The organism is Streptomyces sp. NPDC059875, from assembly GCF_042731085.1.
Classification (GTDB): domain Bacteria; phylum Actinomycetota; class Actinomycetes; order Streptomycetales; family Streptomycetaceae; genus Streptomyces.
The window spans coordinates 258,726-314,635 of sequence record NZ_JBHWJZ010000006.1 but is presented as its reverse complement, the minus strand read 5'-3'; the positions used below and the strand labels follow the sequence as shown (position 1 = coordinate 314,635).

The following is a 55,910-nucleotide window of genomic DNA, read 5'->3' as shown; positions in this document are numbered from 1 at the left end:
CGGAACTCCGCCCCTTAACGGTCGGGATGCGGCGAACTACGCTGTGTTTACGAATGCCGCACGCCTATGCCCGGCGTCGTGGCGGCCGTCTTGGGTGTCGAGGGGTGGCGTCATGTCCAGGGAGCAACGCGGGCCGAACGAAAAGCTCGGCACGGTCCTCGCCCTCGCGGGAATCAGCAACGCCGGCCTCGCCCGGCGCGTCAACGACCTCGGTGCGCAGCGGGGCCTGACGCTTCGATACGACAAGACCTCGGTGGCCCGGTGGGTGTCGAAGGGCATGGTGCCGCAGGGCGCCGCCCCGCACCTGATCGCCGCCGCGATCGGCCAGAAGCTCGGCCGGCCGGTGCCGCTGCACGAGATCGGCCTCGCCGACGCCGACCCGGCGCCCGAGGTCGGTCTCGCCTTCCCGCGCGACGTGGGCGAGGCGGTCCGCTCCGCGACCGAGCTGTACCGGCTCGACCTCGCGGGCCGACGGGCCGGCGGCGGCGGGATCTGGCAGTCGCTGGCCGGCTCCTTCGCGGTCAGCGCCTACGCGACCCCCGCCTCCCGATGGCTGATAACGCCCGCCGACTCCTCCGTGGAGCGCCTGCTCGAACCCGCCGACGGACCGGCGCCCGAAGGACCCGAGAGCGGCCCCCACGCGCGCGTGGGGCACAGCGACGTCGCCAAGCTCCGGGAGGCCGCCGAGGACGCGCGCCGCTGGGACTCCAAGTACGGAGGCGGCGACTGGCGTTCCTCGATGGTCCCGGAGTGCTTACGGGTCGACGCCGCCCCGCTGCTGCTCGGCTCCTACTCGGACGAGGTCGGCCGGGCGCTGTTCGGGGCGACCTCGGAGCTGACCCGGCTGGCCGGCTGGATGGCCTTCGACACCGGTCAGCAGGAGGCCGCCCAGCGCTACTACATCCAGGCACTGCGCCTGGCCCGCGCCGCCGCCGACGTCCCGCTCGGCGGATACGTCCTCGCCTCCATGTCCCTCCAGGCCACCTACCGGGGCTTCGCCGACGAGGGCGTGGACCTCGCCCAGGCCGCCCTGGAGCGCAACCGCGGGCTCGCCACCGCCCGCACCATGTCCTTCTTCCGGCTCGTCGAGGCCCGGGCGCACGCGAAGGCCAACGACGGGGTGGCGGCCGCGGCCGCGCTCAAGGCGGCCGAGGGCTGGCTGGAGCGCTCGCGGGAGGGCGACGCCGACCCGTCCTGGCTGGGCTTCTACTCGTACGACCGGTTCTGCGCGGACGCCGCCGAGTGCTACCGCGACCTGAAGGCGCCGCGCCAGGTGCGCCGCTTCACCGAGCAGGCGCTGTCCCGGCCGACGGAGGAGTTCGTCCGCTCGCACGGGCTGCGGCTCGTGGTCTCGGCGGTCGCCGAGCTGGAGTCGGGCAATCTGGACGCGGCCTGCGCGGCAGGCACGCGCGCGGTGGAGGTGGCGGGCCGGATCTCGTCCGCCCGGACCACGGAGTACGTACGGGATCTGCTGCACCGCCTCGAGCCGTACGGGGACGAGCCGCGGGTCATGGAGCTGCGGGAGCGGGCCCGGCCGCTGCTCGTCGCTCCCGCGTGACACTCGTCCCACCGGGTTTAAGCGCATTGTCAGTGGGCCAGTGCACTATCGGGGTGGGAGGTGGCGCTGGTGTCGGACTGTGACGTGCTCGTGATCGGCGGCGGGATCGTCGGTCTGTCGACGGCGTACGCCCTGACCCGCGCCGCGCCGGGCACGCGCGTCACGGTCCTGGAGAAGGAGCACGGCCCGGCCCGCCACCAGACGGGGCGGAACAGCGGGGTGATCCACAGCGGGATCTACTACCGCCCGGGGTCGCTGAAGGCGCGGTTCGCGGTCGCGGGCGCCGCCGAGATGGTCAAGTTCTGCGCGGAGTACGGCCTGCCGTACGAGGTCACCGGCAAGCTCATCGTCGCGACCGGTCGCGACGAGCTGCCCCGGCTGCACGCGCTCGTGCAGCGCGGCCGGGAGAACGGCATCCCGGTGCGCGAGCTGGGCCCCGCGCAGATCACCGAGTACGAGCCGCGGGTGCGGGGCCTCGCCGCGATCCATGTCGGCACGACCGGCATCTGCGACTACGGAGCGGTGGCGGCCCAGCTCGCCGAGTCCTCCGGGGCGCGCATCCTGTACGGCTCCGAGGTCACCACGGTCGACCGGCGGCCCTGGGGCGTCGCCGTCCGCACGGCGGCCGGGACCGTGGTGCGGGGACGGGTCCTCGTGAACTGCGCGGGGCTGCACTGCGACCGGGTGGCGCGGCTGGCCGGCGACGAGCCGGGGATGCGGATCATCCCCTTCCGCGGGGAGTACTACGAGCTGGCGGACCCGTCGCTGGTCCGCGGCCTGGTGTACCCGGTGCCCGACCCGGCCTTCCCGTTCCTCGGGGTCCATCTGACGCGGGGCGTCGACGGCGGGGTGCACGTCGGGCCGAACGCGGTGCCGGCGCTGGCCCGGGAGGGATACGGCTGGTCGGTCGTCCGGCCCGGCGATCTGGCGGGGACGCTCGCGTGGCCCGGCTCGTGGCAGATCGCGCGGGAGCACTGGCGGTACGGAGCGGGTGAGCTGCGCCGGTCGCTGTCGAAGCGGGCGTTCACGGAGGCGGTGCGCAGGCTGCTGCCGTCGGTGGAGGAAACGGATCTGCGGCGGGCGCAGGCGGGGGTGCGGGCGCAGGCGGTGCTGCGGGACGGCACGCTGCTCGACGACTTCTTGATCCGCGAGGCCCCGAGGACGGTCCACGTGCTGAACGCGCCGAGTCCGGCGGCGACGGCGTCTCTGCCGATCGGCAGAGAGGTCGCGTCCAGGGCCCTGGCGCTCCTGTAGCGGGAGCCGCAGGCACCTGGTGCGGGCCCCGTAGAATTGGCTCATTGTGTCTGAGTCCCGAGAAACCGCCACGCAGCCCGTCGCCGCGCCCCTCGCCGCGGCCTCCGTCGCCGAGGCGCCCGTCGCCTTCCAGCGGGGCAGTCAGAGATTCGCCGCCGGGGAAGGGCCCCTGCCCGATCCCGCCGGCTCGCACCACGAACGGCGTATCCGCAGCTTCCAGCCCCGCCGCAGCCGCGTCACCGCCGGGCAGGCCGAGGCACTGCTCAAGCGGTGGCCCGAATGGGGCCTGGACATCGACGGCAAGCGGGTCCTCGACCTGACCGAGATGTTCGGCGGTCTCCCCGTCGTCCTCGAGATCGGCTTCGGCATGGGCGAGGCCACGGCCCAGATGGCCGCCGCCGACCCCGGCACCGGCATCCTCGCCGTGGACGTCCACACCCCCGGCCAGGGCAACCTGCTCGGTCTCGCCGACCGAAACGGCCTCGAGAACGTCCGCGTGGCCAACGGCGACGCGATCATCCTGCTCCGCGAGATGCTCCGCCCCGACGCCCTCGACGGCTGCCGCGTCTACTTCCCGGACCCCTGGCCCAAGAAGCGCCACCACAAGCGGCGCCTCATCCAGCCCGAGTTCCTCGGCCTGCTCGCGACCCGGATGAAGCCCGGCGCCGTCCTGCACTGCGCCACCGACTGGGAGGAGTACGCCGAGCAGATGCTCGAGGTCCTCTCCGCCCACCCCGACTTCGAGAACACCCAGGCCGACGGCGGCTTCGCACCCCGCCCCGCCTTCCGTCCCCTCACCCGCTTCGAGGGGCAGGGCCTCGACAAGGGCCACGTCGTGCACGACCTGCTCTTCGCCAGGAAGTAAGGCAACAAGCAGGGCAAGACGCCGAACTCCCTCGCGGGGTGTCAGTGCACCTCGTTAGGGTCGCTCACGTGTCGAACCACGTCCCCGTCCCCGCCCGGGACACCGAGGAGCCGGCCTTCCCGGCCGTCCCGGAGCGCGCCAAGTGGCGCTACCGGCCCCGTCGCGCCTTCTGGCGCAGCAAGGTGGTCCGGGCCGTCGCCGTGATCACCGTGCTCGCGCTCTGCGCACTGGTGATCCTGGCGATGGTGCGGGAACAGACCGGCACCGAGGGCTTCCTCGTCGGCCTGGGTCTGGCCGTCCTGCCCGTCCCGCTGCTGATGGCCGCGTTCCGCTGGCTCGACCGGGTCGAACCGGGCCCGTGGCGGAATCTGATCTTCGCCTTCGCCTGGGGCGCCTGCGCCGCCACGCTCGTCGCGATCCTCGCCAACTCCTTCGCGGTCCGCTGGATCGCGACCGCCACCGCCGACCCCACCTCCGCCGACACCCTCGGCGCGACCCTCGTCGCCCCGGTCGTCGAGGAGAGCGCCAAGGCCGCCGCGATCCTGCTGATCTTCCTCTTCCGAAGACGGGACTTCACCGGTCTCGTCGACGGAGTCGTGATCGCCGGCTTCACCGCCAGCGGCTTCGCCTTCACCGAGAACATCCTCTATCTCGGCCGGGCCTTCGGCGAGGACCAGGAGTTCGGCGCGGCCGGCCTCGGTTCCGTGACCGTGGGCACCTTCTTCGTACGGATCGTGATGTCGCCGTTCGCGCATCCGCTCTTCACCGTGCTCACCGGCCTCGGCTTCGCCTTCGCCGCCCTCGCCTCCCCCCGCCGCCGGTTCCTGCGGCTGCGCCGGACGCTGCTGCCCCTCGCCGGTCTGCTCCTCGCCATGGTCATGCACGCGATGTGGAACGGATCCGCGACCGTCCTCGGGCCCTGGGGCTTCTTCCTGGTCTACGGCGTGCTCATGGTGCCCGCCTTCGGTCTGCTGACCTGGCTGGCGATATGGAGCAGGCAGCGCGAGCTGCGCACGATATCCGGGCAGCTCCCGGCGTACGCGGCGGCCGGCTGGCTCTCCCCCGCCGAACCGCTCGCGCTCTCCTCGATGCGGGCCCGCTCCATGGCCCGTGACTTCGCCCGCCGTACGTACGGCCCGCCGGCCGCCACCGCGGTCGGGGAGTACGAGGCGTTCGCGACGACACTCGCGTTCCTGCGCCACCGCGCCCAGCGCGGCGCGATCGGCCCGGACTTCACCGCCCGCGAGCAGGAGCTGCTCCACCACCTCTGGCAGCGCAAGGCGGTCGCCTCGCCCGCGCTGACCTACGCGGCGCGGGCGACCGGCCGGGTCTGGGCGCCGCCTCAGTACCTGGACTACGGCGGGTACAACCCGTACCGCAGCTAGCCGGCCGAGGCCTCGGTCAGGAGAGCGAGCTCCTCCGCCGTGAGCGTCAGGTCCGCGACCGCGACCAGGGCCGGGAGCTGCTCGACCGTACGGGCGGAGGCGATCGGCCCGGCCACGGTCGGCCGGGACGCCAGCCAGGCCAGGGCGACGGTGGCGACCTCGGCGCCGTGCGCCTCGGCCACCGTGTCGAGCGCCGCGAGGACCCGCCGGCCCCGCTCGGTCTCGGTGTGCCGGCCGGCACCGTGGGCGCGGACGCTCTCGACGGCCTTGCCGGGACGGTACTTGCCGGTGAGGAAGCCGGAGGCCAGCGCGTAGTACGGGACGGCGGCGAGCCCGGCCCGCTCGGCGGTGGCCTGGAGCTCCCCCTCGTACGTGTCGCGCGAGAGCAGGTTGTAGTGCGGCTGCAGGGCGACGTAGCGGGTCAGCCCCTCGGCGTCGGCGAAGTCGAGGGAGGCCTGCAGCCGCTCGGGCGAGATGTTGGAGGCGGCGACCGCCCGCACCTTGCCGTCCTTCACCAGCTGGTCGAGGGCGGTGACGATCTCCTCGACGGGGACGGACTCGTCGTCGAAGTGGGTGTAGTACAGGTCGATGTGGTCGGTGCCGAGCCGGCGCAGCGACTCCTCCACCGCGGCCTTGACGGTGGTCGGGGCCAGGCCCTTGTACCGGGGGTGGGCGCCGACCTTGGTGGCGACGACGATCTCGTCGCGGTTGCCGCGGGAGGCCAGCCACCTCCCGAGGATGGTCTCGGACTCGCCGCCCTCGTTGCCCTCGGCCCAGGCGGAGTAGCTGTCGGCGGTGTCGACGAAGTTGCCGCCCGCGGCGGCGTAGGCGTCGAGGACGGCGAAGGAACGTTCCTCGTCGGCGCTCCAGCCGAAGACGTTGCCGCCCAGTGCGAGCGGGAAGACGTGCAGGCCGGAGGTGCCCAGCGGGCGAAGAGAGGTCATGGGGACATCAACGACCCGCGGACGAGGGACTATTCCGGCAGCCCTGACGTCGGGGGGGTGCCGCCAGGACTGCCGGAGCCGGAGGGGACGCGCCACACGCCGAGACCGCAGCGAGCCTCGCGACCGGGCCCGAGACCCGAGCCTCGTGACCGGGCCCGAGCCTCGCCACCCAGCCGGAGCCGGAGCCCGAGCCCGCGCTTCGCGAGCGGCGCGCGCGCGTCAGAGCATCAGACCGACAGGCCCTTGTCGCGCAGCCAGGCCGCCGGGTCGATGCCGTCGCCGCCCGCGGTGTGCACCTCGAGGTGCAGGTGCGGGCCGGTCACGTTGCCGGTCGCGCCGACGCGGCCGATGGTCTCGCCGGTGCCCACGGACTGGCCCACGTTCACCGTCATCGAGGACAGGTGCGCGTACCAGACCTCCGAGCCGTCCTCCAGCTCCAGGACGATCCGGTAGCCGTAGGAGCCGGACCAGCCCGCCGACTTGATGGTGCCGCCGTGCACCGCCTTGACCGGGGTGCCGGTGGGCGCCGCGAAGTCGAGGCCGGTGTGGTAGCCGGAGGACCACATGGAGCCGGACTGGCCGTACGTGGAGGTCAGGGTGTACGAGGAGGTGGGCAGGGAGTAGCTCGCGGCGAGCTTGGCCAGGCGCTCCGCCTCGGCCTTGGCGGCCGCTTCCTCCTCGGCCTTCCTCTTCGCCTCGGCCGCCGCCTTCTCGGCCGCGTCGGCCTTCGCCGCCGCCTCGGCCGCGGCCTTCTCGGCCGCCTGCTTCTCCGCGGCGGCCTTCTCGGCGGCGTCGGCGGAGGCCTGCTGCTGCTCGGCCTGCTGGAGGATGCGGGCGCGCAGCGCCTCGCCGGCGTCCGCCGTCGACTCGGACGCGGAAGCGGAGCCCTCGGCCTTGTCCGTGCCGCCGTCGACCGGGACGGTGAGGGAGGCGGTGAGCGGCTGCGGGTTGTTCGTGCCGGAGCCCGAACCGTCCGCGCCGTCCTCGTCGGAGATGAGTTCGCCGACGCCCGGCAGCTCGGAGGCGTCCGGGAGGTTCAGGTCCGGGAGCGATATCGAGACCGGGGGCTTGTCCTTGGCGGTGGCCATGCCGCCCGCACCGACCGCCGCGATGACACCGACGCCGAGGACGGTGGAGGAGCGGGCGAAGGCCGAGCGCTGCTTCACGACCCGGTGGCGGCCACCGGAGCGGCTCTGCTGGCGGAGGGATTCCTCGGTGGGGTTCCACTCCCCCCACGTGGTGGCGTCGTCGTCCGAACCGGCGGCACCCGAGGCACCGAACGCATCGAAGGGGGCTTCGGGGGCAGGGGTGTTGGACGCCACGGAGGCGTACTCCTTTCCTTCCTTCTCGCCTACCGGGTTAGCTGACGGGTTCGGAGCAGGAAGGTCTCCTACGGGCGCTGTCGCACGGGTGCGAAAGTGCCCGATTCACCCCAAGTGGTGGTTCCCCGGTTCCTTTTCAGGATTCGGCGCGTGCGCACGGTGCCGTCTCTTGCGACGGCTGGGACGACCGCGCTGCGTTATCGAACGTTAATAGACAGGAGGGCCGGATTCCAAGCTGTTCCGGTTGATCATTCCCGAGATTGAGCCGGTACAGCCCGATTTGACCGCGCTTCAGCAAACGCCTTCCGAACCCCCAGAAACTGACGATGTATCAATTGTTATCGCAGCGGTACCTCTTCACTACGGAACGTCACGGCACCACCGGCATCGTCCGCCGCCGCTCCGGCTGCCCGGCCGCCGGACGGCTCACCGCGAGCAGCGCCATGTCGTCCGTCGACCCCCCGCCCGTGTACCGGCGGACGTCGTCCACGATCGCGTCGAGCAGTTCCTCCGGCCCCGGGAAGATCCGCCCGGCGAGCCGCTCGGCGGGATCGTAGAAGGCCCCCGCGGCATTGCGGGCCTCGGAGAGCCCGTCCGTGTAGAGGAGCAGCGTCGCCCCCGGCGGGTACGCGCTCTCGTCGGCCCGGTCCGGCCAGGCGGCCAGCTCGCCCATGCCCAGCGGCAGCGCCGGCTCGCTCGGCTCCAGGAGCCCCAGGCTCCCGTCCACGTACAGCAGCAGCGGCTCGGGATGACCGCGGTTCACCACCCGTACGCGACCGTCACCGCGCGGGATCTCGGCCAGGACGGCGGTGGTGAACCCCTCGAAGGCGTCCAGGCCGTCGCGGCGCGTGCCCTCCCGGGCCAGGGCCCGCTCCAGGCGCTGCGCGACGCCCTCGAGGGTCGCCTCCTGCTCGGCCGCCTCCCGGAAGGCGCCGATGACGACGGCGACGGCCTCGACCGCGTCGAGCCCCTTGCCCCGGACGTCACCGACCACCAGCCGTACCCCGTACGGCGTGTCCTGGACGGCGAACAGGTCGCCGCCGATGAACGCGTCCGCCTGCGCCGCCTCGTACCGCGCCGCCACCTGGAGCCCGCCGATCCGCTCGGCCGGCGTCGGAAGCACGGCCTTCTGGGCGGTCTCCGCGATCACCCGGGCCGAGGCGAGCCGTTTGCCGCTGCGCCGGACGACCCTGTTGATGAGCAGGGCGAGGGCGGAGACGGTGACGACGGTCAACGTCTCGGTGAGGGACGGGATATCGGCGACGGTGCCGTTGTACACGTGCAGACCGACGCTCGCCAGGATCGCGGCGATGCCGGTGACCAGCGTCGTCAGCATCGAGAAGAACGGGGCCGCGATGAGCGGCGCGGCCGAGAACATCGGGGAGGCCGTGTACGAGGCCGGGGTCGAGAGGTCGAAGGCGACACCGCCGAGGATCACGAGCGGGGGCAGGGCGCGGATGAACCGACGGGCCTGCTCGGCGCGCGGCCCCGGGCGCCCGTTGCCCTCGCCGCGCGCCGCTCGCTGCCCCTGCCCCACCTGTGCTCTCCTGCCCGGTCCGTACACGGCGACGGACGGTACCGCGCCCTCCCCAGGGTGGCGGGAGCCGCGCCGCGCGGCGACCCCCGCTCCGCCGAGTGGGGGACACACCCCCGTACGCCCCGCCGGTCAGCCGCCCGCGCCCAGCCGCCCGGACCGGCCCAGGGCCCGGACCGCGCCCGCACACCCCAGCCCGACCCCGCACAGCACCAGCCACGGCGTCGCCGACCACCTCGTGACATCGAGCAGCACGCCCGTCCCCAGGTTCCCGAGCGTGATCCCGACCCCGCAGACGGTGTTGTAGAGCCCGTAGTGCGTGGCCACCCACCGCCCGCCCGAGAGCGCGACGACCGTGTCCATCTCGTACGGGTACAGCACCGCGTTCGCGACCGCCAGGACCGCCGCGCACAGCAGCAGGCCCACGAGCCCTGGCACGGCCACCGGCAGCAGGAAGGCCCCGCCCATCAGCACGAGCCCCAGGACCAGACACCGCTCCCGGCTCAGCCGGCGCTTGCACCACGCCGTGATCCGCAGCTGTCCCGCCAGCGCCACGAGCGCGGAGACCACGAACAGCGCGGTCGTGGCCGCCGTGCCGTCCGCCGCCAGCGGCAGTGCCAGATAGACCTGGAAGGACAGGACGTACGAGCCGGTCATCGCGAGCGAGAAGAGCCAGAACGTGCGGTTGGTCAGCACCGTACGGAACTGGCCCCGCTCCTCGACGCTCTCGGGGGCCTCCTCCCGTAGCCGTACCGGAAGGTGCCGCAGCTGTACCAGCGTCAGGAGGGCGAACAGCACCGCCGCCACCACACACGTCAGCCGGAAAGACACCCCGGTCAGCGCCACCCCGACCAGTGGCCCGAGCAGGATCCCGGCCTGGTAGTACGTGTTGAACAGCGCGAACGCCTCCACGCGCCGCTCCCCCGCCTCCGCCGCGAGGTACGCCCGCACGGCCGGGTTGAACAGCGCCCCCGCCAGGCCCGTCGCCACCGATGCGGCGATCAGCACCGGCAGCGACTGGGCGAACGCGAGCGCCCCGAAGCCCGCCGTCCGCAGCGCGCACCCGGCGACGATCAGCGGCTTGAAGCCGAACCGGTCGGCGAGCGCCCCGCCGACCAGGAACATGCCCTGCTGGGAGAGGTTCCGTACGCCGAGCACCAGCCCGACCGCCCACGCCGCCATGCCCAGCCCGCCCGCGCCCCGGTCACCCGCGAGATGCGCGGCGAGATACGGCATCAGCATGTAGAAGCCGAGGTTGATGGTCAGCTGGTTGAGGAAGAGCAGCCGCGCGGCCGGTTCGAAGGTACGGCTCTGCCGCCAGATCCCGCCCTTGGCGGGGGCCTCGGCCCGGGCGTTCATCGGACCCGCTCCAGGACCCGGCGGGTCCAGCCGTCGACCTGCGCGTCGCCCTCGTACGCCGCCGGCTCCTCGCGCGGCGGGGCGTCGAGCAGTCCGTGTGCCGCACAGAACTCGTCGCTGAAGACCGTGTCGAAGTACCGCTGCGGCCCGTCCGGGAAGACGGCCGCGATCCGTGTCCCGCGCGGCCGGGTGCGGGCCAGCCACCCGGCGACCAGCGCGACCGCGCCCACGCTCCAGCCGCCCGTGGCGAACTGACGCGACGCCAGGCGCCGGGCGGCCCGGACCGCGTCCGCCGGTCCGACCCAGTGGATCTCGTCGAAGGCCGCGTGGTCGACGTTGCCGGGGTGGATGGAGGAGCCGAGCCCGCGCATCAGCCGTTCGCCGGCCGGGAGACCGAAGACGGTGGAGTGGACGCTGTCCACGCCCACCAGCTCCAGGGCGGGGCTGGACGTGGCCCGCAGCGCGCGGGAGATCCCGGCGGAGTGCCCCCCGGTCCCCACCGCGCAGACCAGGACGTCGATCCGGTCGAGCTGCGCGGAGAGCTCGGCGGCGAGTCCCCCGTACGCCTCGGGGTTGTCGGGGTTGCCGTACTGGTTCGGCCACCACGCCCCGTCGAGGCTCGTCAGAAGCTCCGCCACCCGGTCCATGCGCGCCTGCTGCCAGCCGCCCCGCGGGCTCGGCTCCGGCACGACGTGGACCCGGGCGCCGTGGGCGACGAGCATCCGCTCGACGATCGGTTCGAGACCGGGGTCGGTGACGACATGGACGGGGTGGCCGTGCAGCACTCCGGCCAGCGCGAGGCCGAGGCCGAGCGTGCCGGAGGTCGATTCGACGATGGGCGCGCCGGGCCGCAGCTCTCCGCGGCGGCGCGCCGCTTCGACCATGTAGAGGGCGGCACGGTCCTTGATGCCGCCGAAGTTGAAGCCTTCGAGTTTGGCCCAGTAGCCGTCGTCCATCCACAGCACGGGGGTGTTGCCGACGGTCTGCGCGGCGACGGACAGCAGGTCGTTCATGGGTACGTCCTTGACGTGGGTACGCGGAAGGGAGCCTGGTCGTGTCGTGCGATCCGGCTCAGTTCCGGTCCACTCCGAGGGCGATCAGCAGACGGCCCGGCTCGGGGCCGGGTCCCGCCCGGTCGCGCACACAGCGGGCGTGCGGATCCGCGGGGAAGACCTCTTCGTGGTCGACGTCGACGGCCGCGTCGGCGCCCGGCGCGGCGAACTGCGGCGCGGTCTGCGCGGGCAGATGGGCGTCGAAGGACCATGCCTCGCCCGGCCGCTCGCAGCCGTGCGGCAGCGCGGGGGCGGAGACGGTCGTCGTGTCGGCGGGCAGGGGCGGCACATGGTGTCCGTGCGACCCGTGGCAGACGCTCACCAGCAGGGCGAGGAGCGCGAGCAGGACGAGGACGGCGGGCGCCCGCCGTCGTACGTCAGTCACCGCTCCGTCACTCATGGTGCGCGTGACATTACGGTGCGGCAGCGCACGCCCGCAAAGCGCCGGGCGCGGTTTTGGCCACCGTTTACCTACGGTCGAACCGCTACATGTTCCGCTCCGCGTAGACCTCCAGCGCGTCCCGGACGAGGAGGGCGGTGCCCTCGCTGTGCTGGTCGTAGTTGGCGCCGAAGCGCGGGTCGTCGACGTACATCCGGCCGAGTCCGATCACGTACTCCTTCGTCGGCGTCGTGGTGGTCGACAGCCACGCGACGTGGCGCCGCGCGATGGCCTGGACCTCGTCGCCGTCGGCGGCGAGCCCGTCCCGCGCCGCCTGTCCGAAGTCGCGGGCGATGCCGGCCTGCTCGTCCATGAACGCCTGCTTCTGCTCGGCGCTGAGCGAGCGCCACCAGCGGTCGCCCTTCTCGTACGCGTCGCGGCCCCAGCGCTCGGTGACCTCCTCCTCGTACTGCGTGTGATCGAATCCGTCGAACACTTCTTCCGCCATGAGCTCTTCTCCGTTCTCCGTCTTGTGGAGAGTGGTCCGCACGGCCTCGATCTGTCGCCCGATCCGCTCCCGCTCCTGTTCCAGCAGGAGGAGGTGGGTGCGCAGGGCGGCGGACGAGTCCCGCTGACCTTCCAGGACCTCGGCGATCGCGGGCAGGGAGAGCCCCAGCTCGCGCAGCAGCAGGATGCGCTGCAGTCGCACGAGCGCCGCCTGGTCGTAGTACCGGTAACCGTTGGCGCCGATCCGGCTGGGCTCCAGCAGTCCGCGCTCTCCGTAGTGCCGGAGGGTGCGGCTGGTGGTGCCGGCCTTCTTGGCGATCTCCTGGATCGACCACTCCATGGGGAAAACGCTAAATCTTGACGTTGCGTAAAGGTCAAGCGGCGCGAGACGGGGACACGGGAACACGACGAAGGCCCGGATCCAGTGACTGGATCCGGGCCTTCGTTGCTACTGAGTAGCGGGGACAGGATTTGAACCTGCGACCTCTGGGTTATGAGCCCAGCGAGCTACCGAGCTGCTCCACCCCGCGTCGGTGAATATGACCTTACGGCATGGGGCGCCGATCCCCTAATCCCTTTTGCGGCGACGGTCACGGCAACGGTTTCAGCAGCCGCAGTCCTCGGCGTCGACCGGCGCCGTCAGCGGGTCCGCGTCCTTCTTCTCGGGGCCCTCCCAGGTCTCGTACGGGAAGCCCTCGCGGACCCAGTACTCGAAGCCCCCGAGCATCTCCTTCACCTGGTAGCCCAGCTGGGCCAGGGCGAGCGCGGCACGCGTGGCGCCGTTGCAGCCGGGGCCCCAGCAGTACGTGACCACCGGCACGGACTTGTCGAGCAGCTGCTCGGCCTGCTCGGCGATGAGCGCGGTCGGCAGGTGGATCGCGCCGGGGACGTGGCCCTGGTCCCAGGACGCGGTGGAGCGGGAGTCGAGGACCACGAAGCCGGGCTCGCCGTCGGCGGCGAGGGCGCTCGCGACATCGGAGACATCGGCGTGGAAGGCGAGGCTGGCGGAGAAGTAGGCGGCCGCGGCGGCCGGCGAGGCGGGCGGGGTACGAAGTACGGCGTTGACCTGCGCGGTTGTCGTCATGCATGAAAATCTACGGTCGAAGATCACGGCGCTGAAGTGGCAAATCCCGGCGCCGATGCCGATCAGCCGGGGAAATCCGGGCGTTCGGCGGGGGGCGGCAGGGATCTCACGCACCGGACGCCCCGGAGCCCGGGAAGGGGCCCGTAGCGGCCCTCAGCGCCGCGAAGCCGTCACATGTCGCAGGCGTCATCCGTCATCACGATGACGGGCATCAACGAGGGAGACACCGATGGACGAGAAGGACCTCCTGGCCGAGCGCTTCCAGGCCGACCGCACCCATCTGAAGGCGGTCGCCTACCGGATGCTGGGCTCGCTGAGCGAGGCCGAGGACGCCGTCCAGGAAGCGTGGCTCAAGCTCAACCGGTCCGACGTCAGCGAGGTGCAGAACCTCAGCGGCTGGCTGACGACGGTCGTCGGACGGGTCTGCCTGGACATGCTGCGTTCGCGCGCCTCCCGCCGGGAGGACCCGCTGGAGTACTACGTCCCCGACCCGCTGGTCCGCAGCGCGGAGGGCACCCGCGACCCGGAGGAGGAGGCGCTGCTCACCGACTCGGTGGGCCTGGCGCTGCTCGTCGTCCTGGAGACGCTGGGGCCGGCCGAGCGGCTGGCGTTCGTCCTGCACGACATGTTCGCCGTCTCCTTCGACGAGATCGCCCCGATCGTGGACCGCACGCCGGCCGCGACCCGTCAGCTCGCCAGCCGCGCCCGCCGCCGCGTCCAGGGCGCGGCCCCGGCGCCCGCCCCGGACCTCACCCGGCAGCGCCAGGTCGTCGACGCGTTCATGGCGGCCTCCCAAGGCGGTGACTTCGAGGGGCTGCTCGCGGTCCTCGACCCGGACGTGGTCCTGCGGGCGGACGGCGGCAAGGCGCTCGCGGCCGCCTCGAAGCTGGTCCGCGGCGCCGAGGCGGTCGTCAACCAGGCGCTCACCTTCGCCCGCTTCCGGCGCGAGTACCGGACGGTCGAGGTCAACGGCGCCGCGGGCATCGTCTCCTTCGTGGACGGCCGGGCGGCCGGGCTCATGGCCTTCACGATCGTGGACGACCGCATCGTGGAGATCCAGATCATCGCGGACCCGGAGCGCCTGGCGGCCCTGGGCCTCTGAGGCCCCGTCGAACGACGAAGCGCCCCGCCCGGTCGCAACCGGGTGGGGCGCTTCGCCCGAGGTAGGCCGTGTGGGACTCGAACCCACAACCAACGGATTAAAAGTCCGCTGCTCTGCCAATTGAGCTAACGGCCCTCGGCACATCACCCCCGAGCATAGCCGCATAGATCCCCGGAACCGATCGGGTATCCGACACGAGGAAGGGCCCGTACGGCACTCACGTGTCGTACGGGCCCTTCCGTGTCAGCTCACACGGTGTCAGCCGTTGCGCTTCCAGCGCGGCTTGTCGTCGCGGCGGCCGAAGGAGCCGCCGGTCGAGCCGGTGCCGCGGTGGTCGCCGCCGCGGTGGTCGTCACGACGGCCGTACGGGCGGTCGCTGCCACCGGAGCGGAAGCCGCCCGAGGGGCGGTCGTCGCGACGGTCGCGGTTGAACGGGCGGTCGCTGCCACGGTGGCCGCCGGTGGGGCGGTCGTCGCGACGGAAGCCACCGGACGGACGGTCGTTGTCACGACGGTCGTCGCGACGGAAGCCGCCACGGTCGTCACGGTTGAAGCCACCCGAGGGGCGGTCGTCACGGCGGAAGCCACCACGGTCGTTGTCACGACGCTCGTTGTCGCGGCGGAAGCCACCGGACGGGCGGTCGTCGCGATTGAAGGAACGGCCGCCACGGTCGTCACGGTTGAAGCCACCCGACGGACGGTCGTCGCGACGGAAACCGCCGGAGGGACGGTCGTTGTCGCGGCGGAAGCCACCCGACGGACGGTCGTTGTCACGGCGCTCGAAGGAACGGCCACCGCGGTCGTCACGGCGGTCGTCGCGGCGGAAGCCACCACGGTCGCCACCACGGTCGTCGCGACGGAAGCCACCGCGGTCGCCGCCACGGTCACGGCGCTCGTAGTTGCCCCGCTCGTCGCGGAACGCCGGGCGCTCCTCGCGGCGCTCCTCGCGCACCGGCTCGGACGCCACCACGGCCGCGGCGACCTCGGCCTCGGCGGCCTCCGTCACCTCGGCGACCGCAGCCTCCGGGTCCTCGCCCCGCTCGCGCGCGGAACGGGCGACCAGGCGGTCGGCCTCCTCGCGGAGCTCGGCGGCGCGGCGGGTCAGACGCTCCAGCTGCTTGGTGAGGTCGGCGACCTCACGCTCGGCCTGCTTGGCGGCGTTGTTCGCGGAGTCGGCCTGGACCTCGGTCAGCGAACGCGCACCGGTGATCTCGGCGACCTCCGGGTCGAACGCGCCCGCGCCGCCCACGATGTGACGCGAGGCGTCGACGCCCGCGTCCTCCATCAGACGGAAGATCTGACGGCGCTGGTGCGGGAGGGCGAGGGAGACCACGACGCCGGAGCGGCCGGCGCGGGCGGTACGGCCCGAGCGGTGCAGGTAGTCCTTGTGGTCACCGGCCGGGTCCACGTTCAGGACCAGGTCGATGCCGTCGACGTGGATGCCGCGGGCGGCGACGTCGGTGGCGACCAGCGCGTTGACGTAGCCGTCCTTGAAGTCGGCCAGCACGCGGGTACGGGCACCCTGCGTCATGCCGCCGTGCAGCGCGTCGGCCTTCACGCCGGCCTCGACGAGCTGCTCGGCGATGCGGTCGGCGCCCAGCTGGGTGCGGACGAAGATGATCGTGCGGCCCTTGCGGGCGGCGATGGCGGCCGTGACCGGCGCCTTGTCCTTCGGCTTCACGACGAGGACGTGGTGCGTCATGGTCGTGACGTTGCCCTGGGCGCTGTCGACCTCGTGGCTGACCGGGTTGTTCAGGTAGCGCTTGACCAGCGTGCCGATCTCGTTCTCCATGGTGGCGGAGAAGAGCATGCGCTGGCCGCCCTCGGGGACCTGGTCGAGCAGCTCGGTGACCTCGGGCAGGAAGCCCAGGTCGGACATCTGGTCGGCCTCGTCGAGGACGGCGACCTGGACGTTCTCCAGGGAGCAGGCGCCACGGTTGATGATGTCGCGCAGACGGCCCGGGGTGGCGACGAGGATGTCGACGCCGCGCTCCAGGGCGTAGATCTGGTTGCCCATGGACGTACCGCCGCAGACGACCTTGATCTTCAGGCCGAGCACGTCGCCGTACGGCTGGAGGGCGTCCGCGACCTGCATCGCGAGCTCACGGGTCGGGGTGAGGATGACCGCGCGGGGCTTCTTCTTCTCGGTGTGGCCGCCGGCCAGCTGGGCCAGGGTCGGCAGACCGAAGGAGAGGGTCTTGCCGGAGCCGGTACGGCCGCGGCCGAGGATGTCCTTGCCGGCCAGGGCGTCCGGGATGGTCGCCGCCTGGATCGGGAAGGGGGTGGTCACACCGTTCTGCGCGAGCTTGCGCACGACGCCCTCGGGCAGGCCCAGGTCGGCGAAGGTGATGGTGGGCTCGGAGAACTCGGCCTCGGCGGCCTCGGTGACGTCGGACGCCTCGGTCTCGACGATCTCGGTGGCCTCTACGGCCTCGACGATCTCGTCGTTCTCGGGCATGACGGCGTGGTCAGAACTGAAAATGGACATGCGAAATGCGAAACCTTCCGGAGTCTCGGCACGCGCCCGTCAACTCCGTGAAATTCGCAAATCGACCGCCTCAATGCGGTCCAGCCACGGCTAGGGAGAGTACGCGCCACGCGGCGCTCTTCTGTGTCGGCGCCGGGCAATGGGATCAAACGATCTACCACCATACGCACCCTCCCCCACCTATGGCAAACCGGACTCCGTCACACCGGCCCGACCTGCGGCGATGCCTCCGGCTCCGCCTGCCCGCCCGGCCCGTCCGCCGCCTTCATCGCACCCATGTGGGTGTCCGCGCCCGGCGTCGAGGTCGGCTGCTCGGTCGGCTTGTCGGTCGGCTCGGGGGTCGGCTCCGGGGTCGGGCTCGGCTCCGGCTCCGGGGTCGGGCTGGGCTCCGGCGGATCGACCGGCGGAGTGGCCTCCCCACCCGGCGCGCTGGGCCCACCGGCCCCACCCGTTCCACCGGGCTCATGGCCAGGCTTCGGCTTCTTCCCCGGACCCGCCGGAGCTTCCACCGGAGGCTTCCCGGAGGGCGACGGGGAGCCGCTGGGCACCGGCGACGCCGAGCCGGCGCCGTCCGCGTCCGGCCCGCTCCTGTCGGCCGAGCCCCCGGCGGTCCCGCCGTGCCGGCCCGACACCCCGACCCCGCCGTCCGATTCGGCCGCCACGCCCTGCTTCCCCGCGGACTTGCTGGGCGCCGGCTTCGCGCCCTCGTCACTCACACTCATACAGCCGCTCAGACCGGCACAGGCGGCGACCGCCAACGCGGCGGCGGCCCATCTCACACGGGTGGGCAAAGGGCGCACGGAGGGCACCTCCAGGACACAAGGGGCGGGAAAGCCGGGAAGGGAACGCGTTTCGCTGCCCAACTCCCTTTGCCCCACGAGGGACACGCCCGCGCCGCAACCGCCTACCGGCGATCGGCCCTCACCCGTATCCGAGCGCGTGCAGCCGCTCGTCGTCGATGCCGAAGTGGTGGGCGATCTCGTGCACGACGGTGATCTCCGTCTCCGCGACCACGTCCTCGCGCGACTCGCACATCCGCAGGGTCGGCCCCCGGTAGATCGTGATCCGGTCCGGCAGCACCCCCGCGTACCACTCGCCCCGGTCCGTCAGCGGAGTCCCCTCGTACAGACCGAGCAGCTCGGGGTCGTCGGGCGCGGGCTCGTCCTCGACGAACACCGCGACGTTGTCCATCAGCCGCGTCAGTTCCGGCGGGATCCGGTCCAAGGCCTCGGCGACAAGCTCCTCGAACTCCTCGCGCGTCATCTCCAGCACCCGCCCATTGTCGCCCCAGGGGAAACCGTTTTGGCGATACCGGCTGGCATCCCATATGCTTCTCACGTCCCCGACGCGCTGAGAAGCGCCCAGGTGGGCCCTTAGCCCTCATCGTCTAGTGGCCCAGGACGCCGCCCTTTCAAGGCGGTAGCACGGGTTCGAATCCCGTTGGGGGCACGCTTAACCATGTGCGAGACTAGTGCTCGCACATTGCATGGTCCTGTGGAGCAGTTGGTTAGCTCGCCACCCTGTCAAGGTGGAGGTCGCGGGTTCAAGTCCCGTCAGGATCGCTGAGGTCAGAAATGATCTCGTGGCTGGGTAGCTCAGTTGGTACGAGCGATCGCCTGAAAAGCGATAGGTCGCCGGTTCGACCCCGGCCCCAGCCACAAACAGAAGGCCCCGTTCGAAAGAACGGGGCCTTCTTCGTGTCTCCATCCCTGTACGGGGAGCCAGGGGCACCCGGTCGGCCGAACCGGGCACCCCCACTCCTCGGATCAGGCCGCGCGGCGCCGGCCCCGCCAACCCCGGACCGCGAGCACCACCGCCACCACGGCGACGACCCCCACCAGCAGCGCCCAGTCCGGCACCGACCGGCTCAGCGACGCCACCCGCTCCTCCACCGCGAAGGAATCGTCCACGGACAGGAGCCCGGGCAGCGCGGTCGTGCCGTCGAAGACCAGGAAGAGCGTGCCGAGCACGACGAAGAACAGCCCGGACAGCAGCGAGGTCGTGTGCAGTTCGAAGCGGCCGGCCCGGATCGTCCGGCCGCGCAGCCAGCGCCGCCGGCCGAGCTCGTACCGCTCCCAGAGCAGCGCGAGCAGGAACAGCGGCACCGCCATTCCCAGCGCGTACACCGCGAGGAGCAGCCCGCCGTAGGCCGGGCTGCCGCTCAGCGCCGCCACCGTCAGGACGCTGCCGAGGATCGGGCCCGCGCAGAAACCGGCGAGGCCGTAGACCAGGCCGAGGGCGTACACGGAGACCGCCGTCGTGGGGCGGATCCGGCCGCTGACCTCGGCGATCCGGCGGGAGGCGAAGCCCATCCCGAGGATCTGGAGCGCGCCGAGCACGATGATCGTCCAGCCTCCGAGCGCCACCAGCAGGTCCCGGTGGCCGTAGAACAGCCGCCCGGCGTACGACCCGGCCGCGCCGAGCGGGACGAGGGTGGTGGCCAGACCGGCGTAGAAGATTCCGGTACGGGCCAGGAGCCGGCTCGTCGAGTCGATCGAGTACGCGAAGAAGGCCGGGAGCAGCAGGGCGCTGCACGGGCTGAGCAGGGCGAGGAGGCCGCCGAGGAAGGCGGCCAGATATCCGATGTCGGAGGTCATCGCCCGGCCTTCGCCGACTCCGCCGCCTTCGCCGCCTTCGCGGCCGCGTCGATCGCCTCCGTGAAGGTCTCCATCGGCTGCGCGCCCGCGATCGGTCGCCCGTTGACCAGGAACGACGGGGTCGAGGTCGCGCCCAGCGAGTACCCCTGCTCCTGGTCCTTGCTCACCGCCGCCCGGGCCGCCGCGCCGTCCGTGTCCTTCGCGAACCGCGCGAGGTCGGGGACGCCCGCCTCCTTCGCGAGTGCGGTCAGCCGCTCGGTGCCGAAGCCCTTCTCCTTCGCGCCCTCGGCGTACGCCGCCTTGTGGAACTCCCAGAACCGGCCCTGCTGCCCCGCCGCCCACGACGCCCGGGCCGCCGCCTCCGACTCCTCGCCGAAGATCGGGAAGTTCCGCCACTCGATGCGCAGGGTGCCGTTCTCGACGTACTTCTTCACCAGCTCGGGCTCGGTGTCCCGGGCGAACTTCCCGCAGTAGCCGCACTTGAAGTCGGCGTACTCGATCAGCACGACGGGCGCGTCGGCCCGCCCCATGGCCAGCTTGTCGGCGGCGTCGCGGCGGGCGTACGCCTCCAGCTCGGGGTAGATGCCGTTGCTCGGGTCGGCGGTGACCTCGGCGACCGGCGACGCTCCCGACCCGCTCCCGGACGCGGGCTTGGTCGCGGTGTACGAGACGACTCCGAGCAGCGCGGCGGCGAGGGCCACCCCGGAGACGATCACGATCGGCTTGGACTTGGACATGCGGAAACGCTCCTGAACAGTGCGAGAGAGGGGACGGACGACGACGGTGGTCCGCCCTCTAGACGCGCAGGATCGAGAGCTCCACGGGTGACGGCGGTACGAGCTCCGGCGGCTCCGGGCCGGGCACCAGGTCCGGTACGTCGACGGCCGCGCCCCCGTCCCCGCAGGCCGTGCGCTCGCCCGCCAGGGCCGGCAGCAGCTCGCCGAAACCATTCGCCCGGGGCGGTACGACCGGTCCTGCCGCACCCTCTTCCCGCAGATGCCCCTGGCCGCAGCCGGGCGAAGGGCTCCCCACGACCTCGGGGAACGACACCGACGACACCGATGTCACCGACGACACCGCCAACGCCGTGCTCGCACCGCACACCAGGACCCCGAGCACCACACCCACCAGCGCGGCGAGCGCCGCGAGCGCGCGGACGGTGCGGGACATACGGGTACCTCTCAGCTCGACGTGCCCGAAATATTACGGGCCGCACCCCACGGAAATCGGTTCGCCCGTTCTCGGCCCGGGGTGCGATCCTGGATTCCGTATGTCTACTTCCTTCGCCGCCCTCCAGTCCGTCCTGGCCGAGGTCTCGCTGCGGGACGCCCACCGGCTCGGCCGCCGTCTCGAGGGCGCCCGCCGCATCCGCAAGCCCGAGGCCCGTGAGGCCGTCCTGGACGAGATCGCCGCCGAGGCCGGCAAGGCCAAGGAGCGCGTCGACGGGCGCGCCGCCCGCGTGCCCGCGGTCACGTACCCCGAGCAGCTGCCCGTCTCACAGAAGAAGGACACGATCCTGGAGGCGATACGCGACCACCAGGTCGTGATCGTCGCCGGTGAGACGGGCTCCGGAAAGACCACGCAGATCCCCAAGATCTGTCTGGAGCTCGGCCGGGGCGTCCGCGGCATGATCGGCCATACGCAGCCGCGCCGGCTCGCCGCCCGTACGGTCGCCGAGCGCGTCGCGGACGAGCTGAAGACGCCTCTCGGCGAGGCGGTCGGCTGGAAGGTCCGCTTCACCGACCAGGTGAACCCCGACGCGACCTTCGTGAAGCTGATGACCGACGGCATCCTGCTCGCCGAGATCCAGACGGACCGCGAGCTGCGCGCCTACGACACGATCATCATCGACGAGGCCCACGAGCGGTCCCTCAACATCGACTTCCTGCTCGGCTATCTGGCCCAGCTGCTGCCCAAGCGCCCCGACCTCAAGGTCGTCATCACCTCCGCGACCATCGACCCCGAGCGCTTCTCCCGCCACTTCGGCGAGGCGCCGATCGTCGAGGTCAGCGGACGGACGTACCCCGTGGAGGTCCGCTACCGGCCTCTCCTCGAAGAGGACTCCGAAGAGGCCGACCGGGACCAGATCACCGCGATCTGCGACGCCGTCGACGAGCTCCAGTCCGAGGGCCCCGGCGACATCCTCGTCTTCCTCTCCGGCGAGCGGGAGATCCGCGACACCGCCGACGCGCTGCTGAAGAAGCAGCTCCGCAGCACCGAGGTCCTCCCCCTCTACGCGCGCCTGAGCCACGCCGAGCAGCACCGCGTCTTCCAGGCGCACTCCGGCCGCCGGATCGTCCTCGCCACCAACGTGGCCGAGACCTCGCTGACCGTCCCCGGCATCAAGTACGTGATCGATCCGGGCACCGCCCGTATCTCCCGCTACTCCCACCGGACCAAGGTCCAGCGCCTCCCGATCGAGCCCGTCAGCCAGGCCAGCGCCAACCAGCGCAAGGGCCGCTGCGGCCGTACGTCCGACGGCATCTGCATCCGGCTCTACTCCGAGGACGACTTCCTCGGACGGCCGGAGTTCACGGACGCCGAGATCCTCCGGACGAACCTGGCCTCCGTCATCCTGCAGATGACCGCGGCCGGCCTCGGCGAGATCGAGAAGTTCCCCTTCATCGACCCGCCGGACCACCGCAACATCCGCGACGGCGTGCAGCTCCTCCAGGAGCTCGGCGCGCTGAACCCGGCGGAGAAGGATCCGAAGAAGCGGCTGACGGAGCAGGGCCGGAAGCTGTCCCAGCTCCCCGTCGACCCGCGCCTGGCCCGGATGGTCCTGGAGGCCGACAAGAACGGCTGTGTACGGGAAGTCATGGTGATCGCCGCCGCGCTCTCCATCCAGGACCCGCGCGAGCGCCCCGCCGAGAAGCAGGCCCAGGCCGACCAGCAGCACGCCCGCTTCAAGGACGAGACGAGCGACTTCCTCGCCTTCCTCAACCTCTGGCGTTACATCCGCGAGCAGCAGAAGGAGCGTGGGTCCAGCTCCTTCCGCCGGATGTGCAAGCAGGAGTACCTGAACTTCCTGCGCATCCGCGAGTGGCAGGACATCTACGCGCAGCTGCGCACGGTCGCCAAGCAGATGGGGATCCACCTCAACGAGGAGGACGCGCCGGAGCAGTCGGTGCACACGTCCCTCCTCGCCGGTCTGCTCTCGCACATCGGCATGAAGGACGTGAAGGAGGGCGCCAAGAACGAGTACCTGGGCGCCCGCAGCGCCAAGTTCGCGGTCTTCCCGGGCTCGGCGCTCTTCAAGAAGCCCCCGCGCTTCATCATGTCCGCCGAGCTGGTGGAGACCTCGCGGCTGTGGGCCCGGGTCAACGCGAAGATCGAGCCGGAGTGGATCGAGCCGCTCGCGCAGCACCTGATCAAGAAGACGTACAGCGAGCCGCACTGGGAGAAGGACCAGGCGGCCGTCATGGCGATCGAGAAGGTCACGCTCTACGGCGTGCCGATCGTCACCGACCGCAAGGTGAACTACGGGCGGATCGACCCCGAGGCCTCCCGTGACCTGTTCATCCGCAACGCGCTCGTCGAGGGCGACTGGCGCACGCACCACAAGTTCTTCGCCGACAACAGGAAGCTCCTCACCGAGGTCGAGGAGCTGGAGCACCGTGCCCGGCGCCGGGACATCCTCGTCGACGACGAGACGCTCTTCGACTTCTACGACAAGCGGGTGCCCGAACACGTCGTGTCGGGCGCGCACTTCGACTCCTGGTGGAAGCACAAGCGCCGTGAGGAACCGGAGTTCCTCGACTTCGAGCGCGAGATGCTCATCAATGAGAAGGCCGCCGGGGTCACCAAGGACGACTATCCGGACTCCTGGCGGCAGGGGGCGCTGAAGTTCCGGGTGACGTACCAGTTCGAGCCGGGCGCGGACGCCGACGGCGTCACCGTCCACGTCCCGCTCCAGGTCCTGAACCAGGTCACGGACGAGGGCTTCGACTGGCAGATCCCCGGTCTGCGCGAAGAGGTCGTCACCGAGCTGATCCGCTCGCTCCCGAAGCCGATCCGCCGCAACTACGTGCCGGCGCCGAACTTCGCGACCCGCTTCCTGGACTCGGCCGTCCCCCGGCAGGAGCCGCTGCCGGTCACGCTCGCCCGTGAGCTGCACCGCATGGGCGGGGTCCCGGTCTCGCCGGACGACTTCGACCTGTCCCGGATCCCCGACCATCTGAAGATCACCTTCCGGATCGTCGACGAGCGGCGCCGCAAGCTCGCCGAGGACAAGGACCTGGAGGCGCTGAAGCTGAAGCTGCGCCCCAAGGCCCGCCAGGCCCTCTCCAAGGCCGCCGCAGCGGCCACGACGGGCCCGGACGGCTCCGGGCAGTCTCTGGAGCGCACAGGCCTCACGGAGTGGACGATCGGCACGCTCACGAAGGTCTTCGAGACCCGTCGGGCCGGCCAGCCGGTCAAGGCGTTCCCCGCGCTCGTGGACGCCGGCGACACCGTCTCCGTACGGCTCTTCGACACGGAGGCCGAGCAGGCGCAGGCGATGTGGCAGGGCACGCGGAAGCTGATCCTGCTGAACATCCCGGTGAACCCGGCGAAGTTCGCCTCGGACAAGCTGACCAACCAGCAGAAGCTGGCGCTGTCCCGTAATCCGCACGGCTCGATCCAGGCGCTCTTCGACGACTGCGCGACCGCCGCGGCGGACAAGCTGATCGCGGACCACGGCGGGCCGGTCTGGGACGAGGAGTCGTTCCGGAAGCTGTACGACAAGGTCCGCGCCGACCTCGTCGACACGACCGTCCGCACGGTGGGCCAGGTCCAGCAGATCCTGGCGGCCTGGCAGGCCTGCGAGCGGCGCCTGAAGGCCACGAACAGCCTGGCCCTGATCAACAACCTGGCGGACGTGCGCGAGCAGCTGGCGTGGCTGATGCCGGCCGGCTTCGTGACGAAGACCGGGCTGCGGCGGCTGCCGGACCTGATGCGCTATTTGGTGGCGGTGGACCGGCGGCTGCAGCAGATGCCGACGGGCGTCCAGCGGGACACCACCCGTATGGACAAGGTCCACGAGATGCAGGACGAGTACGCCTGGCTGCTCGAACAGCTCCCGAAGGGGCGTCCGGTGCCGAAGGAGGTCACCGACATCCGCTGGATGATCGAGGAGCTCCGGGTCAGCTATTTCGCGCACGCGCTGGGCACGGCGTACCCCGTCTCGGACAAGCGGATCGTGAAGGCGATCGACGCCCTGGCCCCCTGATGGGGGTGTCGCCTTGCGTCGGTTCGACCTGACCCTCTGACCTGCTGTACAGTCTTCCTCGCAGCCCCTCGCAGGGCGCTGCGAGCAAGGTCCTGTGGAGCAGTTGGTTAGCTCGCCACCCTGTCAAGGTGGAGGTCGCGGGTTCAAGTCCCGTCAGGATCGCTTCAGAGAAGGCCCGCACCGATCGGTGCGGGCCTTCTTCGTTGCGTTCCCGTGTATTGACGCCGCCCGCCGGCCGCCGGTACCCAGACATCAGGGAATCGGGGGCCCACACCGGAGGTGGTCGCGCATGGCCGCGGCGTCCGCAGCACGACCAGCAAGACCGGCACGTGAGTCGAGACACGAGATACGCGCACTGCTGCGCGCCCATCTGGCGGCCGCGTCCCGCTGCGGGCACGTCACCCGGCAGTGTTCGGTCTGCCACCGCCTCCTGGCGCTCGCCATCGAGCTGGAGCGCACCGAGGACGAAAGTCCCACCGACCCATGACCAACGGCGGGTTGAGCCGCGTCCGGGGAGTGGGAGGCTGTTCTTTGGCAAGGCTTCGCCAGTGTGACGGGAGTCACCGCACCAGTTTCAGAAACCGGTTCACTTACACCCTCCCTACACGGGCCCCATTTAATATGTGCAATTGCACCACCCTTCGAGCCGTGTGACGGGGCACAAAAAAGATCGCGCTGGACCCGGCGGAGTCCAGCGCGATCGATGACGAAGAGCCTGTTGGGGCAGGCGCCCGTCGGTAGTGCTTGGGGTGGGCGGTCCAGGTTGGGGGACCCGGAAGTGCCCGGTGAAGCGGGGTGTTGCGCGTACCTCAGGCCTCGCTGCGCTGCTGCGGAATGCCCGCCAGCAGGGCGCGGACCTCAGCCTCGCGGTACCGGCGGTGTCCACCCAGCGTGCGGATGGACGTGAGCTTTCCTGCCTTCGCCCAACGGGTCACCGTCTTCGGGTCCACGCGGAACATCGTGGCAACCTCAGCGGGGGTCAGCAGCGGCTCGGCATCAGGGGTGCGAGCGGTCATGAGCGGCCTCCTCGGGAGAACCGAACCTTCTCGGTTCTTTCCTCTAAATTCTGCACCTTGACCCGCGTTGCCCGAAATGGCGGACGCGAGCCGAGTCGGTTATAGGACGAACGGCTTGTCCTCGGCACTACAACTACACCATCCGTCCAGCCACGTCGGCCAAACCGATGGAATTGCCCTCGCAGGTGTTCATCAGCGGCGGAAGTCAATGGACCATGCCATAACGGACAGTCACGCCACTGTGACGATCAGTCACAGAGCGATCAGGAGTCGTCAGACCCCCCATAGAGTGCAATGCTGAGCGTTCCGCCCATAGTTGGACGGAAGGAACCCTCCCCGGACTCCTTGTCCTATTTTGGCACGAGGGTGGGTGATGGACGCAAGGGCGCAGTAAGTGCTATCCGTCACGCTTGAGCCAAAGGCCCGGATCGGGACCTACGTCCCGCCGCGGACTCACCAACGTCCCCCCAAGGACCCACCAAGGACCCGCGGCGCTTAGTGATCATTTACATCAGCCGTACATGTCCTGTCGATGGTCAATTGGCGAACTGCAGGTTGCGGATCTCCCGCCACCGCTCCGCCAGCCGGCCGTACGCCTCGCTCGCACCCTCCCCGTCGCCGTCCCGCAGCGCCGCGATCCCCTCGGCCACATCCGCCGCCGACCGGTCCCCCGCGAGCCGCTCCGCCGACAGCGCGTGCACCAGGCCGCCGTAGTCCAGCTCCACCAGCGCCCGCGGATGGAACTCCTCCAGCCACCGGCCCACCTCGACCAGGCCCTCGGTCAGCGGCCCCTCGTCGATCGACTCCCGCAGCGCCCGCAGCGCGCGTGCGAGCCGGCGGCGCGCCTGCACCATCGGCGTCCGGTACCGGAACACCGGCGCCTTCCCGGCGGCCCCGGGGACGTACTCCCGCTCCTCGTCCGCGAAGAGCGTGAACCAGCGCACCGGCACCTGCCAGACCGCCGTACGGATCCACGGGCGCGCGTCCGGGTTCCGCTCGCGCCAGCGCTCGTGATCCGCCGTCACCTGGGCGCGCACCACCGGCGGCAGCATCGCGTCGAGCACCGCCCCCGGCAGCGAACGCCCCGGCTCGGCCGCCCGCACCTGCCCCAGCTCCTCCAGGGCCAGCCAGCCCCGCAGCCGGGTCCGCCACGGGCAGACCACGACCACCCCGTCCACGTACGCGACGAAGGCGTCACCGCTCTCGTGGACCGGCACCGGGACCGGCGGCGTCGGCACCAGGTCCGCCAGTGACCGGCGCAGCTCGTCCTGCGCGGTCGGGGTGTCCGCCCGCCGCGCGTACCGGGCCCAGTGCCCCCGCTCCGGCTCGGGGAAGGCCGCCAGCGGCTCGTAGACCCGCAGATAGGAGGCGTACGGGACGAGGACCGAGGAGGCGACCGACATGTCGCAAATCCTTCCACGGTGGTACTCCGGGAGAGGGTGATCCTGCGCACTGCGGCGGATCTACGCGCGCGTAGGACTTACTCTCTTGCCGAACCGGTCCCGCCACCACCCGCAGGAGGGGCCGGTGCAACCGCCGCTTCGTACTTGGGAGTCACCACCGTGACCGATGTGACCGGCGTTCCTGCTGCTGACGTACTGCACACTCTGTTCCACTCGGAGCAGGGTGGCCACGAGCAAGTCGTGCTCTGCCAGGACCGCGCCTCCGGCCTCAAGGCCGTCATCGCTCTCCACTCCACCGCCCTGGGCCCGGCCCTCGGCGGTACCCGGTTCTATCCGTACGCCACCGAGGCGGAGGCCGTCGCCGACGCGCTGAACCTCTCCCGTGGCATGTCGTACAAGAACGCCATGGCCGGCCTCGACCACGGCGGCGGCAAGGCCGTGATCATCGGCGACCCCGAGAAGATCAAGACCGAAGAGCTGCTGCTCGCCTACGGACGCATGGTCGCCTCCCTCGGCGGCCGCTACGTGACGGCCTGCGACGTCGGCACCTACGTCGCCGACATGGACGTCGTCGCCCGCACCAACCAGTGGACCACCGGCCGCTCCCCCGAGAACGGCGGCGCCGGCGACTCCTCGGTCCTCACCGCCTTCGGCGTCTTCCAGGGCATGCGCGCCTCCGCGCAGACCCTCTGGGGCGACCCCACGCTCCGCGACCGCAAGGTCGGCGTCGCGGGTGTCGGCAAGGTCGGCCACTACCTCGTCGAGCACCTCCTGTCCGACGGTGCGGAGGTGTACATCACCGATGTCCGCGAGGAGTCGCTGCGCCGGATCACGGACAAGTTCCCGCAGGTCACGGTCGTCGCGGACACCGACGCGCTGATCCGCGTCGAGGGTCTGGACGTCTACGCCCCGTGCGCCCTCGGCGGCGCCCTGAACGACGACACCGTGCCGGTCCTGACCGCGCGGATCGTCTGCGGCGCGGCCAACAACCAGCTCGCGCACCCCGGTGTCGAGAAGGACCTCGCGGACCGCGGGATCCTCTACGCGCCCGACTACGTCGTCAACGCCGGTGGCGTGATCCAGGTCGCCGACGAGCTGCACGGCTTCGACTTCGACCGGTGCAAGGCGAAGGCCACGAAGATCTTCGACACGACCCTCGAGATCTTCGCGCGTGCGAAGGCGGACGGTATCCCGCCGGCCGCGGCCGCCGACCGGATCGCCGAGCAGCGGATGGCCGAGGCGCGCCGCGGCTGATTCTTGACAGGGCCGGCCCGCGGGGCGCTCCAAGGAGTGAACTTTGTAGGTTCACCCCAATCGAGAGATGACTCACCCCGGTCGGCGGGTCGGCCCTCAAGAAGAGGTTAAAATCGCGATTGACCAGCGAGGACAGGGCACCTCGATGGTTCTGTACCGGGGCATGTGATGCGTGCGGCGTACCGTATGGCCACGGAAGCAGGTACCGTTGAAGCCCTACGGACCGGTCTCTCTGTCGAGAGCCCGTTCCGAATCATGAACGCGTGTCAAGACTCTGGGGCCGTCGAGCCCCGTCACCGAGGGGGTCGAGCCATGGGGCGCGGCCGGGCAAAGGCCAAGCAGACGAAGGTCGCCCGCCAGCTGAAGTACAGCAGCGGCGGGACTGACCTGTCGCGTCTGGCCAACGAGCTGGGCGCTTCGACTTCGAGCCAGCCGCCGAATGGCGAGCCGTTCGAGGACGACGACGAGGAAGACGACCCGTACGCGCAGTACGCGGATCTCTACAACACGGACGACGAGGACGAGGACGACGAGTCCGGTCCCGACGCGTCGTCCCACCGTCGCGCTTGACCTCTTGAAGAGCGCTGCTCAACACCGAACCCGGTCCGGGACACCCGGACCGGGTTTCTGTGCGTCCACGAGACGCCTCACGGCGCGGTGGGTGGGGCGGTGCCCACCCACCGCGCCGGATCAGACCGCGTAGTCGCCGACCAGCTCGGCGCCCGTCGCGCGCTCGCCGCGCTCGGTGATCTCGCCCGCGACCCAGGCCTCGACGCCCCGGTCCTCCAGGGTCGCCAGGGCGACCTCCACGGACTCGGCCGGCACGACGGCCATCATGCCGACGCCCATGTTCAGGGTCTTCTCGAGCTCCAGGCGCTCGACCTGTCCGGCCTTGCCGACGAGGTCGAAGATCGCGCCCGGGGCCCAGGTCGAACGGTCGACCGTGGCGTGCAGCCCGGCCGGGATCACGCGCGCCAGGTTGGCGGCCAGGCCGCCACCGGTGATGTGGCTGAAGGCGTGCACCTCGGCGGTCCGGGTGAGCGCCAGGCAGTCCAGCGAGTAGATCTTGGTGGGCTCCAGGAGCTCCTCGCCCAGGGTCCGGCCGAGCTCCTCGACGTGCTGGTCGAGGCTCATGCCGGCGCGGTCGAAGACCACGTGGCGGACGAGCGAGTACCCGTTGGAGTGAAGGCCGGAGGACTCCATCGCGATGACGGCGTCACCCGTACGGATGCGATCGGGGCCGAGCAGTCGGTCCGCCTCGACCACGCCCGTACCGGCGCCGGCGACGTCGAAGTCGTCGGGGCCGAGCAGGCCGGGGTGCTCGGCGGTCTCGCCGCCGACCAGGGCGGTGCCGGCCAGGACGCAGCCCTCGGCGATGCCCTTGACGATGGCGGCGACCCGCTCGGGGTGGACCTTGCCGACGCAGATGTAGTCCGTCATGAAGAGCGGCTCGGCGCCGCAGACGACGATGTCGTCCATGACCATCGCGACCAGGTCGTGGCCGATGGTGTCGTACACGCCCATCTGGCGGGCGATGTCGACCTTCGTGCCGACACCGTCGGTGGCGGAGGCGAGCAGCGGACGCTCGTAGCGCTTGAGGGCGGAGGCGTCGAAGAGGCCGGCGAAGCCGCCGAGGCCGCCGAGGCCCGCGACCTCGGGGCGCTGGGTCTTCTTCACCCACTCCTTCATGAGCTCGACGGCGCGGTCGCCCGCTTCGATGTCGACGCCCGCACTCGCGTAGCTGGCACCGGTGGTCTGAGACATGGGTTCAGAGCTTTCGTGTCGTACTGCGGGGTGCAGCGGGGTCTTACGGGCGGCGCAGGGCGTCGGCGGCCGCGGTCGCGGCGGGGCCGGCGGCCAGCTCCGTCTCGAGCAGCTGCTTGCCGAGCAGCTCCGGGTCCGGGAGTTCCATCGGGTACTCGCCGTCGAAGCAGGCGCGGCAGAGGTTCGGCTTCTGGATGGTGGTCGCCTCGATCATCCCGTCGAGGGAGATGTACGAGAGCGAGTCCGCGCCGAGCGACTTGCCGATCTCGTCGACCGTCATGCCGTTGGCGATCAGCTCCGCGCGGGTGGCGAAGTCGATGCCGAAGAAGCACGGCCACTTCACGGGCGGGGAGGAGATCCGGATGTGGACCTCGGCGGCGCCCGCCTCGCGGAGCATGCGGACGAGGGCGCGCTGGGTGTTGCCGCGGACGATCGAGTCGTCGACGACCACGAGCTTCTTCCCCTTGATGACTTCCTTCAGGGGGTTCAGCTTCAGCCGGATGCCCAGCTGGCGGATGGTCTGGGACGGCTGGATGAAGGTGCGCCCGACGTAGGCGTTCTTCACCAGACCGGCGCCGAAGGGGATGCCGGAGGCCTCGGCGTAGCCGATCGCGGCCGGAGTGCCGGACTCCGGCGTCGCTATGACCAGGTCCGCCTCGACCGGGGCCTCCTTGGCGAGGCGACGGCCCATCTCCACGCGGGAGAGGTAGACGTTGCGGCCGGCGATGTCCGTGTCCGGGCGGGCCAGGTACACGTACTCGAAGACACAGCCCTTGGGCTTCGCTTCCGCGAATCGCGAGGTGCGGATGCCGTTCTCGTCGATCGCGATCATCTCGCCCGGCTCGACCTCGCGGACGAAGCTGGCGCCGCAGATGTCGAGGGCGGCGGACTCGGAGGCGACGACCCAGCCGCGCTCGAGACGACCGAGGACCAGCGGGCGGATGCCCTGCGGGTCACGGGCCGCGTAGAGCGTGTGCTCGTCCATGAAGACGAGGGAGAACGCGCCCTTCACCTGCGGGAGGATCTTCGCGGCGCCCTGCTCGATGGTGAGCGGCTTGCCGTCCTCGTCGACCTGCGCGGCGAGCAGCGCCGTGAGCAGGTCGGTGTCGTTGGTGGCCGCCACACGGGTGGTGCGGCCTTCCTGCTTCGGCAGGTCGGCGACCATCTCGGCGAGCTGCGCCGTGTTCACCAGGTTGCCGTTGTGGCCGAGCGCGATGGAGCCGTGGGCGGTCGCCCGGAACGTCGGCTGCGCGTTCTCCCACACGGAGGCACCAGTGGTCGAGTAGCGGGCGTGACCGACCGCGATATGACCCTGGAGGGAACCGAGAGAGGTCTCGTCGAAGACCTGGGACACGAGGCCCATGTCCTTGAAGACGAGGATCTGGGAGCCGTTGCTGACCGCGATTCCCGCGGATTCCTGGCCCCGATGCTGGAGGGCGTAGAGCCCGAAGTACGTGAGCTTTGCGACCTCTTCACCCGGAGCCCAGACACCGAAGACGCCACAAGCGTCCTGGGGGCCTTTCTCGCCGGGGAGCAGATCGTGATTGAGTCGACCGTCACCACGTGGCACGTCTCCGAGTGTAGGCGAGGTAGCGCACTGGTCCGAATTGGGGAATTGAGCGGGGTCCCCGAATGGTGTGATCGTACGAGCTGATCCACAGGCGTCCCACGGGGCGCCCGCGAGGTGCCCGGGACCCAAGGGGGGACCGGGCTCCGGGGTGTCGGGGGTGAGCGCCCCACAAGGCGCTACCGGCCGGTAGATCCGGGCGCGGACGGCCCGGGATGTGACGGAGTTCGCAGCGGAACGGCGTCGGACGGGTCCCGGGCCGGTCCCGGACGGGCGTCCCAGGGGCCGGAACGACCGTTGACAGGTGCACGAACCTTCGGCCAGGCTCCAGCCTCATGCAGCCTGTGCGTGACCGCTCGGTCACCCTCGTGGCGCGCCGACACGTCGACCTCGTCCGTGTCGCCGGCGCGCTCTGTCGCTGCGCCTAGCCCCACCCCGCCCCCGCGCCATCGATCACGGGAGTACATGCGTACCCCCATGGCCCGCGCCTGCCCGGCGCTCAGGGCGCTTCTTTCCTGAGCCACTGCCCGCATACGGGCCGTGATGCCACGCGCCCCCGCGCGCCCGCCCTGCCTTCACGCACCCCTGCACTTCCAAGGAGCCTCCATGCCCACGCCCGAGATCCCCTTGTCCCGACGCGCCTTCGGCGGGGCAGCAGTCGGGGCCGCCGCCGTCACCGCGCTGGGCGCCGGAGCCGGGACCGCGCAGGCCGGGACCTCGCAGGCCGGGATCGCGCAGGCCAGGGAGCGGCCGTTCCGTGCCGCGCCCGGCCGGAGCTCGCGGCGGCCGAACATCCTGTTCGTCCTCGGCGACGACCTCGGCTGGGCCGACCTCTCCTCGTACGGCTCGACCCACATCCGCACCCCCCACCTCGACCGGCTCGCCCGCCAGGGCGTCCGCTTCACGAACGCCTACTCCGGCTCGGCGACCTGCTCCCCCACGCGCTTCAGCCTCTACACCGGCCGCTTCCCCGGCCGGACGAAGGGCGGACTCGCCGAGCCGATCGCCGACAAGACGGTCGGTCTGGAGCCCACGCACCCCACGCTCGCCTCACGGCTGCGCGAAGCCGGCTACGCCACCGCGCTCATCGGCAAGTGGCACTGCGGCTACCTGCCCGACTACTCCCCCACCCGATCCGGCTGGGACGAGTTCTTCGGCAACTTCGGCGGAGCCCTGGAGTACTACTCCAAGCTCGGCCTCGGCGGCGAGTACGACCTCTACGAGGGCGACGCGCCCTACAAGGACCTGCGCTACTACACCCGCATCCTGACCGAGCGGGCGAGCGAGTACGTGCGCCGGGAGCACGACCGGCCCTGGCTGCTCAACCTGAACTTCACCACCCCCCACTGGCCGTGGATCGCCGACGGCGACGAGGAGACGAGCGCCGAGATCGTCCGCCGGATCAAGGCGGGCGACCGCAGTGCCCTGTGGCACCAGGACGGCGGCTCCATCGAGAAGTACAAGGAGATGGTCGAGGACCTCGACCGCTCGATCGGCACGGTGCTCGAGGCGCTGAAGCGGTCCGGGCAGGAGCGCGACACCCTCGTCTTCTTCGCCAGCGACAACGGCGGTGAGCGCTTCTCCTACAACTGGCCGCTGGCCGGCAACAAGGGCTCGCTCCAGGAAGGCGGCATCCGCGTCCCCTCGGTCCTGCGCTGGCCCGCCCGGATCGACGGCGGCCAGGTCAGCGACCTGCCCGTCTACACACCCGACTGGACGGCGACCCTCCTCGAACTGGGCGGTGCCCGCCCCCACCCGGCGTACCCGCTCGACGGCACCAGCCTCGCCGGGCACCTGCTGCGGGGCGAGGAGATCGGCGAGCGCGACCTCTTCTGGCGGGTGCGGGGCGAGCGGGCGCTGCGCCGCGGTGAGTGGAAGTACTACCGGGGCAAGAACGGCCGCGACCAGCTCTTCCACCTCACCGAGGACGCCCGCGAACAGGCCGACCGGGCGCCGTACGAGCAGGAGCGGCTGGCCGGGCTGCGGGCGGCGTGGGAGCGGACGGACGCGGGGCTGCTGCCGTACGGGAGCTAGGACTGAGCGGGGGACGTCGTGGGGGACGTCGCCGCCGGCTTCGCGGTGGCGGCGAAGCCCTCGCCGTCGGTACCGGTGAGCGTCAGGGTGCGATGGCGCAGCTCGTACGAGAGGGGTCCGTCGAGGAGCTCGTACAGCTTGGTCTCCAGCTCCATCTGCGGGCCCGAGCAGATCATCCGCGTGGTCGCGACCGGTCCCGTGACGGTGAGGGTGTCCGCGGTGACCTTCGCCGTGGCCGTGAACCGGTTGCAGCCCAGGTTGCCGCTCACCTTGCCGTCCTTGGCGATGACGAGGTGCGCCTTGCCCTCGCTGCCCTTCGGCAGGGAGGTGGCCGTCTCGCCGGAGAGCAGGGAGTCGATGCTCCAGGTGGTGCCGTTCAGCGGGGCGGGCGGCTCGGACGTCAGCGCGACGACGTTCTTGCCGTCGGGCGAGGTGAGGGTGAGCCGGTCGCCGTCCAGCTTCGCCTTGAGGGTGCCGGAGAAGGCCTTCTGGAGCACCGCCTCGAAGGCGCCCCGCTCACCGGGACAGGCCATCTCGGTGCCCTGGCCCTGCTTCACGGTGACCGTGTCCCCCTGGACCGATACCTCGGCACCGAAGCCGTTGCAGCCGCTGTTCCCCGACGCCTGGCCGTCGGCGGTGATCTCGACGTGGGCACCGTCGGGCGCCCGGGTCTCCTTGCCGGCCACGGTCACGGTGTCGAAGGCCCAGTGCACTCCGGCGACGGGCACGTCGGGGGCGACGGCGCCGGCACCGGGCTCGGAACCGGCCTTCTCGGTGCCGCACGCCGAGAGCACGACGAGCGAGGCCAGGACGGCGGCGGCTGCGGTGGTACGTGTCTTCAGCATGGGGATGGGACGGGTGAACGGTACGGACGGTTCCGCCCGCCTCACCATGCGCCGCTCAGCCCATCAGCGGCAGCAGCCCGGCCAGGTCGGCGCGTTCGCCGCTCGCCCGGATCCGCGCCGCGTCCAGCTCCTCCGCCCACCGCGCCCGGCCGGTCGCCAGCCGGATCCAGGTCAGCGGATCCGTCTCGACGACGTTGGGCGGGGTGCCCCGGGTGTGCCTCGGGCCCTCCACGCACTGAACGACCGCGAAGGGCGGGACCCGTACCTCGACCGCGCCGCCCGGCGCCTTCACCGCGAGCGCGTCGGCGAGCAGACGCGTACAGGCGGCCAGGGCCTGCCGGTCGTACGGGACGTCCAGGCCGGTCGCCGCGTTCAGGTCACCGGTGTGGACGACGAGTTCGACGGTGCGGGTGACGAGGTGGTCGCCGAGGCGCATGGTGCCGAAGCGCGTCGGGACGAGGCGCTCGTCCGGGACGCCGGCGATCCGCTCCTCGAAGAGCGCCACCGTCCCCGCGTACAGGCCTGCCAGGTCGCCCGTGTCGATCGCCCGGGTGTCCTCGTCGATCGTCGCGGCGGCGGTGGCGGTTGCCGAGGGCCAGTCGAGCAGGGCGAGTTCGAGCGTCGCCGGCTCGGGCTCGGAGAGCTTGCGGACGACCGAGCCGAGGACCATGGTCATGTGCGCCGCCAGCTCCCGTACGGTGCACTCCCCCAGCCGGGTCGGCCCGTCGAGCTGCTCGGGAGTGAGCGTGGCCACCGCCTCCCGTACGTTCCCGAACTGCGCGAGCACGGCGGCGCGGATCTTGGCGGAGTCGTAGCTGCGGGTGCGCTTCTTGGCCGGTGGCATGGGGGCGAGGGTAGTCGGAGACTGGAGAGGGAGGGCTTGCCGCACACACCTACGCGCAGGAGAGGGGTCGATCAGCCATGGCTGAGCACCCTGACGTCGCCGTGGTCCGCCGGGGCTACGAAGCGTTCTCCACGGGAGACATGGAAACCGTGCGGTCGCTGATGACCTCGGACTGCACCCACCACTCACCGGGCAGCAGCCAGATGTCCGGCCACTTCAAGGGCGCGGACAACGTCCTCGCACATTTCGGGAAGCTCTTCGAGCTCACCAACGGCACCTTCCGGGTCGAACTGGAGGCCGCGTACCCGGACGGCCGTGGGCACGTCATGGCGACGCACAAGTGGTTCGGCGACCGCGGCGACCGCGGCATCGAGATGCACGGCGGTCTCTTCTTCACCATCGTCGGAGGCAAGGTCACCGACGTCGACGAGTGCGTGCAGGACATCGACGAGTCCGACGCCTTCTGGGGTCAGGCCGAGTAGGAAGCCCGCCCCGCCACGAACGTCTCGCCGTTCTTCGGCACGCCCACACCACGCCAGGTGAACGGAACGCCCCGGGCCGTGTCCAGATCCGGGCCGTCCATCAGCTGGAAGTGCACATGCGGCTCGCTGGAGTTGCCGGAGTTGCCGCACCGGGCGAGCACCTGCCCGGCCACCACCCGATCGCCCGCGCGGACCGCGAGCGAGCCGCGCTTCAGATGCGCGTACATGGCGTACGTACCGTCGCCGAGGTCGAGGACCAGGTGGTTCCCGGTGACACGGCGCGCGCCGGACAGACTGCGGACGGCGGACTCGACCAGCAGCAGATAGATCACGGCAGGCAGTGAGTTGCGGCTGAGGTGGTCGCGCTGTCCGTCCTCGGCGTGCACGACGGTCGCGTCGGCGACCGCGAGCAGCGGGGCGCCGAAGGCCGGGAAGTCCTCGCTCGGCCGGAACACCGGCCACAGCCGGACGAAGGGCGGACGGGGGCGCGACGCGTCCTCCGCCACGATGTCGATGGCGTACGTCTGGCCGAACTGGTGCGTGCCGTGGCTGGGCGTCCGGTCCGCCGGGCTGTTGAGCGCCGACCAGCGGCCGGTGACCGGTGGATCCACCTCGACGGTGGCCCGTTGCGCCGCCTCGATCCGCTTGCCGGCGGTCCTGGCGAGCGTGACACCGAGCGCCCCGGCGGCGATCGCCGGGAGCCAGCCCACCCAGTACGGATACGGCGGTTCGACGAAGACCGAGGCGACCGCCTGTACGACGAACACCAGCCAGAGCGTGCGGTGGAGGACCACCGCGGCCTTGCGCGACAACATGAACGTTCCCCCTGAACGATCGCGGTTACGGACGGGCCGCCGTGAGGACCACGAGGAGCGGGACGACCCTGGCTCCCGGTACCTCGTAGCGGCCGCGTCCCGTGGTGTGGAGCCAGCCCGCGCCGGTCAGTTGGCGCAGGTGGTGGTAGATCTGGCCGGTCGTGCCGATCTCCTCGAGCTCCGCCAGTTCGGCGGCCGTGCGCCGGCCGCCGACGATCTCCCGCAGCAGCCGGAGCCGTACGGGATGGCCGAGCGCGGCGAAGGACTCGGCGGTCTCTGCCCAGTCCTCGTCGAGCAGCCGCTCGGTGAAGGCGCCGAACTGCCACTCGTACCGCTCCTCGGTCGGCAGTCGGACCGATCCCGTGAACAGCACCGCGCCGTCCTCGCCCGCCGCACCCGCCTGCGCGAGCTGCGACTTGAGCCCTTCCAGGGCCCAGAACGTCGTGTCGACGACCTCGGGCGCGGGGCGCTCCTCGCTCTCCAGGGCCGCCATACGCCGTTCCAGCTCGGCGACCCGCTCTTCCAGCTCCATGTTCGCAGATTACGTAATTACGTAATCTCGCGCAAGCAGGAACGCGAAAGCCCCCGCCCGGACCCGAAGGTCCGGACGGGGGCTCCCGTACCGCGTCGCTTACTGCGAGATGTCAGACCAGCAGGCCCGGGATCGTCGCCTCGTGGGCCGTACGCAGCTCCTCCAGGGAGATGCTGAACTCGCCCTGGACGTCGACCTCTTCGCCGTCCACGACACCGATCCGGGTCGCGGGCAGGCCCCGCGCGCCGCACATGTCGGTGAAGCGGAGCTCCTCGCTGCGCGGGACGGCGACGACCGCACGGCCGGCCGACTCGCTGAAGAGGAAGGTGAAGGCGTCCAGGCCGTCCGGGACGACCAGGCGCGCGCCCGTGCCCCCGCGCAGGCAGGACTCGACGACCGCCTGGACCAGACCGCCGTCGGACAGGTCGTGCGCCGCGTCGATCATGCCGTCGCGGGAGGCGGAGATCAGGATCTCGCCGAGCAGCTTCTCCCGGTCGAGGTCCACGGCCGGCGGCAGACCACCGAGGTGCCGGTGGATGACCTCGGACCAGGCCGAGCCGCCGAACTCCTCACGCGTGTCGCCGAGCAGGTAGAGGAGCTGGCCCTCTTCCGCGAAGGCGATCGGCGTACGGCGGTTGACGTCGTCGATCACGCCGAGCACGGCCACGACCGGCGTCGGGTGGATGGCGACCTCGCCCGTCTGGTTGTACAGCGAGACGTTGCCGCCGGTCACCGGGGTGCCGAGCTGGAGGCAGCCGTCCGCGAGACCACGGGTGGCCTCGGCGAACTGCCACATCACGGCCGGGTCCTCGGGCGAACCGAAGTTCAGGCAGTCCGAGATCGCCAGCGGCTTCGCACCGGAGGCGGCGACGTTGCGGTACGCCTCCGCAAGAGCGAGCTGCGCGCCCGTGTAAGGGTCGAGCTTCGCGTACCGGCCGTTGCCGTCGGTCGCCATGGCCACACCGAGGTTGGTCTCCGCGTCGATGCGGACCATGCCCGCGTCCTCGGGCTGCGCGAGGACGGTGTTGCCCTGCACGAACCGGTCGTACTGGTCCGTGATCCAGGACTTCGACGCCTGGTTCGGGGAGGAGACCAGCTTCAGGACCTGGTCCTTCAGCTCCTCGCCGTTCTGCGGCCGGGGCAGCTTGTTCGCGTCGTCGGCCTGGAGCGCGTCCTGCCACTCCGGTCGGGCGTACGGCCGGTGGTAGACCGGGCCCTCGTGCGCGACCGTGCGCGGCGGCACGTCGACGATCTGCTCGCCGTGCCAGAAGATCTCCAGGCGCTCGCCCTCGGTCACCTCACCGATGACGGTGGCGATGACGTCCCACTTCTCGCAGATCTCCAGGAAGCGGTCGACGTGCTCGGGCTCGACGATCGCGCACATGCGCTCCTGCGACTCGCTCATGAGGATCTCCTCGGGCGAGAGCGTCGCGTCGCGCAGGTGGACCCGGTCGAGCTCGACGCGCATACCGCCGGAGCCGGCGGAGGCCAGCTCGGAGGTCGCGCAGGAGAGTCCGGCGCCACCCAGGTCCTGGATGCCCGCGACCAGCTTCTCCTTGAAGATCTCCAGGGTGCACTCGATGAGGAGCTTCTCCTGGAACGGGTCGCCGACCTGGACCGCGGGGCGCTTCGTCGGCTTGCTGTCGTCGAAGGTCTCGGACGCGAGGACCGAGACGCCGCCGATGCCGTCGCCACCGGTACGGGCGCCGTAGAGGATCACCTTGTTGCCGGGGCCGGAGGCCTTGGCCAGGTGGATGTCCTCGTGCTTCATCACGCCGATGCAGCCGGCGTTGACCAGCGGGTTGCCCTGGTAGCACTCGTCGAAGACGACCTCGCCACCGATGTTCGGCAGGCCCAGGCAGTTGCCGTAGCCGCCGATGCCCGCGACGACTCCGGGGAGCACGCGCTTGGTGTCGGGGTGGTCGGCCGCGCCGAAGCGCAGCGGGTCGACCACCGCGACCGGGCGGGCGCCCATCGCGAGGATGTCGCGGACGATGCCGCCGACGCCGGTGGCCGCGCCCTGGTAGGGCTCGATATAGCTCGGGTGGTTGTGCGACTCGACCTTGAAGGTGACCGCGTACCCCTGGCCGACGTCGACGACGCCCGCGTTCTCGCCGATGCCGACGAGCATGGCGTCGTTCTGCGGGACCTTCTCGCCGAACTGCTTCAGGTGGACCTTGCTGCTCTTGTAGGAGCAGTGCTCGGACCACATGACCGAGTACATGGCGAGCTCGGCGCCGGTGGGTCGGCGGCCGAGGATCTCGCGGATGCGGGCGTACTCGTCCTCCTTGAGGCCGAGCTCCTTCCAGGGCTGCTCGCTGTCCGGCGTCTCGGTCGCGTGCTTGACCGTGTCCAGAGTCATCAGGCGTTGACCAGCTTCTTGAGGATCGAGGTGAAGAAACCGAGGCCGTCGGTACGGCCCGTACCGATCAGCGGCTCGACGGCGTGCTCGGGGTGCGGCATGAGGCCGACCACGTTGCCCGCGGCGTTGGTGATGCCCGCGATGTCGCGGAGCGAGCCGTTGGGGTTCACGTCCAGGTAGCGGAAGGCCACCCGCCCCTCGGCCTCGAGCTCGTCGAGCACGCGCTCGTCGGCGACGTAGCGGCCGTCCATGTTCTTGAGCGGGACCTGGATCTCCTGGCCCTGCTCGTAGTCCACGGTCCACGCGGTGTCCGCGTTCTCCACCCGCAGCTTCTGGTCGCGGCAGATGAAGTGCAGGTGGTTGTTGCGCAGCATCGCGCCCGGCAGCAGATGGGCCTCGGTGAGGATCTGGAAGCCGTTGCAGATGCCGAGGACGGGCATGCCCGCCTTCGCCTGCTCGATGATCGTCTCCATCACCGGCGAGAAGCGGGAGATGGCTCCGGCCCGCAGGTAGTCGCCGTAGGAGAAGCCGCCGGCCAGGACCACGGCGTCGACCTGCTTGAGGTCCTTGTCGCGGTGCCAGAGCGAGACGGGCTCGGCGCCCGCGAGGCGGGCGGCGCGCAGCGCGTCCTGATCGTCGAGCGTTCCGGGGAACGTGACGACGCCGATGCGTGCGGTCACGACTCCACCTTCACGGTGAAGTCTTCGATCACGGTGTTGGCAAGGAAGGTTTCGGCCATCTCATGGATGCGGGCGAGGGCGGCCTCGTCGACCGGTCCCTCCACCTCCAACTCGAAGCGCTTTCCCTGGCGGACGTCGGCGATTCCGTCGAATCCCAGGCGGGGCAGTGCACGCTGCACCGCCTGCCCCTGAGGGTCGAGGATCTCCGGCTTGAGCATGACGTCGACTACGACGCGTGCCACTGGCACTCCCGGTGGTGTGTTGCGTGGGCGGTTCCCTCAGCGTACCTGCCTCCAAATTCTACGCGGGTAGAAGTCTGGAGGACCCTACAAAGGGACCCAAAGACCCTCACGGAAAATTCAAGTGAAATATTGCGCGGCCCATTGCGGTGGGACACGCTGATGCAATTGGCTGGGCTTCACAATGCGACGCCTACCGCTGTACAAAGGAATACAGGGGAAAGCAGCATTGCCCCGGGGCAGCCGTAAAGCCGGTGTCGCCGCACGTCAGAGGCGCTCCACGCGCCGACACGGCACGGCGGACCGACAGGAAAGGACCTATCCGTGGCTCAGCGAGTAGTGGTCACTCTCTTCGATGACATCGACGGCGGAGAAGCGGCGGAAACGGTTGCGTTCGGCCTTGACGGGAAGACGTACGAGATCGACCTGAATCCCGCCAATGCAAAGAAACTGCGCAAGGCGCTGGCGCCCTACCTCGCGGCCGGCCGGAAGCAGACGGGCAAGGCCTCGGCCGCCTCCGTGGCTTCGTACAAGCACACCGCCCTCGCCCCCGACCCGGCGGCGGTCCGTGCCTGGGCGCAGTCCAACAAGATGGACGTGCCCGCCCGCGGACGCATCCCGAAGCGGGTCTACGAAGCCTTCCGCGAGGCGAGTTGAGGCGGTGGGCCGACGGTCCCACAGGAACCGAGTTGCATTGCACCCCCGCTGATCGGCTAGAGTCTGGATCACGCCGAGGGGCGAGGCCGCAGGGCCGAACCTCACGCAGCGTGCGGGTGTAGTTCAGTAGTAGAACATCCCCCTTCCAGGGGGAAGGCGCAGTGTGCAATTCCTGTCACCCGCTCTGCATCGCATTACCGATCGCTCCAAAGGATCAGGTACAGTGGTGCTCGCACCGCCCAGTGAGAGCTGAGCGGCAGCAATGCGGACGTGGCTCAGTTGGTAGAGCATCACCTTGCCAAGGTGAGGGTCGCGAGTTCGAATCTCGTCGTCCGCTCAGAGAACGAAGGCCCCGGTTCTACGGAACCGGGGCCTTCGTCGTGTGCACCTCGTGGCATCTGACATTTGTCATGAGCAGCGATGACACCGCGCACTGCCGACCGGCTCCCTCCGCCGGGAGGCTGATGCCATGACCAACGTGATCGAGGCCGAGGGCCTGCGCCGGAGCTACTCCGGCGGCTTCGAAGCCGTCAACGGGATCTCCTTCGCCGTCCGGCAGGGCGAGATCTTCGCCCTGCTCGGGACCAACGGGGCCGGCAAGACGTCCACCGTCGAGCTCCTGGAAGGCCTCGCCGCACCGAGCGGCGGCAGCGTCCGGGTCCTCGGCCACGACCCGTACCGGGAGCGGGCCGCTGTCCGGCCCCGGATCGGGGTGATGCTCCAGGAGGGCGGCTTCCCCTCCGACCTGACCGTGGCCGAAACCGTCCGCATGTGGGCGGGGTGCACCAGCGGCGCGCGGCCGACCGGTGAGGCGCTCGACGAGGTCGGGCTCGGCTCCCGCGCCCGGGTGCGGATCAAGCAGCTCTCCGGCGGCGAGCGGCGGCGCCTCGATCTCGCGCTCGCCCTCCTCGGCCGCCCCGAGATCCTCTTCCTCGACGAGCCGACCACCGGCCTCGACGCCGAAGGCCGGCGCGACACCTGGGCACTCGTGCGGGAACTGCGGGACAGGGGCACGACCGTCGTCCTCACCACGCACTACCTGGAGGAGGCCGAGTCCCTCGCCGACCGGCTGGCGATCATGAACCAGGGCCGGATCGTGCTCTCGGGCACCCCGGCCGAGGTCACCGCCGCCCGGCCCGCCCGCATCCGCTTCACCCTCCCCGAGGGCATGGCGCCGGGGCGGCTCCCGCTCGGGCTGAAGGCCGCGGCGGACGGGCGCCACGTGGAGATCCGTACGCACACCCTCCAGGACGCGCTCGGCGAACTCCTCACCTGGGCCCGCGAGGCCGATGTCCGGCTCGACGGGCTCGACGCCCGCTCGGCCTCCCTCGAAGAGGCGTTCCTGGAGATCGCCTCCCGTACCGACGACTCCCGTACCGACGCCCTGGAGACTGTTCGATGAACGCGACCGCACGCCGGATGACCTCGCTGGGGCGGGCCGAACTCACCCTCCTCGGGCGGAACAAGAACAACCTCTTCATCGCCCTGCTGATGCCGTTGCTGATGATCTTCGTGATGCGGTCCTCGCTCGCGACGATGGGCCAGGACGAGCTGCCGCTGGGCATGGCGGGAGCCACTCTCATCGGCGGGACCGGGCTGGTCCTCGTCCTCGTCGTCTACATGGGCCTGACGTCCGCCCTCGTCGCCCGGCGCGAGGAGCTGGTCCTCAAGCGGCTGCGTACCGGAGAGGCGAGCGACCTGGAGATCCTCGCCGGGGCCGCGCTGCCGTCGGCGGCCATCGCCCTCGCCCAGTGCGCCGTGCTGACCGTGGGCGGCGCCCTCGCCCTCGACGTACCCGCGCCGAAGCGGCCTGACCTGCTCGTGCTCGGCGTGCTCGCCGCGATCCTGCTCCTGGCCGGAGTGGCCGCCGCGACCACGGCCATCACCCGCAACGTCGAGAGCGCGGGCCTCACCACGCTGCCGTTCTTCCTCGTCTCGGCGATGGGCTCGGGGCTGATGGTCCCCCGCGACCTGCTCCCCGACCTCGTCGCCGACATCTGCCAACTGCTGCCGTTCAGCGGCGCCATGGAGCTCGTCCGCACCGGCTGGCTCGGCGTCGGCGACACCAAGGACCTGGTGACCGCCGTGCTCAACACGTTGGCCTGGGGCGTGATCACCGTGTTTGCTGTCCGACGGTGGTTCCGCTGGGAACCGCGTCGCTAGAAAGGGGGCCGGGGCGCGTGTCCAGGCTGACGGGGTGGTGGAGCGGGCGCAGCAGTGCGGCCAAGGTCGAGCTGTACACCCGGTGGAGCTTCCACTTCTTCACGGTGATCGAGATCGGCGCCATCGGTCTGGTACCGATCTCCCGCTCAGGTGACAGCCGCATCGCCGCCCCCCTCGCCGTCGCGCTGTCGCTGCTCGTCTGCGTGCACGCCGTGCTGAACGCCGTGCTCTCCTCGCGCGCCCTGGACTGGGCCCTGGACCGGCGCGAGCGGCCGGTCCGGCTCGCGACCGCGCTGATCGTCCTGACGGCGGCCGGTTCGTTGATCGTGATCGCACTGCGGGCCACGGGGTTGCTCGCGGACATCTCGGTCGCCGCCGCCGTCGTCACCGGCCTCGTCACCTTCAGCCTGGGCAGCCTCGTGCTGTGCGTGCGCCGGCCTCGACGGATGGTGTACGTGGCTCCGGCCGCCGCCCTCGCGACCGGCACGGCCGTCGCAGTGATGGGGGTGGACCCGGGAGAGGCGCTCGGCTACGCGGTCGGGATCCTCACGGGCGGCGCCGGACTCGTCGCCGCCTGCGGGTTCTCCCGCTGGCTGATGAAGGCCGTATGGGAGTTGGAGAACTCCCGCGACCTGAAGGCCCGGCTCGCCGTCGCCGAGGAACGGCTCCGCTTCGGCCGCGACCTCCACGACGTCATGGGCCGCAACCTCTCGGTCATCGCGCTCAAGAGCGAACTCGCCGTCCAGCTCGCCCGGCGCGAACGACCCGAGGCCGTGGACCAGATGATCGAGGTCCAGCGGATCGCTCAGGAGTCCCAGCGAGAGGTACGGGACGTCGTGCGCGGCTACCGCGAGGCGGACCTGCGCGTCGAACTGGAGGGCGCCCGCGGGGTGCTCGGCGCCGCGGGGATCGACTGCGCGATCGACCCGGTGACGATGGACCTGCCCGGCACGGTCCAGTCGGTGCTCGGCTGGGTGGTCCGGGAGACCACGACGAACGTGCTGCGGCACGGGGACGCGCGGCGGTGCGCGATCTCGCTGCGGGAGAAGGACGGTTCGGTGCTGCTGACGGTGCGGAACGACGGCGTACGGGAAGGGGCGGTGATGGGGCGCGGCACGGGCCTCGCGGGGCTGCGGGAGCGGCTCGCGGCGGTGGACGGGACCCTGGAGGCGGGGCCGGACGACGACGGTACGTTCCAGGTGACGGCGCTGGTACCCGTACCGGGACGGGGGCTGGGGGCGTGACCGTACGCGTGCTGCTCGCCGACGACGAGCACCTGATCCGGGGCGCGCTCGCCGCGCTGCTCGCCCTGGAGGACGATCTCGTCGTCGTCGCCCAGGCCGCCACCGGACCCGAGGCGCTCGCCATGGCCCGCGCCCACCGGCCCGATGTCGCCGTCCTCGATCTGCAGATGCCGGGCCTCGACGGTGTGAGGGTCGCCACAGCCCTGCGGGACGAACTGCCCGACTGCCGGACCATGATCGTGACCAGCCACGGCCGCCCCGGACACCTCAAGCGCGCGCTCGCGGCCGGCGTGCGGGGCTTCGTGCCCAAGACCGTCAGCGCCCAGCGGCTGGCCGAGCTCATCCGTACCGTGCACGCCGGAAACCGTTACGTCGACCCGGAGTTGGCGGCCGACGCGATCGCCGCCGGGGACTCCCCGCTGACCGCGCGCGAGGCCGAGGTCCTGGAGCTCGCGGCCGACGGGGCGCCCGTCGCGGAGATCGCCGAGCGGGCCTCGCTGTCGCAGGGAACGGTCCGGAACTACCTCTCCTCGGCCGCCGCGAAGCTCGGCGCCGAGAACCGTCACACGGCGGTGCGTCTCGCACGGGAGAAAGGTTGGGTATAGTTGGCTCCGCGCTACGGCGCATGCGGACGTGGCTCAGTTGGTAGAGCATCACCTTGCCAAGGTGAGGGTCGCGAGTTCGAATCTCGTCGTCCGCTCCATGAAAGAAGCCCCCGGTCCTCTCGGACCGGGGGCTTCTTCGTGTTCCGGGGCCTCTACTGCCAGGTGTTGCCGGTCAGCAGTTCGTACGCCTCGATGTACTTCGCGCGGGTCGCGTCCACGATCTCCTGCGGGAGGGCCGGCGGCGGCTGCTCGCTCTTGCGGTCCCAGCCGGAAGCCGGCGAGGTCAGCCAGTCGCGCACGAACTGCTTGTCGTACGAGGGCTGCGCGCGGCCCGGCTCCCAGCTCGCCGCCGGCCAGAAGCGGGAGGAATCCGGGGTCAGGACCTCGTCGGCGATGATCAGCCGCTCCCCGCCGTCCTCCGAGGCCTCGAAGCCGAACTCGAACTTGGTGTCCGCGAGGATGATCCCGCGCTCGCGGGCGATGTCCCGGGCCCGGCCGTAGACCGCGAGGGTCGTCTGGCGCAGCAGGGCGGCGGTCTCCGCACCGACCTGGCGGGCGACCTCCTCGTAGCTCACGTTCTCGTCGTGGTCGCCGACCGCGGCCTTGGTCGCGGGCGTGAAGATCGGCGCGGGCAGCTCGGAGCCGTCGCTGAGGCCCTCGGGGAGCGCGAGGCCGCAGACCGTACGGGACTCGTTGTACTCGACCAGGCCGGAGCCGGTCAGATAGCCGCGGGCCACGCACTCGACCGGCACCATCTTCAGCGACGTGCAGATGAGGGTGCGGCCCTCCCAGTCGGCGGGGGCGCCGACCGGGACCTCGGTGGAGAGGACATGGTTGGGGACCAGGTCGGAGAGCCGGTCGAACCACCACAGGGAGAGCTTGGTGAGGACCCGGCCCTTGTCGGGGATCTCGGTCGGCAGCACCCAGTCGTACGCGGACATGCGGTCGCTGGCCACCATCACGAGGTCGCCCGCCTCGTTCTGGTAGAGCTCACGCACCTTGCCCGTGTGGAGGTGGGTCAGGCCCGGGACCTGAACAGGCTCGGGCTTTTCTACGAATCCGGACACGGTTCCTCCGCGTAGGTTGATCCAGGAACGGTTCGATTCTCTCGCACCGGGAAGGCCGCTCGGCGAGCGGCCCCTCGAAGGCCCTGGTCAGTCCCTCTTACAGATGCGGTCCAAGAGATTCGCGGTGGCGCGCTGGATCCGCGGATCGACATGGCCCGGCCGGTCCAGGGCGGGCGACCAGGCGAAGGTGCCGGAGGCGAAGACCCAGGCTCCGGACGGCGCCCGGTAGAGGGAGGTCTCCTGGTGGCGCAGGGCGCCGTCGCCGTCCTGGTAGGGCGAGTGGGCGAGCAGGATGCGGCCCTGGTGCTCGGGGAGTGCGGTGCGCGGGAAGTAGCGGTCGGCCTCGCCCGCGACCAGGCCGGGGATCTCGTCCCCGTCCCCGGCGCCCGTCGCGTCCCAGAGCCAGTGCTCCGCGTTCCGGACGACCAGGGGGTGCGGCTCCGGGACCCGGCCCGCGTACTGGATTCCCAGCAGCTGCTGCTCGGGGCGGTCGATCTCGCGCCAGAGGGCGGGGCGGCCGGGGCCGCGGCGCTTGCGGCAGGTGAGGAGCCGGTCGGGGACGCCGGACGGGGAGGGGCCGAGCTCCACCTGCCAGTACATGGTGTTGGCGGAGAGGAAGACGAGGGACGTGCCCTGCTCGCGGGCGAGCTCGACCGTCCGGCGCATGGGGACGGACCAGTACTCGTCGTGGCCGGGGAAGACCAGGCCCCGGTAGCGGGTCGGATCGACGCGGCCGGCGTGCAGATCGCGGGTCTCGGCGTAGGCGAGGTCGTAGCCGTACCGCTCGGCCCAGCGGATGAAGTCGTAGGCGTGGCCGACGTGGAGGGGCAGTCCGGCGCCCGCGTACGGGCGGTCGAAGGAGACGGTGGTCGCCGCGTCCACCTCGCCGAGCAGCCGGCCCTGCTCGTCCCACGCGTGGTAGAGGCTCGCGCCGGTCCGGCCGTCCTCCGGATAGAGGTTGTACGCCTGCCAGGTCACGTCCGGGAGGACGAGGAGGAGGTCGGCGGGGTGGGTGTCGCGGACGGTGAAGGGGATGTGGGAGCGGTAGCCGTCGGCGGTGGTGAGCACGGCGACGTACGCGCCGATCGACCAGAAGGACGGGATCTGCAGGCGCCAGGACTGCCACCAGTGGTGGCAGGAGACGGTCCGGTCGGCGGTGAGCGGGGCCGGCTGCACGATGCCGGAGAGGCGCGGACTGGTGGTGATCTTGGCGGCGCCGTCGCCCGCGTAGTGACCGATCCGGTAGATGTCGACCGAGAACTGCTGCGGTGGGTCCACCGTGATGTGGAAATCGATCGCCTCGCCGGGGGCCACGGCCCCGTCCGACACGAAGCCCTTGATCTGGCTGTGGACGTCGTCGGCGGTGCGGGGGCCGCCGCTGCCGCCGCGGGCCAGGGTCTCGTCGGCGTACCAGGGGACGACCTGCCCGGTGTCGTCGAAGTACTTCTCCGAACCGCGCAGCCAGGGCAGGGGCCCTTGGCCGAAGGGGTCCGAGACGGCGTGGGCGAGCGCGCCCGATTCCCACCGCCTGATCTGCTCCGCCCCCATGCCGCACCCCTCCCTCGACTCCCCCGCGCCGAATTCCGTCGTGTGCCGTGTGTGCCGTTTGCCGCGTGTGCTGGGTGTGCTGTGTGTGCTCTGTCATGTGCTGCTGTCAGTGCCGGTCCCCAGCACATCACATAACGCACGCACTCCGTCACCGTTCGTCGCGAATTGACGTGAACGGAAGGCGCGCTTCCGCGCGCGAGCCGTTCCGGAAGAGCCGTTCTAGACGAGGCGGACGGGCTTCTCGGGGCGGACGCCGGTCTCGGTGAGCCAGGCCCGCAGGGGTTCGGAGTCGCCGTCCTCGACCAGGGCGAGGACGCGGGCGGTCAGATCGGTGTTCCGCTCGCCGCCGACGAGGAGCGCGGGCCCGTCGAGCCAGTCGAGGCCGGGGGCGGCGCCGGCGGTGTCGACGGCGGCGCAGCAGACCATCGCCGTGACGTGGTCGGCCAGCAGGTCCCGCCCGGTCCGGGGCGGCTGCAGCGGGAAGAGCGGCAGCCCGTCCGCGCCCGGCGCGGCGGCGTGCGGCGCCGCGGGAGCGGGGCCGGCGGGCCTGGCGGCCTCTTCGCGGGCGACATGCGCGGTGAGCGCGGCGGCGAGCGAGTCGGCGGCCGGATTGCGGGCGGTGGGGTCGTCGGAGTCGGGCGCGTCGGGGTGGGGCGCGTCGGAGTCGGGCGCGTCCCTGTCGGGGTCTGGCGCGTCCGGGTCGGGCGCGTCGGAGTCGGGCGCGTCCAGGTCGGGCGCGTCGGAGTCGGGTGCGTCCCGGTCGGGGGCTGGCGTGTGCCGGTCGGGGGCTGGCGCGTCCGCGCTGGGGGCGGTCGTGTCGCGTGCGGTCTCGTCGAGGGCGTCTGCGCCGGGCGGGGTGGGGGCGGGCGCGTCCGCGCCGGGGGCGGGGGGCGTCTCTGGCCCGGGAGTCGTCGTGTCCTTCGCGTGGGCCGAGAGGTGGGACATCACCCGGGTCAGGGTCGGGCCGTCGGCCGCCGCTGAGCCGTGGCGCGCACCTGCCCCCGTACCGGCGGGAAGAACACCCAGCTCGTCGAGGACCTGGTGGAGACGGGCCGCGTCGGCGCGCCACTTACGGTCGACGACCTCTTCCGGGTACTGCTCCCAGTCGACCGGGGACCAGTCAGGGCCGGTCTCCGCCGGGCCGCCGTGGAAGAGGCGGGCGGCGAGCAGCGAGGCGGCCTCGTCGACGGCGCCGGGCTCTTCGAGCAGGTCGCAGGCGGGGCGCTCGCCGAGCCGGGAGGCGAAGCCCTCGGCGAGCCGGTCGCGGCGGGAGAGTTCGGTGAGGGCGGAGACCACGCCCACGTCCAGGCGCGCGGGCCAGCGGCCCATCCGCCAGGCGGGCAGCGCGACCCTGGTGAGCAGCCGGTCCCAGCCCGCGTAGGCGAGGCCGACCTGCTCCTGCGCGACGATCCGGACTCCGTAGTCCACAGCCTGTGCACGCTCGGAGCCGGCCACGGCGACGCCCCGCTCCATCTCGGCGGCATGGCCTCGACAGAGGCGCAGCAGGACCCGGGCGACGCGCCCGATTCCGTGGGCGCCGAGCCTGCTGACCGGGTCGAGCCCCTCGCGGCGGGGAGCGGCGACGGCGGCGTCGAGGCCCTGCACGAAGCGGCGGGCCGCGGCTATGTCGGGATGCGCGGCCGGAGCCGTACCGGCGACGACGGGGGCGAGGACCGCCCTCAGCTCGCCGACGCGCATCCACCACAGGAAGGGCGAGCCGATGACGAGAACGGGAGCGTCGGCCGAGCGCCGCAGCCCCGCCGTACGACCGGAGCCGTGTGCCGGATGCGTACGGTCCTCGAGCCAGCTGTCGCAGTCCGGCGTCAGGGCTATCGCGGAGGGCGCAGGGACGCCCAGCCGGTCGGCCAGGTCCCGGACCATCCGGTAGAGATCGGGGGCCGCGGTCTCGTCGAGCTCCACGGTCGGGGTGACGGCGGGCCGGGAGCGCGCGATCACCAGCGCGACGGCCGCCGTGGCGAGCAGGACGACCAGCGCGAGCGCGGTGGTCACCCAGCGGGCGGCGTCCCAGCCGGCCCCGGTCATGTGACCGGTGACCCCTCCCGCGTACATGATCACGGCCGCGGCGGACGGGAGCAGCGCGACGCCCAGCGCCCTGCCGCGGACCCGGAGGACGGCGAGGGCCCGGGTGCGCGCGGCGCGCGCACCCATCTCCTCGCCGACAACGGAACCGGTACCGGACACGCCGTACATCACCCCCTCCTGCCCTCGTCGGGACTGCCTGTGGCGGTGTTGCTCACTCCCCCACTGTGGCACCCGCCACCGACATCGCAATGCCGGTGGGCCAAGTGCCGGAACGCCTCCGCCGCACCCTAGTTGGGGCTTCGGCGGGCGTCATCCGGATGGCTCAGCCGTCACTCGATGGAATGGCTTTGGGTAAAGGTGATGACGGTTCGGGGCGGTTAGAGGTTCACTCCCCCGCGGCCTTGCGCGCGATGTCCGTACGGTGCTGCGAGCCGTCCAGCCGGATCCGGCCGACCGCCGCATACGCCCGCTCGCGGGCCTGCGCCAGGTCCTTTCCGGTCGCCGTGACCGACAGGACACGGCCGCCGGCGCTCACGATCGCCTCGCCGTCCCGCTTCGTCCCGGCGTGCAGGACGTACGCGTGCGGGGCATCCTGCGCCGCGACCTCGTCCAGGCCCTCGATCGGGTCACCCGTCCGCGGGGTCGCGGGGTAGTTGTGCGAGGCGACGACCACGGTCACGGCCGCGTCCTCGCGCCAGTTGAGCGGCGGCTCGTTGTCGAGGGTGCCGTTGGCGGCGTTCAGCAGGACGCTCGCCAGCGGGGTCTTGAGCCGGGCGAGGACGACCTGGGTCTCCGGGTCGCCGAAGCGGGCGTTGAACTCGATGACCCGTACGCCACGGCTGGTCATCGCCAGACCCGCGTACAGCAGGCCCTGGAACGGGGTGCCGCGGCGGCGCAGCTCGTCGACGGTGGGCTGGAGGACGGTGTCCATGACCTCGTCGACCAGCTTGGGGTCGGCCCAGGGCAGCGGGGAGTAGGCGCCCATGCCGCCGGTGTTCGGGCCCTCGTCGCCGTCGAGCGCGCGCTTGAAGTCCTGCGCGGGGGTGAGCGGGAGGACGGTGACGCCGTCGGTGATCGCGAAGAGGGAGACCTCGGGGCCGTCCAGGTACTCCTCGATGACGACGCGGCCGCAGGCGAGCGCGTGGGCCCTGGCTTCCGCCAGGTCGGAGGTGACCACGACGCCCTTGCCGGCCGCGAGGCCGTCGTCCTTGACGACGTACGGAGCGCCGAAGGCGTCGAGCGCCTCGTCGATCTCCTCGGCGGTCGTGCAGACGTAGCTGCGGGCGGTCGGGACGCCCGCCCCGGCCATGACGTCCTTGGCGAACGCCTTGGAACCCTCCAGCTGCGCCGCCTGCTCGGACGGGCCGAAGCAGGGGATGCCGACCGCGCGGACGGCGTCGGCGACGCCCGCGACGAGCGGGGCCTCCGGGCCGACGACGACCAGGTCCGCCTGGAGGTCGGCGGCGAGCCGCGCGACGGCTTCGCCGTCCAGCTGGTTGACGGCATGCAGCTCGGCGACCTCCGCGATTCCGGCGTTGCCGGGCGCGCAGTGCAGAGCGGTGACGTCGGGATCGAGGGAGAGAGAGCGGCACAGGGCGTGTTCGCGGGCGCCGCCGCCGATGACGAGGACCTTCACGCCAGCCAGGGTAGCCCGCGTGGCCGGATGTCCCTTGTGCGGGCCACCGAGCGAGACGGTCCTACTCGTTCGTGTATTCCTCCACAACCGTGGCTCCGAGCTCGCGCACGATCAGGTCGTGGCCGGAGAGGGCGGAGTCGACGAGGTCGGGATCGTCCTCCTCCGGTACGTCGTCCTCGGGCGCGACGGGCGGCGGCGCGTGGTGGACGGGCGCGGGAGCCTGGGGCTGCGACTGCGGTACGGGAGCGGCCGCGGGCGCCTGCTGGTGCTGGGCGGGCGGGGGCTGCTGCCCCTGCGGCGCCTGCGGGGCCTGCGGGCTCTGCTGCGGCGGGGTCCACTGCTGCTGCGGGGCGGGGGCCTGGGCCGGCCGGCCGCCGCCGAAGTTGGCCGCGGCGGGGGGCGGTGTGGCGCCGCCCGAGGGATCGATGATCGCCTCGATCTTCCACTGCACGTTGAACTGCTCGGCCAGCACCTGCCGCAGGACGTCCTCGCTGCCGCTGCTCGCGAAGTTGTCGCGGGCGCCGGCGTTGAGGAAGCCGAGCTGGAGCGTGGTGCCGTCGAACCCGGCGACCTGGGCGTTCTGGCTGAGCAGGATCCAGGTGAAGCGGCGCCGGTTCTTCACGGCGTCGAGGATCGGCTGCCACATGTTCCGCACTTGGGCGGCGCCCTGGGCCATGTCGCCGGCAACGGGAGCCGGTGTCGGGGCCGCGGGGGTGGGGGCGGCCGCCGGCTGGGGCGCGGGGGCGGCCGGGGCGGAGGCGCCCGGCCAGGCACCGGGGGCGGGGGCCCCGGGAGTGGCGGCACCGGGCCAGGCACCGGGGCGGGGCGCGCTCTCGGGCTGTGCGGGCTGCTGCTGTACGGGGGCGGGCTGCTGCTGCACGGGCGCGGGGGCGGCAGCCTGCTGGACCGGGGCGGGCGGGGGCGGGGCCATCGGCGTGTGGGCCTCGGGCCCGGGGACGTACCCCATGGCGGGCGCGGGCGCACCGGTGGTGAAGACGGGCGCCGGACCGGACGCGGCGCCGCGCTCGAGACGGTCGATCCGGGCCTGGAGCGACCGCTCGTCGTCGAAGGCGGCGGGCAGCAGCACGCGCGCGCAGATCAGCTCCAGCTGGAGCCGCGGCGAGGTGGCGCCGCGCATCTCGGTCAGCCCCGTGTTGACGAGATCGGCCGCCCGGCTGAGCTCGGCCGCGCCGAACACGGACGCCTGCGCCTGCATGCGCTCCACGACGTCCACCGGGGCGTCGATCAGCCCCTTCTCGGCGGCGTCGGGCACGGCGGCGAGGATCACGAGGTCACGGAGCCGCTCCAGCAGGTCGGCGACGAAGCGCCGGGGGTCGTTTCCGCCCTCGACGACCCGGTCCACGACCTCGAACGCGGCGGCGCCGTCGCCTGCGGCGAAGGCGTCCACCACCGAGTCGAGCAGGGACCCGTCCGTGTACCCGAGAAGAGAGGTCGCCATGGCGTATGTCACACCGTCGTCGGCGGCTCCGGCCAGCAGCTGGTCCATGACGGACATCGAGTCACGCACGGACCCGGCACCGGAACGCACGACGAGCGGCAGCACGCCGTCCTCGACGGGGATGCCCTCGCGCCCGCAGACCTCGCCCAGGTAGTCCCGCAGGGTGCCGGGGGGCACGAGCCGGAAGGGATAGTGATGTGTACGGGACCGGATCGTCCCGATCACCTTCTCCGGCTCGGTGGTGGCGAAGATGAACTTGAGGTGCTCCGGCGGCTCCTCGACCACCTTCAGCAGGGCGTTGAAGCCCGCCGAGGTGACCATGTGCGCCTCGTCGATGATGTAGATCTTGTACCGGCTGGACGCGGGCCCGAAGAACGCCTTCTCCCGCAGGTCACGGGCGTCGTCCACACCACCGTGCGAGGCCGCGTCGATCTCGATGACGTCGATCGACCCCGGCCCGTTCCGCGCCAGGTCACGGCAGGACTGGCACTCCCCGCAGGGGGTCGGAGTGGGACCCTGCTCACAGTTCAGACAGCGGGCAAGGATGCGCGCACTGGTCGTCTTGCCACAGCCCCGGGGCCCGCTGAACAGGTACGCGTGATTGACCCGGTTGTTCCGCAGGGCCTGCTGCAACGGGTCGGTGACATGCTCCTGCCCGATGACCTCGGCGAAGGACTCGGGACGATAGCGGCGGTACAGCGCGAGAGACGACACGTATACGAGGTTATAGGCGCCCACCGACAACCAGGGCACTCAGAGAATCTCCCGGGAACGCAAGCGCCCCCCACGCACCCGCCAGAGCCGACCTACCCTTGCTGCCTTCCGGCCCTGGGGGAGTTCAGTCAGATAGCGCCACGTGAGGGGCTCCGCCAAGGGTACCTGATTCCAGAGGCCTCTAGGCCCCCCGCTTCCGATCACGAGAGGCGCTTCTGGATCACGTTCGCGAGCACCCCTCAGCGTCTTGTATTGTTTGCGGCGGAGGATTCGCCTAGTGGCCTAGGGCGCACGCTTGGAAAGCGTGTTGGGGGCAACCCCTCACGAGTTCGAATCTCGTATCCTCCGCCAGTGCCTCACCGGGCACGATGTCGAAGGGCCCCACCGCTTGCGGTGGGGCCCTTCTTCGTTGTCCGTCTCAGTTTCCGTCTCACTTGCCCTCGGGCAGGCCCCAGAGAGCTTCGCCGACCTGATCGGCGGTCTTCCTCAGCAGGGCTCTCGTCACGTGCATGTACCGGGCCCGCATCCGCGCGGCACCGCCCGGCTCCCATCCCATGATCGCGTCGACCACGACGTCCGGGACGCCGAGCTGAGCGACCCAGACCGTGAGCGGTGGCACCGCTCCAAGGGGCACAACCATGCAACGGTGATCTCCGCCCGCTTCTAGGACCTGTTCGGCCGATCATGGTTGCGTGCCGTCAGGCACGATGCCGTGGTGAGCATCATCAACATCGAAAGCCCGTGGACGCCCGCTCACCAGGCGGTGGAGTCGAGCGACCACGCCATGCTCACGCGTCTCCTCGACGAGGGCGCCGACGCGAACGAGGTCTGCTGCGCGATGACCCTGCTGGAGCACGCCATCGAACTTGAAGGGGACTCGGCTCTCCAGTCAGGACAACCGATTGACGGCGCCCTCACCGCGATCCTTCTCGCCTACGGTGCTGACCCGACCCTCACCGTCGATGGCAAGACCGCCTACGACATGGCCCGGTTCTACAACCACGACATGGCGATCCGACTTTTGGACCCTTCACCGCCCAGTCACCTTGATCGGCCGGACAGGTCCTAGCCGCGAGCTGTTACAGGTTTCTCTACCTCATCAAGCACCCGGCTGCGCTCCGCGCGCCGCTCCTGCCTTCGGCCCGCTCCGCCCCCGCTGCACCGACGCCCGCCCCTGCAAGACGGGATAGGCCCAAGGGCATGGGTCGAGCCCCAACGGCCGCGGTTCCATCTGTCACCGACATGCCTCCGGCGGGGGCCTCAGGCTCCGGGTTGGCGGGGGCGCCGTACGTGGGTGCCGGCCGTGGGGTGCTGAGGCGGGGAACTCCCATCCCGCCTGCCGTCGACCCAGGACAAGCCGAGCAGACGCGGCACCGGGCCCGCTCCACATACGTGTGGGTCGACGGCAGACGGGATGGGAGCTGGGGCGAGGCGTGGTGAAGGCCATCCCAAAAGCCTGCGGACTGCCCACGTTGCGCCCCGTAATCGCATCGCCTGCCAGAGCGCTAGCTGGCAGAGTTCGGAGTCACTGCAGGTCAAGGCAGTGACTCGCCAAATGCCTTGAGACGGGTATGAGAAGTGTGGAGTTGCCGAATTGAGCTACCCCTACGCACTGGACGACGAGACGCTTTGGGACGCGGGCTACCAGAGCGGCCGGCTCTACTTCTCCCTTGCCCAGGGCGCGGCAGAGCATCTTGAGTTGTCGACCGGTCTGACACGCAATGACCGACTAGGCGGCTGTGACATAGAGCTGCCCACGTTCGAAGTGTTCGTGGAGGGGCTCTACGACTCCTACGCTCGAACCAACAGCGAGGTACTGCAGGGACTGTGGCGCGGCCTGCTGGTCACGTCGCTCGTTCTTCTGGATATGGCGGGATCTTCCATCAGGATGAGCGCCGAACACGAGAAGGCTCTCCGAAGGGAGATGTCATCCGTCGGACGCTCCATGGGGGCGCCGAACTGGAGACAGTACAGCAGCGCCGTCCCGCAACCTCAGCAACCGCCCACGCCCGGTAGCGTCCATCAGGCGTCCAGTAGTGGCCGGAATGGCCACTGACCGATCCAGCTAGAGCTACGGATCAGGTGCGCGGTCGGCGCTGGCAGGTGATCTCTTGGCCATCAGCGAAGCCCGACCGTCGGTTAGGTCCCGGACCATTCTCCGGGCCGCCCCCAGACAGGCCGGGGATGCAACCATTCCCTCCAGAGCTGGAACCCCCGGAAGCCGACCGCGCGCTTGAGACCATAGAGGCCGGCACTGACAACGACCGTGTCAACAGTCGGCCGTTGAGCGGTGAGTGTC

The 55,910-nt window shown here is 71.2% G+C and carries 49 protein-coding genes, 10 tRNA genes, 1 other RNA gene, 1 pseudogene and 1 riboswitch; of the genes and pseudogenes, 27 read left to right on the top strand and 34 right to left on the bottom strand.

Going from position 1 to position 55,910, the window contains the following annotated elements:
* Positions 1-112 precede the first annotated feature (112 nt).
* The 4 genes from ACFV9D_RS10665 to ACFV9D_RS10650 all read left to right on the top strand — a co-directional run bounded on the left by ACFV9D_RS10665 (position 113) and on the right by ACFV9D_RS10650 (position 5,062).
* The gene (locus ACFV9D_RS10665; RefSeq protein ID WP_385143824.1) at positions 113-1,558 is read left to right on the top strand and encodes an MFS transporter; all 1,446 of its coding nucleotides are present in this window, start codon (positions 113-115) and stop codon (positions 1,556-1,558) included.
* 69 nt (positions 1,559-1,627) lie between these two features.
* Positions 1,628-2,812 (top strand): L-2-hydroxyglutarate oxidase, encoded by a 1,185-nt coding sequence (lhgO, locus tag ACFV9D_RS10660; protein WP_385143822.1) that lies wholly within the window; start codon positions 1,628-1,630, stop codon positions 2,810-2,812.
* 46 nt (positions 2,813-2,858) lie between these two features.
* Positions 2,859-3,677 carry a tRNA (guanosine(46)-N7)-methyltransferase TrmB gene (gene trmB / locus ACFV9D_RS10655; protein WP_385143820.1) on the top strand — a complete coding sequence of 273 codons (819 nt, stop codon included), beginning with the start codon at positions 2,859-2,861 and terminating at the stop codon, positions 3,675-3,677.
* Between the two features lie 68 nt (positions 3,678-3,745).
* On the top strand, positions 3,746-5,062 hold the full coding sequence (locus ACFV9D_RS10650) for a PrsW family intramembrane metalloprotease (protein WP_385143818.1): 1,317 nt from the start codon (positions 3,746-3,748) through the stop codon (positions 5,060-5,062).
* Here ACFV9D_RS10650 and ACFV9D_RS10645 read toward each other — a convergent pair.
* The 9 genes from ACFV9D_RS10645 to ACFV9D_RS10605 form a co-directional block, all read right to left on the bottom strand.
* On the bottom strand, positions 5,059-6,006 hold the full coding sequence (locus tag ACFV9D_RS10645; protein ID WP_385143816.1) for an aldo/keto reductase: 948 nt from the start codon (positions 6,004-6,006) through the stop codon (positions 5,059-5,061). The genes ACFV9D_RS10650 and ACFV9D_RS10645 overlap by 4 nt on opposite strands.
* A 227-nt stretch (positions 6,007-6,233) precedes the next feature.
* Positions 6,234-7,328 carry a M23 family metallopeptidase gene (locus tag ACFV9D_RS10640; RefSeq protein ID WP_385143814.1) on the bottom strand — a complete coding sequence of 365 codons (1,095 nt, stop codon included), beginning with the start codon at positions 7,326-7,328 and terminating at the stop codon, positions 6,234-6,236.
* 11 nt (positions 7,329-7,339) lie between these two features.
* A riboswitch (cyclic di-AMP (ydaO/yuaA leader) is annotated at positions 7,340-7,487 on the bottom strand.
* A 211-nt stretch (positions 7,488-7,698) separates the two neighbouring features.
* Positions 7,699-8,865 (bottom strand): PP2C family protein-serine/threonine phosphatase, encoded by a 1,167-nt coding sequence (locus ACFV9D_RS10635; protein ID WP_385143812.1) that lies wholly within the window; start codon positions 8,863-8,865, stop codon positions 7,699-7,701.
* 129 nt (positions 8,866-8,994) lie between these two features.
* Positions 8,995-10,221 carry an MFS transporter gene (locus ACFV9D_RS10630; protein ID WP_385143810.1) on the bottom strand — a complete coding sequence of 409 codons (1,227 nt, stop codon included), beginning with the start codon at positions 10,219-10,221 and terminating at the stop codon, positions 8,995-8,997.
* The gene (locus tag ACFV9D_RS10625) at positions 10,218-11,234 is read right to left on the bottom strand and encodes a PLP-dependent cysteine synthase family protein (protein ID WP_385143808.1); all 1,017 of its coding nucleotides are present in this window, start codon (positions 11,232-11,234) and stop codon (positions 10,218-10,220) included. The genes ACFV9D_RS10630 and ACFV9D_RS10625 overlap by 4 nt, the downstream gene beginning before the upstream one ends.
* A gap of 58 nt (positions 11,235-11,292) precedes the next feature.
* Positions 11,293-11,658, bottom strand: coding sequence for a hypothetical protein (locus ACFV9D_RS10620; protein WP_385143806.1), 366 nt, complete (start codon positions 11,656-11,658; stop codon positions 11,293-11,295).
* A gap of 100 nt (positions 11,659-11,758) precedes the next feature.
* Positions 11,759-12,499 carry a MerR family transcriptional regulator gene (locus ACFV9D_RS10615; RefSeq protein ID WP_385143804.1) on the bottom strand — a complete coding sequence of 247 codons (741 nt, stop codon included), beginning with the start codon at positions 12,497-12,499 and terminating at the stop codon, positions 11,759-11,761.
* Positions 12,500-12,615: 116 nt separating this feature from the next.
* Positions 12,616-12,689, bottom strand: a tRNA-Met gene (locus ACFV9D_RS10610).
* Positions 12,690-12,763: 74 nt separating this feature from the next.
* A complete protein-coding gene (locus ACFV9D_RS10605) occupies positions 12,764-13,243 on the bottom strand; it encodes a rhodanese-like domain-containing protein (RefSeq protein WP_385143802.1) in 480 nt (159 codons plus the stop codon).
* A gap of 229 nt (positions 13,244-13,472) precedes the next feature.
* Here ACFV9D_RS10605 and sigJ point away from each other — a divergent pair, with 229 nt between their 5' ends.
* Positions 13,473-14,345 carry an RNA polymerase sigma factor SigJ gene (gene sigJ / locus ACFV9D_RS10600; RefSeq protein ID WP_385143800.1) on the top strand — a complete coding sequence of 291 codons (873 nt, stop codon included), beginning with the start codon at positions 13,473-13,475 and terminating at the stop codon, positions 14,343-14,345.
* 62 nt (positions 14,346-14,407) lie between these two features.
* On the opposite strand, the gene ACFV9D_RS10595 is transcribed toward sigJ, so the two are convergent.
* The 4 genes from ACFV9D_RS10595 to ACFV9D_RS10580 form a co-directional block, all read right to left on the bottom strand.
* Positions 14,408-14,480: transfer RNA gene (locus tag ACFV9D_RS10595), tRNA-Lys, on the bottom strand.
* 123 nt (positions 14,481-14,603) lie between these two features.
* Positions 14,604-16,832: a DEAD/DEAH box helicase gene (locus ACFV9D_RS10590; RefSeq protein WP_385143798.1), complete on the bottom strand. Its 2,229-nt coding sequence runs from the start codon at positions 16,830-16,832 to the stop codon at positions 14,604-14,606.
* A gap of 200 nt (positions 16,833-17,032) precedes the next feature.
* Positions 17,033-17,554 carry a hypothetical protein gene (locus tag ACFV9D_RS10585; protein WP_385143796.1) on the bottom strand — a complete coding sequence of 174 codons (522 nt, stop codon included), beginning with the start codon at positions 17,552-17,554 and terminating at the stop codon, positions 17,033-17,035.
* A gap of 199 nt (positions 17,555-17,753) precedes the next feature.
* Positions 17,754-18,104: a metallopeptidase family protein gene (locus tag ACFV9D_RS10580; RefSeq protein WP_260230806.1), complete on the bottom strand. Its 351-nt coding sequence runs from the start codon at positions 18,102-18,104 to the stop codon at positions 17,754-17,756.
* Positions 18,105-18,208: 104 nt separating this feature from the next.
* Here ACFV9D_RS10580 and ACFV9D_RS10575 point away from each other — a divergent pair.
* The 3 genes from ACFV9D_RS10575 to ACFV9D_RS10565 all read left to right on the top strand — a co-directional run bounded on the left by ACFV9D_RS10575 (position 18,209) and on the right by ACFV9D_RS10565 (position 18,490).
* Positions 18,209-18,281, top strand: a tRNA-Glu gene (locus ACFV9D_RS10575).
* 39 nt (positions 18,282-18,320) lie between these two features.
* A tRNA-Asp gene (locus ACFV9D_RS10570) sits at positions 18,321-18,394 on the top strand.
* 22 nt (positions 18,395-18,416) lie between these two features.
* Positions 18,417-18,490: transfer RNA gene (locus ACFV9D_RS10565), tRNA-Phe, on the top strand.
* Between the two features lie 108 nt (positions 18,491-18,598).
* Here ACFV9D_RS10565 and ACFV9D_RS10560 read toward each other — a convergent pair.
* From ACFV9D_RS10560 to ACFV9D_RS10550, 3 genes are read right to left on the bottom strand one after another with little or no spacing between them, the layout of a single operon-like run.
* Positions 18,599-19,429 (bottom strand): cytochrome c biogenesis CcdA family protein, encoded by an 831-nt coding sequence (locus ACFV9D_RS10560; protein ID WP_385143794.1) that lies wholly within the window; start codon positions 19,427-19,429, stop codon positions 18,599-18,601.
* Positions 19,426-20,166, bottom strand: a complete 741-nt coding sequence (locus ACFV9D_RS10555; RefSeq protein WP_385143792.1) for a DsbA family protein — start codon at positions 20,164-20,166, stop codon at positions 19,426-19,428. Before ACFV9D_RS10555 ends, ACFV9D_RS10560 begins: the two co-directional genes overlap by 4 nt.
* A 58-nt stretch (positions 20,167-20,224) precedes the next feature.
* Complete coding sequence (locus ACFV9D_RS10550) at positions 20,225-20,599, bottom strand: hypothetical protein (protein WP_385143790.1); 375 nt, start codon at positions 20,597-20,599, stop codon at positions 20,225-20,227.
* Between the two features lie 100 nt (positions 20,600-20,699).
* On the opposite strand from ACFV9D_RS10550, the gene hrpA reads away from it, so the two are divergent.
* The 3 genes from hrpA (at position 20,700) to ACFV9D_RS10535 (ending at position 25,125) form a co-directional block, all read left to right on the top strand.
* Positions 20,700-24,638, top strand: coding sequence for an ATP-dependent RNA helicase HrpA (hrpA, locus tag ACFV9D_RS10545; protein ID WP_385143788.1), 3,939 nt, complete (start codon positions 20,700-20,702; stop codon positions 24,636-24,638).
* Between the two features lie 88 nt (positions 24,639-24,726).
* Positions 24,727-24,800 (top strand) — tRNA-Asp (locus ACFV9D_RS10540).
* A 127-nt stretch (positions 24,801-24,927) separates the two neighbouring features.
* Positions 24,928-25,125 (top strand): DUF6274 family protein, encoded by a 198-nt coding sequence (locus tag ACFV9D_RS10535; protein WP_385143786.1) that lies wholly within the window; start codon positions 24,928-24,930, stop codon positions 25,123-25,125.
* 322 nt (positions 25,126-25,447) lie between these two features.
* Here ACFV9D_RS10535 and bldC read toward each other — a convergent pair whose 3' ends face one another.
* Positions 25,448-25,654: a developmental transcriptional regulator BldC gene (bldC, locus tag ACFV9D_RS10530; RefSeq protein ID WP_003949541.1), complete on the bottom strand. Its 207-nt coding sequence runs from the start codon at positions 25,652-25,654 to the stop codon at positions 25,448-25,450.
* 536 nt (positions 25,655-26,190) lie between these two features.
* Positions 26,191-27,057 (bottom strand): hypothetical protein, encoded by an 867-nt coding sequence (locus ACFV9D_RS10525; RefSeq protein WP_385143784.1) that lies wholly within the window; start codon positions 27,055-27,057, stop codon positions 26,191-26,193.
* A gap of 159 nt (positions 27,058-27,216) precedes the next feature.
* Between ACFV9D_RS10525 and ACFV9D_RS10520 the strand changes: the two genes are divergently transcribed.
* Together ACFV9D_RS10520 and ACFV9D_RS10515 are read left to right on the top strand one after the other, a co-directional pair.
* Positions 27,217-28,311, top strand: a complete 1,095-nt coding sequence (locus tag ACFV9D_RS10520) for a Leu/Phe/Val dehydrogenase (protein ID WP_385143782.1) — start codon at positions 27,217-27,219, stop codon at positions 28,309-28,311.
* Between the two features lie 312 nt (positions 28,312-28,623).
* Entirely contained in the window at positions 28,624-28,881 is a 258-nt protein-coding gene (locus ACFV9D_RS10515; protein WP_385143780.1) for a DUF3073 domain-containing protein, read from the top strand.
* 120 nt (positions 28,882-29,001) lie between these two features.
* On the opposite strand, the gene purM is transcribed toward ACFV9D_RS10515, so the two are convergent.
* Together purM and purF are read right to left on the bottom strand one after the other, a co-directional pair.
* Positions 29,002-30,075 carry a phosphoribosylformylglycinamidine cyclo-ligase gene (gene purM / locus ACFV9D_RS10510; protein WP_385143778.1) on the bottom strand — a complete coding sequence of 358 codons (1,074 nt, stop codon included), beginning with the start codon at positions 30,073-30,075 and terminating at the stop codon, positions 29,002-29,004.
* A 43-nt stretch (positions 30,076-30,118) separates the two neighbouring features.
* Positions 30,119-31,645: an amidophosphoribosyltransferase gene (gene purF / locus ACFV9D_RS10505; protein WP_385143776.1), complete on the bottom strand. Its 1,527-nt coding sequence runs from the start codon at positions 31,643-31,645 to the stop codon at positions 30,119-30,121.
* 332 nt (positions 31,646-31,977) lie between these two features.
* Between purF and ACFV9D_RS10500 the strand changes: the two genes are divergently transcribed.
* Together ACFV9D_RS10500 and ACFV9D_RS10495 are read left to right on the top strand one after the other, a co-directional pair.
* A complete protein-coding gene (locus ACFV9D_RS10500) occupies positions 31,978-32,070 on the top strand; it encodes a putative leader peptide (protein ID WP_385143774.1) in 93 nt (30 codons plus the stop codon).
* Positions 32,071-32,248: 178 nt separating this feature from the next.
* A complete protein-coding gene (locus tag ACFV9D_RS10495; RefSeq protein WP_385143772.1) occupies positions 32,249-33,676 on the top strand; it encodes a sulfatase in 1,428 nt (475 codons plus the stop codon).
* On the opposite strand, the gene ACFV9D_RS10490 is transcribed toward ACFV9D_RS10495, so the two are convergent.
* Positions 33,673-34,521 carry an META domain-containing protein gene (locus tag ACFV9D_RS10490; RefSeq protein WP_385143770.1) on the bottom strand — a complete coding sequence of 283 codons (849 nt, stop codon included), beginning with the start codon at positions 34,519-34,521 and terminating at the stop codon, positions 33,673-33,675. The genes ACFV9D_RS10495 and ACFV9D_RS10490 overlap by 4 nt on opposite strands.
* A gap of 55 nt (positions 34,522-34,576) precedes the next feature.
* Positions 34,577-35,365 (bottom strand): sterol carrier family protein, encoded by a 789-nt coding sequence (locus ACFV9D_RS10485; protein WP_385143768.1) that lies wholly within the window; start codon positions 35,363-35,365, stop codon positions 34,577-34,579.
* A 77-nt stretch (positions 35,366-35,442) separates the two neighbouring features.
* Here ACFV9D_RS10485 and ACFV9D_RS10480 point away from each other — a divergent pair, with 77 nt between their 5' ends.
* Positions 35,443-35,847 carry a nuclear transport factor 2 family protein gene (locus ACFV9D_RS10480; protein WP_385143766.1) on the top strand — a complete coding sequence of 135 codons (405 nt, stop codon included), beginning with the start codon at positions 35,443-35,445 and terminating at the stop codon, positions 35,845-35,847.
* Here ACFV9D_RS10480 and ACFV9D_RS10475 read toward each other — a convergent pair.
* The 5 genes from ACFV9D_RS10475 to purS form a co-directional block, all read right to left on the bottom strand.
* Complete coding sequence (locus ACFV9D_RS10475) at positions 35,835-36,662, bottom strand: M23 family metallopeptidase (RefSeq protein ID WP_385143764.1); 828 nt, start codon at positions 36,660-36,662, stop codon at positions 35,835-35,837. The genes ACFV9D_RS10480 and ACFV9D_RS10475 overlap by 13 nt on opposite strands.
* Before the next feature lie 25 nt (positions 36,663-36,687).
* Positions 36,688-37,194, bottom strand: coding sequence for an ArsR/SmtB family transcription factor (locus ACFV9D_RS10470; RefSeq protein WP_385143762.1), 507 nt, complete (start codon positions 37,192-37,194; stop codon positions 36,688-36,690).
* Positions 37,195-37,306: 112 nt separating this feature from the next.
* Entirely contained in the window at positions 37,307-39,556 is a 2,250-nt protein-coding gene (gene purL / locus ACFV9D_RS10465) for a phosphoribosylformylglycinamidine synthase subunit PurL (RefSeq protein ID WP_385143760.1), read from the bottom strand.
* A complete protein-coding gene (purQ, locus tag ACFV9D_RS10460) occupies positions 39,556-40,236 on the bottom strand; it encodes a phosphoribosylformylglycinamidine synthase subunit PurQ (RefSeq protein WP_385143758.1) in 681 nt (226 codons plus the stop codon). Before purQ ends, purL begins: the two co-directional genes overlap by 1 nt.
* A complete protein-coding gene (purS, locus tag ACFV9D_RS10455) occupies positions 40,233-40,478 on the bottom strand; it encodes a phosphoribosylformylglycinamidine synthase subunit PurS (protein ID WP_137994413.1) in 246 nt (81 codons plus the stop codon). The genes purQ and purS overlap by 4 nt, the downstream gene beginning before the upstream one ends.
* Positions 40,479-40,799: 321 nt before the next feature.
* Here purS and ACFV9D_RS10450 point away from each other — a divergent pair, with 321 nt between their 5' ends.
* The 8 genes from ACFV9D_RS10450 (at position 40,800) to ACFV9D_RS10415 (ending at position 45,242) form a co-directional block, all read left to right on the top strand.
* Complete coding sequence (locus ACFV9D_RS10450; RefSeq protein ID WP_385143756.1) at positions 40,800-41,132, top strand: Lsr2 family protein; 333 nt, start codon at positions 40,800-40,802, stop codon at positions 41,130-41,132.
* 112 nt (positions 41,133-41,244) lie between these two features.
* Positions 41,245-41,316, top strand: a tRNA-Gly gene (locus ACFV9D_RS10445).
* Positions 41,317-41,396: 80 nt separating this feature from the next.
* Positions 41,397-41,469 (top strand) — tRNA-Gly (locus tag ACFV9D_RS10440).
* Positions 41,470-41,601: 132 nt separating this feature from the next.
* The gene (locus ACFV9D_RS10435; RefSeq protein WP_385143754.1) at positions 41,602-42,534 is read left to right on the top strand and encodes an ABC transporter ATP-binding protein; all 933 of its coding nucleotides are present in this window, start codon (positions 41,602-41,604) and stop codon (positions 42,532-42,534) included.
* Positions 42,531-43,295 carry an ABC transporter permease gene (locus ACFV9D_RS10430; RefSeq protein ID WP_385143752.1) on the top strand — a complete coding sequence of 255 codons (765 nt, stop codon included), beginning with the start codon at positions 42,531-42,533 and terminating at the stop codon, positions 43,293-43,295. The genes ACFV9D_RS10435 and ACFV9D_RS10430 overlap by 4 nt, the downstream gene beginning before the upstream one ends.
* 17 nt (positions 43,296-43,312) lie before the next feature.
* The gene (locus ACFV9D_RS10425; RefSeq protein WP_385143750.1) at positions 43,313-44,539 is read left to right on the top strand and encodes a sensor histidine kinase; all 1,227 of its coding nucleotides are present in this window, start codon (positions 43,313-43,315) and stop codon (positions 44,537-44,539) included.
* Complete coding sequence (locus ACFV9D_RS10420; protein WP_361957989.1) at positions 44,536-45,144, top strand: response regulator transcription factor; 609 nt, start codon at positions 44,536-44,538, stop codon at positions 45,142-45,144. Before ACFV9D_RS10425 ends, ACFV9D_RS10420 begins: the two co-directional genes overlap by 4 nt.
* 22 nt (positions 45,145-45,166) lie before the next feature.
* Positions 45,167-45,242: transfer RNA gene (locus ACFV9D_RS10415), tRNA-Gly, on the top strand.
* Positions 45,243-45,296: 54 nt separating this feature from the next.
* On the opposite strand, the gene ACFV9D_RS10410 is transcribed toward ACFV9D_RS10415, so the two are convergent.
* From ACFV9D_RS10410 to ffs, 6 genes are all read right to left on the bottom strand, one after another.
* The gene (locus ACFV9D_RS10410) at positions 45,297-46,211 is read right to left on the bottom strand and encodes a phosphoribosylaminoimidazolesuccinocarboxamide synthase (protein WP_385143748.1); all 915 of its coding nucleotides are present in this window, start codon (positions 46,209-46,211) and stop codon (positions 45,297-45,299) included.
* An 87-nt stretch (positions 46,212-46,298) separates the two neighbouring features.
* Positions 46,299-47,759: a N,N-dimethylformamidase beta subunit family domain-containing protein gene (locus tag ACFV9D_RS10405; RefSeq protein WP_385143746.1), complete on the bottom strand. Its 1,461-nt coding sequence runs from the start codon at positions 47,757-47,759 to the stop codon at positions 46,299-46,301.
* Positions 47,760-47,978: 219 nt separating this feature from the next.
* Complete coding sequence (locus ACFV9D_RS10400) at positions 47,979-49,970, bottom strand: hypothetical protein (protein WP_385143744.1); 1,992 nt, start codon at positions 49,968-49,970, stop codon at positions 47,979-47,981.
* Positions 49,971-50,187: 217 nt separating this feature from the next.
* Entirely contained in the window at positions 50,188-51,438 is a 1,251-nt protein-coding gene (purD, locus tag ACFV9D_RS10395) for a phosphoribosylamine--glycine ligase (protein WP_385143742.1), read from the bottom strand.
* A gap of 61 nt (positions 51,439-51,499) precedes the next feature.
* On the bottom strand, positions 51,500-53,611 hold the full coding sequence (locus tag ACFV9D_RS10390; RefSeq protein ID WP_385143740.1) for a DNA polymerase III subunit gamma and tau: 2,112 nt from the start codon (positions 53,609-53,611) through the stop codon (positions 51,500-51,502).
* A gap of 56 nt (positions 53,612-53,667) precedes the next feature.
* Positions 53,668-53,766: signal recognition particle sRNA small type (ffs, locus tag ACFV9D_RS10385), an RNA gene on the bottom strand.
* 108 nt (positions 53,767-53,874) lie between these two features.
* Between ffs and ACFV9D_RS10380 the strand changes: the two genes are divergently transcribed.
* Positions 53,875-53,962, top strand: a tRNA-Ser gene (locus ACFV9D_RS10380).
* Positions 53,963-54,041: 79 nt separating this feature from the next.
* On the opposite strand, the pseudogene ACFV9D_RS10375 reads toward ACFV9D_RS10380, so the two are convergent.
* Positions 54,042-54,200, bottom strand: a pseudogene (locus ACFV9D_RS10375) (site-specific integrase); the annotation flags it as partial.
* Positions 54,201-54,326: 126 nt separating this feature from the next.
* On the opposite strand from ACFV9D_RS10375, the gene ACFV9D_RS10370 reads away from it, so the two are divergent.
* Together ACFV9D_RS10370 and ACFV9D_RS10365 are read left to right on the top strand one after the other, a co-directional pair.
* On the top strand, positions 54,327-54,680 hold the full coding sequence (locus ACFV9D_RS10370; protein WP_385143738.1) for an ankyrin repeat domain-containing protein: 354 nt from the start codon (positions 54,327-54,329) through the stop codon (positions 54,678-54,680).
* A gap of 525 nt (positions 54,681-55,205) precedes the next feature.
* On the top strand, positions 55,206-55,667 hold the full coding sequence (locus tag ACFV9D_RS10365; RefSeq protein ID WP_385143736.1) for a DUF6086 family protein: 462 nt from the start codon (positions 55,206-55,208) through the stop codon (positions 55,665-55,667).
* Positions 55,668-55,910: the final 243 nt, after the last annotated feature.

Bases quoted from the DNA above. Each gene is read 5' to 3' on its own strand.
- ACFV9D_RS10665 (WP_385143824.1), top strand. From the start codon at position 113: ATGTCCAGGGAGCAACGCGGGCCGAACGAAAAGCTCGGCACGGTCCTC.
- ACFV9D_RS10645 (WP_385143816.1), bottom strand. From the start codon at position 6,006: ATGACCTCTCTTCGCCCGCTGGGCACCTCCGGCCTGCACGTCTTCCCG.
- ACFV9D_RS10630 (WP_385143810.1), bottom strand. From the start codon at position 10,221: ATGAACGCCCGGGCCGAGGCCCCCGCCAAGGGCGGGATCTGGCGGCAG.
- ACFV9D_RS10625 (WP_385143808.1), bottom strand. From the start codon at position 11,234: ATGAACGACCTGCTGTCCGTCGCCGCGCAGACCGTCGGCAACACCCCC.
- ACFV9D_RS10615 (WP_385143804.1), bottom strand. From the start codon at position 12,499: ATGGAGTGGTCGATCCAGGAGATCGCCAAGAAGGCCGGCACCACCAGC.
- ACFV9D_RS10605 (WP_385143802.1), bottom strand. From the start codon at position 13,243: ATGACGACAACCGCGCAGGTCAACGCCGTACTTCGTACCCCGCCCGCC.
- sigJ (WP_385143800.1), top strand. From the start codon at position 13,473: ATGGACGAGAAGGACCTCCTGGCCGAGCGCTTCCAGGCCGACCGCACC.
- ACFV9D_RS10590 (WP_385143798.1), bottom strand. From the start codon at position 16,832: ATGTCCATTTTCAGTTCTGACCACGCCGTCATGCCCGAGAACGACGAG.
- ACFV9D_RS10585 (WP_385143796.1), bottom strand. From the start codon at position 17,554: ATGAGTGTGAGTGACGAGGGCGCGAAGCCGGCGCCCAGCAAGTCCGCG.
- ACFV9D_RS10560 (WP_385143794.1), bottom strand. From the start codon at position 19,429: ATGACCTCCGACATCGGATATCTGGCCGCCTTCCTCGGCGGCCTCCTC.
- ACFV9D_RS10555 (WP_385143792.1), bottom strand. From the start codon at position 20,166: ATGTCCAAGTCCAAGCCGATCGTGATCGTCTCCGGGGTGGCCCTCGCC.
- ACFV9D_RS10550 (WP_385143790.1), bottom strand. From the start codon at position 20,599: ATGTCCCGCACCGTCCGCGCGCTCGCGGCGCTCGCCGCGCTGGTGGGT.
- hrpA (WP_385143788.1), top strand. From the start codon at position 20,700: ATGTCTACTTCCTTCGCCGCCCTCCAGTCCGTCCTGGCCGAGGTCTCG.
- ACFV9D_RS10535 (WP_385143786.1), top strand. From the start codon at position 24,928: ATGGCCGCGGCGTCCGCAGCACGACCAGCAAGACCGGCACGTGAGTCG.
- bldC (WP_003949541.1), bottom strand. From the start codon at position 25,654: ATGACCGCTCGCACCCCTGATGCCGAGCCGCTGCTGACCCCCGCTGAG.
- ACFV9D_RS10525 (WP_385143784.1), bottom strand. From the start codon at position 27,057: ATGTCGGTCGCCTCCTCGGTCCTCGTCCCGTACGCCTCCTATCTGCGG.
- ACFV9D_RS10515 (WP_385143780.1), top strand. From the start codon at position 28,624: ATGGGGCGCGGCCGGGCAAAGGCCAAGCAGACGAAGGTCGCCCGCCAG.
- purM (WP_385143778.1), bottom strand. From the start codon at position 30,075: ATGTCTCAGACCACCGGTGCCAGCTACGCGAGTGCGGGCGTCGACATC.
- ACFV9D_RS10500 (WP_385143774.1), top strand. From the start codon at position 31,978: ATGCAGCCTGTGCGTGACCGCTCGGTCACCCTCGTGGCGCGCCGACAC.
- ACFV9D_RS10495 (WP_385143772.1), top strand. From the start codon at position 32,249: ATGCCCACGCCCGAGATCCCCTTGTCCCGACGCGCCTTCGGCGGGGCA.
- ACFV9D_RS10490 (WP_385143770.1), bottom strand. From the start codon at position 34,521: ATGCTGAAGACACGTACCACCGCAGCCGCCGCCGTCCTGGCCTCGCTC.
- ACFV9D_RS10485 (WP_385143768.1), bottom strand. From the start codon at position 35,365: ATGCCACCGGCCAAGAAGCGCACCCGCAGCTACGACTCCGCCAAGATC.
- ACFV9D_RS10480 (WP_385143766.1), top strand. From the start codon at position 35,443: ATGGCTGAGCACCCTGACGTCGCCGTGGTCCGCCGGGGCTACGAAGCG.
- ACFV9D_RS10475 (WP_385143764.1), bottom strand. From the start codon at position 36,662: ATGTTGTCGCGCAAGGCCGCGGTGGTCCTCCACCGCACGCTCTGGCTG.
- ACFV9D_RS10470 (WP_385143762.1), bottom strand. From the start codon at position 37,194: ATGGAGCTGGAAGAGCGGGTCGCCGAGCTGGAACGGCGTATGGCGGCC.
- purL (WP_385143760.1), bottom strand. From the start codon at position 39,556: ATGACTCTGGACACGGTCAAGCACGCGACCGAGACGCCGGACAGCGAG.
- ACFV9D_RS10435 (WP_385143754.1), top strand. From the start codon at position 41,602: ATGACCAACGTGATCGAGGCCGAGGGCCTGCGCCGGAGCTACTCCGGC.
- ACFV9D_RS10430 (WP_385143752.1), top strand. From the start codon at position 42,531: ATGAACGCGACCGCACGCCGGATGACCTCGCTGGGGCGGGCCGAACTC.
- ACFV9D_RS10405 (WP_385143746.1), bottom strand. From the start codon at position 47,759: ATGGGGGCGGAGCAGATCAGGCGGTGGGAATCGGGCGCGCTCGCCCAC.
- ACFV9D_RS10400 (WP_385143744.1), bottom strand. From the start codon at position 49,970: ATGTACGGCGTGTCCGGTACCGGTTCCGTTGTCGGCGAGGAGATGGGT.